47 protein-coding genes and 2 tRNA genes (1 of these 49 running past the window's edge) are annotated in these 57,671 nt (G+C 35.5%); 40 read left to right on the top strand and 9 right to left on the bottom strand.

Features of this window, described 5'->3' with window-relative positions; translation table 11 throughout:
- The 5 genes from EJN67_RS06010 to EJN67_RS05990 form a co-directional block, all read left to right on the top strand.
- A protein-coding gene (locus tag EJN67_RS06010; RefSeq protein WP_129723443.1) for an ABC transporter permease crosses the window boundary here: on the top strand, window positions 1–856 show its 3' portion. 65 nt of this gene lie to the left of the window's left edge; 856 of the gene's 921 nt are visible here — the last part of the coding sequence; its start codon lies beyond the left edge, outside the window; its stop codon occupies window positions 854–856.
- Window positions 857–871: 15 nt separating this feature from the next.
- The gene (locus EJN67_RS06005; RefSeq protein ID WP_129723442.1) at window positions 872–1,756 is read left to right on the top strand and encodes a carbohydrate ABC transporter permease; all 885 of its coding nucleotides are present in this window, start codon (window positions 872–874) and stop codon (window positions 1,754–1,756) included.
- 98 nt (window positions 1,757–1,854) lie between these two features.
- Complete coding sequence (locus tag EJN67_RS06000; RefSeq protein WP_129723441.1) at window positions 1,855–3,576, top strand: alpha-1,3-galactosidase-related protein; 1,722 nt, start codon at window positions 1,855–1,857, stop codon at window positions 3,574–3,576.
- A 13-nt stretch (window positions 3,577–3,589) separates the two neighbouring features.
- Window positions 3,590–5,899: a glycoside hydrolase family 95 protein gene (locus EJN67_RS05995; RefSeq protein ID WP_129723440.1), complete on the top strand. Its 2,310-nt coding sequence runs from the start codon at window positions 3,590–3,592 to the stop codon at window positions 5,897–5,899.
- A gap of 151 nt (window positions 5,900–6,050) precedes the next feature.
- On the top strand, window positions 6,051–7,544 hold the full coding sequence (locus tag EJN67_RS05990) for a sulfatase-like hydrolase/transferase (protein WP_279387720.1): 1,494 nt from the start codon (window positions 6,051–6,053) through the stop codon (window positions 7,542–7,544).
- Between the two features lie 3 nt (window positions 7,545–7,547).
- Here EJN67_RS05990 and EJN67_RS05985 read toward each other — a convergent pair whose 3' ends face one another.
- From EJN67_RS05985 to EJN67_RS05975, 3 genes are read right to left on the bottom strand one after another with little or no spacing between them, the layout of a single operon-like run.
- Window positions 7,548–9,368: an ABC transporter ATP-binding protein gene (locus tag EJN67_RS05985; protein WP_129723439.1), complete on the bottom strand. Its 1,821-nt coding sequence runs from the start codon at window positions 9,366–9,368 to the stop codon at window positions 7,548–7,550.
- A gap of 43 nt (window positions 9,369–9,411) precedes the next feature.
- Window positions 9,412–11,181: an ABC transporter ATP-binding protein gene (locus tag EJN67_RS05980; protein ID WP_129723438.1), complete on the bottom strand. Its 1,770-nt coding sequence runs from the start codon at window positions 11,179–11,181 to the stop codon at window positions 9,412–9,414.
- Window positions 11,182–11,193: 12 nt separating this feature from the next.
- The gene (locus tag EJN67_RS05975; protein ID WP_129723437.1) at window positions 11,194–11,619 is read right to left on the bottom strand and encodes a MarR family winged helix-turn-helix transcriptional regulator; all 426 of its coding nucleotides are present in this window, start codon (window positions 11,617–11,619) and stop codon (window positions 11,194–11,196) included.
- 145 nt (window positions 11,620–11,764) lie between these two features.
- Here EJN67_RS05975 and EJN67_RS05970 point away from each other — a divergent pair, with 145 nt between their 5' ends.
- On the top strand, window positions 11,765–12,601 hold the full coding sequence (locus EJN67_RS05970) for a DegV family protein (protein ID WP_129723436.1): 837 nt from the start codon (window positions 11,765–11,767) through the stop codon (window positions 12,599–12,601).
- Between the two features lie 62 nt (window positions 12,602–12,663).
- Here EJN67_RS05970 and EJN67_RS05965 read toward each other — a convergent pair whose 3' ends face one another.
- A complete protein-coding gene (locus EJN67_RS05965; protein ID WP_129723435.1) occupies window positions 12,664–12,861 on the bottom strand; it encodes a cold-shock protein in 198 nt (65 codons plus the stop codon).
- Window positions 12,862–13,044: 183 nt separating this feature from the next.
- On the opposite strand from EJN67_RS05965, the gene glpK reads away from it, so the two are divergent.
- Window positions 13,045–14,550: a glycerol kinase GlpK gene (gene glpK / locus EJN67_RS05960; protein ID WP_129723434.1), complete on the top strand. Its 1,506-nt coding sequence runs from the start codon at window positions 13,045–13,047 to the stop codon at window positions 14,548–14,550.
- Window positions 14,551–14,607: 57 nt separating this feature from the next.
- Here the strand turns inward: glpK and EJN67_RS05955 are convergent, their stop codons facing one another.
- Window positions 14,608–14,805 carry a cold-shock protein gene (locus EJN67_RS05955; protein WP_129723433.1) on the bottom strand — a complete coding sequence of 66 codons (198 nt, stop codon included), beginning with the start codon at window positions 14,803–14,805 and terminating at the stop codon, window positions 14,608–14,610.
- Window positions 14,806–14,976: 171 nt separating this feature from the next.
- Here EJN67_RS05955 and pglX point away from each other — a divergent pair, with 171 nt between their 5' ends.
- The gene (gene pglX, locus EJN67_RS05950) at window positions 14,977–18,237 is read left to right on the top strand and encodes a BREX-1 system adenine-specific DNA-methyltransferase PglX (RefSeq protein ID WP_129723432.1); all 3,261 of its coding nucleotides are present in this window, start codon (window positions 14,977–14,979) and stop codon (window positions 18,235–18,237) included.
- 108 nt (window positions 18,238–18,345) lie between these two features.
- Window positions 18,346–19,725, top strand: a complete 1,380-nt coding sequence (locus tag EJN67_RS05945; protein ID WP_129723431.1) for a sodium-dependent transporter — start codon at window positions 18,346–18,348, stop codon at window positions 19,723–19,725.
- Between the two features lie 116 nt (window positions 19,726–19,841).
- Here the strand turns inward: EJN67_RS05945 and EJN67_RS05940 are convergent, their stop codons facing one another.
- Window positions 19,842–21,647: a sensor histidine kinase gene (locus EJN67_RS05940; RefSeq protein WP_129723430.1), complete on the bottom strand. Its 1,806-nt coding sequence runs from the start codon at window positions 21,645–21,647 to the stop codon at window positions 19,842–19,844.
- A gap of 37 nt (window positions 21,648–21,684) precedes the next feature.
- Complete coding sequence (locus EJN67_RS05935; RefSeq protein WP_165000765.1) at window positions 21,685–23,202, bottom strand: response regulator; 1,518 nt, start codon at window positions 23,200–23,202, stop codon at window positions 21,685–21,687.
- 373 nt (window positions 23,203–23,575) lie between these two features.
- Between EJN67_RS05935 and EJN67_RS05930 the strand changes: the two genes are divergently transcribed.
- The 13 genes from EJN67_RS05930 to EJN67_RS05870 all read left to right on the top strand — a co-directional run bounded on the left by EJN67_RS05930 (window position 23,576) and on the right by EJN67_RS05870 (window position 40,123).
- Entirely contained in the window at window positions 23,576–24,559 is a 984-nt protein-coding gene (locus EJN67_RS05930) for an ABC transporter permease (protein ID WP_129723428.1), read from the top strand.
- 30 nt (window positions 24,560–24,589) lie between these two features.
- Window positions 24,590–25,477, top strand: coding sequence for a carbohydrate ABC transporter permease (locus EJN67_RS05925; RefSeq protein ID WP_129723427.1), 888 nt, complete (start codon window positions 24,590–24,592; stop codon window positions 25,475–25,477).
- Between the two features lie 166 nt (window positions 25,478–25,643).
- Window positions 25,644–27,239, top strand: a complete 1,596-nt coding sequence (locus tag EJN67_RS05920; RefSeq protein ID WP_129723426.1) for an extracellular solute-binding protein — start codon at window positions 25,644–25,646, stop codon at window positions 27,237–27,239.
- A gap of 218 nt (window positions 27,240–27,457) precedes the next feature.
- A complete protein-coding gene (locus EJN67_RS05915; RefSeq protein ID WP_129723425.1) occupies window positions 27,458–28,810 on the top strand; it encodes an FAD-dependent oxidoreductase in 1,353 nt (450 codons plus the stop codon).
- 92 nt (window positions 28,811–28,902) lie between these two features.
- Window positions 28,903–29,844 (top strand): DUF4434 domain-containing protein, encoded by a 942-nt coding sequence (locus tag EJN67_RS05910; protein ID WP_129723424.1) that lies wholly within the window; start codon window positions 28,903–28,905, stop codon window positions 29,842–29,844.
- 44 nt (window positions 29,845–29,888) lie between these two features.
- Window positions 29,889–30,248, top strand: a complete 360-nt coding sequence (locus tag EJN67_RS05905; RefSeq protein ID WP_165000764.1) for an SGNH/GDSL hydrolase N-terminal domain-containing protein — start codon at window positions 29,889–29,891, stop codon at window positions 30,246–30,248.
- A complete protein-coding gene (locus EJN67_RS05900; protein ID WP_129723422.1) occupies window positions 30,249–30,908 on the top strand; it encodes an SGNH/GDSL hydrolase family protein in 660 nt (219 codons plus the stop codon). It begins immediately after the preceding gene.
- Window positions 30,909–31,436: 528 nt separating this feature from the next.
- Window positions 31,437–31,964 carry a P-loop NTPase family protein gene (locus EJN67_RS05895; protein WP_129723421.1) on the top strand — a complete coding sequence of 176 codons (528 nt, stop codon included), beginning with the start codon at window positions 31,437–31,439 and terminating at the stop codon, window positions 31,962–31,964.
- Window positions 31,965–32,290: 326 nt separating this feature from the next.
- On the top strand, window positions 32,291–32,977 hold the full coding sequence (locus tag EJN67_RS05890; RefSeq protein WP_129723420.1) for a phosphoribosylaminoimidazolesuccinocarboxamide synthase: 687 nt from the start codon (window positions 32,291–32,293) through the stop codon (window positions 32,975–32,977).
- A gap of 32 nt (window positions 32,978–33,009) precedes the next feature.
- On the top strand, window positions 33,010–34,359 hold the full coding sequence (locus EJN67_RS05885) for a DUF1015 domain-containing protein (protein ID WP_129723419.1): 1,350 nt from the start codon (window positions 33,010–33,012) through the stop codon (window positions 34,357–34,359).
- Between the two features lie 30 nt (window positions 34,360–34,389).
- Window positions 34,390–35,475 carry a hypothetical protein gene (locus tag EJN67_RS05880; protein WP_243641240.1) on the top strand — a complete coding sequence of 362 codons (1,086 nt, stop codon included), beginning with the start codon at window positions 34,390–34,392 and terminating at the stop codon, window positions 35,473–35,475.
- Between the two features lie 135 nt (window positions 35,476–35,610).
- Window positions 35,611–37,788: a beta/alpha barrel domain-containing protein gene (locus tag EJN67_RS05875; protein WP_129723417.1), complete on the top strand. Its 2,178-nt coding sequence runs from the start codon at window positions 35,611–35,613 to the stop codon at window positions 37,786–37,788.
- A gap of 280 nt (window positions 37,789–38,068) precedes the next feature.
- Window positions 38,069–40,123: a thioredoxin domain-containing protein gene (locus EJN67_RS05870; protein WP_129723416.1), complete on the top strand. Its 2,055-nt coding sequence runs from the start codon at window positions 38,069–38,071 to the stop codon at window positions 40,121–40,123.
- Here EJN67_RS05870 and EJN67_RS05865 read toward each other — a convergent pair.
- Window positions 40,116–40,979 (bottom strand): AraC family transcriptional regulator, encoded by an 864-nt coding sequence (locus EJN67_RS05865; protein ID WP_129723415.1) that lies wholly within the window; start codon window positions 40,977–40,979, stop codon window positions 40,116–40,118. The genes EJN67_RS05870 and EJN67_RS05865 overlap by 8 nt on opposite strands.
- Window positions 40,980–41,163: 184 nt before the next feature.
- On the opposite strand from EJN67_RS05865, the gene EJN67_RS05860 reads away from it, so the two are divergent.
- Genes EJN67_RS05860 through EJN67_RS05850 form a run of 3 tightly spaced genes read left to right on the top strand, consistent with a single transcriptional unit; the run spans window position 41,164 to window position 44,026 of the window.
- On the top strand, window positions 41,164–42,246 hold the full coding sequence (locus EJN67_RS05860) for a Gfo/Idh/MocA family protein (RefSeq protein ID WP_129723414.1): 1,083 nt from the start codon (window positions 41,164–41,166) through the stop codon (window positions 42,244–42,246).
- A gap of 36 nt (window positions 42,247–42,282) precedes the next feature.
- Window positions 42,283–43,308, top strand: a complete 1,026-nt coding sequence (locus EJN67_RS05855) for a Gfo/Idh/MocA family protein (protein WP_129723413.1) — start codon at window positions 42,283–42,285, stop codon at window positions 43,306–43,308.
- Window position 43,309: 1 nt separating this feature from the next.
- Window positions 43,310–44,026 carry a ThuA domain-containing protein gene (locus tag EJN67_RS05850; RefSeq protein ID WP_129723483.1) on the top strand — a complete coding sequence of 239 codons (717 nt, stop codon included), beginning with the start codon at window positions 43,310–43,312 and terminating at the stop codon, window positions 44,024–44,026.
- A gap of 498 nt (window positions 44,027–44,524) precedes the next feature.
- Here the strand turns inward: EJN67_RS05850 and EJN67_RS05845 are convergent, their stop codons facing one another.
- Window positions 44,525–45,784 carry an IS110 family RNA-guided transposase gene (locus EJN67_RS05845; RefSeq protein WP_129723412.1) on the bottom strand — a complete coding sequence of 420 codons (1,260 nt, stop codon included), beginning with the start codon at window positions 45,782–45,784 and terminating at the stop codon, window positions 44,525–44,527.
- A gap of 483 nt (window positions 45,785–46,267) precedes the next feature.
- Here EJN67_RS05845 and EJN67_RS05840 point away from each other — a divergent pair, with 483 nt between their 5' ends.
- The 15 genes from EJN67_RS05840 to EJN67_RS05770 form a co-directional block, all read left to right on the top strand.
- Complete coding sequence (locus EJN67_RS05840) at window positions 46,268–47,662, top strand: ABC transporter substrate-binding protein (RefSeq protein WP_165000763.1); 1,395 nt, start codon at window positions 46,268–46,270, stop codon at window positions 47,660–47,662.
- A 102-nt stretch (window positions 47,663–47,764) separates the two neighbouring features.
- Window positions 47,765–48,703: a carbohydrate ABC transporter permease gene (locus EJN67_RS05835; protein WP_129723410.1), complete on the top strand. Its 939-nt coding sequence runs from the start codon at window positions 47,765–47,767 to the stop codon at window positions 48,701–48,703.
- 13 nt (window positions 48,704–48,716) lie between these two features.
- Window positions 48,717–49,589: a carbohydrate ABC transporter permease gene (locus EJN67_RS05830; RefSeq protein ID WP_129723409.1), complete on the top strand. Its 873-nt coding sequence runs from the start codon at window positions 48,717–48,719 to the stop codon at window positions 49,587–49,589.
- A gap of 260 nt (window positions 49,590–49,849) precedes the next feature.
- Window positions 49,850–50,551, top strand: coding sequence for an N-acetylmannosamine-6-phosphate 2-epimerase (locus EJN67_RS05825; RefSeq protein WP_129723408.1), 702 nt, complete (start codon window positions 49,850–49,852; stop codon window positions 50,549–50,551).
- A 5-nt stretch (window positions 50,552–50,556) separates the two neighbouring features.
- The gene (locus EJN67_RS05820) at window positions 50,557–51,495 is read left to right on the top strand and encodes an ROK family protein (RefSeq protein ID WP_165000762.1); all 939 of its coding nucleotides are present in this window, start codon (window positions 50,557–50,559) and stop codon (window positions 51,493–51,495) included.
- A complete protein-coding gene (locus EJN67_RS05815; RefSeq protein ID WP_129723406.1) occupies window positions 51,495–52,361 on the top strand; it encodes a MurR/RpiR family transcriptional regulator in 867 nt (288 codons plus the stop codon). Before EJN67_RS05820 ends, EJN67_RS05815 begins: the two co-directional genes overlap by 1 nt.
- 175 nt (window positions 52,362–52,536) lie before the next feature.
- Complete coding sequence (locus tag EJN67_RS05810; RefSeq protein WP_165000761.1) at window positions 52,537–53,853, top strand: sialidase family protein; 1,317 nt, start codon at window positions 52,537–52,539, stop codon at window positions 53,851–53,853.
- A 216-nt stretch (window positions 53,854–54,069) separates the two neighbouring features.
- The gene (locus tag EJN67_RS05805; RefSeq protein ID WP_129723404.1) at window positions 54,070–54,510 is read left to right on the top strand and encodes a Mini-ribonuclease 3; all 441 of its coding nucleotides are present in this window, start codon (window positions 54,070–54,072) and stop codon (window positions 54,508–54,510) included.
- Complete coding sequence (thyX, locus tag EJN67_RS05800) at window positions 54,510–55,250, top strand: FAD-dependent thymidylate synthase (RefSeq protein WP_129723403.1); 741 nt, start codon at window positions 54,510–54,512, stop codon at window positions 55,248–55,250. The genes EJN67_RS05805 and thyX overlap by 1 nt, the downstream gene beginning before the upstream one ends.
- On the top strand, window positions 55,250–55,987 hold the full coding sequence (gene rlmB / locus EJN67_RS05795) for a 23S rRNA (guanosine(2251)-2'-O)-methyltransferase RlmB (RefSeq protein WP_129723402.1): 738 nt from the start codon (window positions 55,250–55,252) through the stop codon (window positions 55,985–55,987). Before thyX ends, rlmB begins: the two co-directional genes overlap by 1 nt.
- Before the next feature lie 12 nt (window positions 55,988–55,999).
- Window positions 56,000–56,515, top strand: a complete 516-nt coding sequence (locus EJN67_RS05790) for an NYN domain-containing protein (RefSeq protein ID WP_129723401.1) — start codon at window positions 56,000–56,002, stop codon at window positions 56,513–56,515.
- An 82-nt stretch (window positions 56,516–56,597) separates the two neighbouring features.
- Entirely contained in the window at window positions 56,598–57,245 is a 648-nt protein-coding gene (gene sigH, locus EJN67_RS05785) for an RNA polymerase sporulation sigma factor SigH (RefSeq protein ID WP_129723400.1), read from the top strand.
- Window positions 57,246–57,325: 80 nt separating this feature from the next.
- A tRNA-Gly gene (locus tag EJN67_RS05780) sits at window positions 57,326–57,399 on the top strand.
- Window positions 57,400–57,410: 11 nt separating this feature from the next.
- Window positions 57,411–57,486, top strand: a tRNA-Thr gene (locus tag EJN67_RS05775).
- Window positions 57,487–57,559: 73 nt separating this feature from the next.
- On the top strand, window positions 57,560–57,671 hold a 112-nt coding region (locus tag EJN67_RS05770), incomplete at its 3' end, for a GTP-binding protein (RefSeq protein ID WP_165000760.1).

Below are 57,671 nucleotides of genomic sequence, written 5' to 3'. Positions count from 1 at the left end.
AATATTGCTGCCAGTAATAGCATTTTATATTATTTTTCATTATATACCTATGTATGGGGCAGTCATTGCATTTAAAGATTTTAAGCCTGGATTAGGAATAATAGGTAGCCCATGGGCGGGCATTAAATATTTTAAAGAATTTTTGGGTAGTTATTATTTTTGGAGACTTGTTAAAAATACATTTGCAATAAGTTTTTATAATTTGATCTTTGGTTTTCCGGCGCCTATAATTTTTGCGCTTTTAATAAACGAGATTGCAAATAGTACCTTTAAAAAGACGGTGCAGACTGTAACATACCTGCCACATTTTATATCGACAGTTATTATTTGTGGATTGATTATAGATTTTACAGGATCTGATGGTATAATAAACGATTTAATAGTCTCATTAGGAGGTGAAAGGTCTAATCTATTAACAAGACCGGAATTGTTTCGTACTATCTATATATCGAGTGAGATATGGACAAATTTAGGGTGGGGAAGCATAATTTATCTGGCAGCCCTTACAAATATAGACCCGTCATTATATGAAGCAGCTATTATTGATGGAGCAAATAGATGGAAACAAACCATTCATATTACCATCCCAGGTATAGCTCCTACCATAATGATTTTATTGATTCTACAGATAGGCAGTATGATGAGTGTAGGTTGGGAAAAGATAATCTTGCTATATAATCCCCTTACCTATGAGACTGCAGATGTAATTTCGTCTTTTGTCTATAGGAGGGGTTTGATAAACTTTGACTATAGCTATAGTGCCGCAGTCGGTTTGTTTAATTCTATTGTAAATTTTGTACTTTTGATATCGGCAAATACTATAAGTAAAAAAGTCAATGACATGAGTCTATGGTAAAAGGAAGTGATTTTAATGAGTAGTATAAAGAGGACCAAAGGTGAAAGGGTATTTGGTGTTATCAACGTCATTATAATGACAATTATAATGATAGTTACAGTGTATCCATTATTGCATGTAGTTTTTGCATCTATAAGCGATCCAAGTCGTTTAATAAAGCATCAGGGGGCATTATTGGCACCTTTGGGTTTTTCGAATCAGGCATATAAGATGGTTTTTCAAAATCCGAATATTTTTATAGGATATAAAAATACTCTGTTTTATGTGTTAGTAGGAACGACCATAAATCTTTTTATGACATCTTTAGGGGCATATGGGCTTTCAAGAAAAAATTTATTATGGGGAAAACCTATAATGTTTTTAGTGGTATTTACCATGTTTTTTGGAGGCGGGCTTATACCATTCTTTTTAACGGTAAAGAATCTAGGCATGCTAAATACTCGTTGGGCAATTGTTATCCCTAGTGCTATAAGTACATGGAATTTAATAGTTATGAGAACATCCTTTATGGGAATACCTGATAGTTTGGAAGAATCGGCCAGAATTGATGGAGCTAATGACATAGTAATATTATTTAAAATAATACTTCCTCTATCCCTTCCGGTTTTGGCAGTTATGGCTTTGTTTTATGGTGTAGGTCACTGGAATGGTTGGTTTGATGCGGTAATTTTCTTAAGAAATCGGGCCTTATATCCTCTTCAAGTATTCTTAAGGGAGATACTTATAATAAATGCCGATAAAAATACCATGAGTATAAATAGACCTTTAGAGGATGAACTTATCAAAAAGCAGCTGAAGTATTGTACTATAATTGTAGCAACGGCTCCCATACTTTGTATATATCCATTTTTACAGAAATATTTTGTAAAGGGAGTAATGGTAGGAGCTATAAAGGGCTAAAGTTTTTTTGATGGTAGTGCATTGCTGCCTTTGGGGATTTATAATATACTATATTTATATAGAATGTATTTAATTGCTTTTATGGAGGTGTTTTTATAGTGCACTATGTAGATATAAAAGATTTTGACATAGATGTTGGTTCTAAAGCTGATGCTACCCTGGCAGTAATTAATGCTATAGAAAAATGCAGGGAGTATAAAAATGTTACACTTATTTTTCCTAAAGGGACATATCATTTTTGGCCAGACAAAGCATTTGAAGGCACGTATTTTATATCCAACCATGATGATGATGGATTAAAGAGAGTAGCATTTCCTGTTATAAACTTTGATGATATTACTATTGATGGGCAAGGTTCGGATTTTATATTTCATGGTATAATGATACCTTTTGTTATAGAGCATTCATCTAAAGTTATCATCAAAAATATGAGTATAGATTGGGAGAAACCATTTTATTCTCAAGGTACTATATTGGATGTAAGTTCAGAATGTATAGAGCTAGGTATGTCTAATGAATCTTCATATAAGATACAAGATGGTCAAATATTTTTTATTGGTGAAGGATGGAGCTATAGTCCATGGGGTTTTATGGAGTTTGATGCCCATACCAAAGGACCGGCCTATGGAAGTTGGGATGATCCATTGGGTACATCTGTTGGTGATATAAAATTTGAGCAGGGTGAAGGAAATAGAATAAGGCTAAGGGGTAATTTTAAGAGATTGCCGGAGGTTGGCAATAAGCTTTTGATAAGATGTGCAAATCGAAATGGTGCCGGTATATTTATAAAGGATAGTAGAGATATTTTACTAGAGCAGATTGATATTCATTATGTAAACGGAATGGGGATAATAGCTCAAAAGAGCCAGGATATAAGTCTAAATAGGGCAAATGTAAGGATAAGACCTGGAAGTGACAGGATATTTACTGCATTTGCTGATGCTACCCATTTTGTAAATTGTAAAGGTGTAATTAATATATCGGATTGCCTATTTGAGAATCAGGCAGATGATGCCACAAATGTTCATGGCATATATACTGCGGTTGAAGATATACTATCTTCAAATTCTATACTAGCTAAACTTATGCATTATCAACATAAGGGAGTAGATATATGCGATGTTGGTGATCAAATAGCATTTGTGAATAATGATACGCTACTTACTTATGGACATGGTAGGGTTTCTGATGTAAAGCGTATAAATAGGGATTATTTTATTATTACTTTTGAAGATGACTTGCCAGATGGTATACAAGAAGATCATGTAATAGAGAATATCACATGGATGCCGGAATTGATAATAAAAAATTGTACTGCAAGGTGCAATAGGGCTCGAGGTTTTCTTATAACCACACCTAAAAAGGTGCTCATAGAAAATAATAGTTTTAGCATACCAGGCAGTGCCATAAAGATCTCCGGAGATGCCAACAGTTGGTTTGAATCAGGCAGTGTAGGAGACATTACCATAAGAAAAAATAAGTTTATGGATTGTAACTATGTGTATGGCCCCTGGGGGAGGGCTGTAATAGATATAGATCCCGAGATTAGAAAGTTTGATGAAGGGAGATGTTATCATAGTAATATAAGTATAGAGGATAATTTGTTCAGTACTTTTAGTACTGCACTTGTATGGGGATATTCGGTTAAAGGATTTAAGTTTACTGGTAACACCATAGAGCCTACTGATACTTATCCACAAAATGAAAATAATCAATATGCGCTAGATATAAAATATTGCAAGGATGTATATATAGATAAAAATATATGTAGCAGATCTGAGCAGGTAAGGGTGAATAATAAAATCAGCAAGATGGATTAGTGGGGAGGATCAAATGCAAAATCTAAGGTTATGGTATCAAAAACCAGCAAATGATTGGAATGAGGCTTTACCTGTAGGCAATGGGCGGTTAGGTGGCATGATATTTGGTGGAATACAGGAAGAACGTATACAGCTAAATGAAATTAGCATGTTTTCAGGTTATCCTGAGGAATCCGATAATCCAGAGATGCTGAAGCATTTGGATGAGGTGCGTAGCCTACTTTTTGAAGGAAGGTATAAAGAAGCACAACTGCTCTCTGAAAAGTATATGGTGTGTAAGGGAGGTGGAACCAATCTAGGAAATGCTGCCGATGCACCATATGGATCTTATCAGACATTAGGGGATTTATACATCCATTTTGATCATGAACAGGATGATGCCCACGATTATATAAGGGAACTTGATATAGATAGTGCTATAGCCAAAGTAGGCTATGAGATGGGAAATACAAAATTTCATAGAGAGATGTTTAGTAGTGCCAAAGCCCAAGTAATGGTTTTAAATATTACCTGTAGCATTTCAAGTAATATATCCCTAACTGCCTCCATATGCAGGGAGCGGGAGGCTAATGCATATGTACTTGGAAATGATTATATGGTAATGAAGGGGCAATTAGCCTGTGATAAGGGTATAAAATTCGAGACCCATATGAAGGTACTAGCAAAGAATGGAGCAATGCTTAATATAGAAGATGCTATAAAGGTGGCGGGAGCTGATGAGGTAACCATAATAATAGCTGCTGCTACTGATTATCTGGATAAAGATCCTGAAAAGGTATGTAGAGAGCGTATAGATAGGGCTATACAAAAAGGCTATGGGGAGCTACTTAAAGAGCATATTTTAGATTATAGGAGTTTGTTTGATAGAGTTAAAATAAATCTAGGTGCGGATCAGGTAGAAGATCTGCCAACCGATGTTAGGCTGCAACGGTTAAGAAATGGCGGTCAGGATAAGGGACTAGTGGGGCTATATTTCCAATATGGCCGGTATCTTTTAATATCTAGCTCCCGCCCAGGTGGCTTGCCTGCCAATTTACAAGGTATATGGTGCGGAGAGATAAGTCCTGCATGGAATTGTGATTATCACTTAAATATAAATCTTCAGATGAATTACTGGCCGGCAGAATTAACTAATTTATCTGAATGCCATGAACCCCTATTTCCATTTATAAAATCTTTGGTGGAGCCTGGAGAGCGGACAGCTAGCATATGCTATGGTGCGGAAGGATGGGTAGTGCATACCGCTACAAATATATGGGGTTTTACATCGCCCTGTGAGCATCCAAGCTGGGGTTGCTTTTCAGCTGCTGGAGCATGGCTGTGCCAGCATCTTTGGGAGCATTATGCATATGATTTAGATGAAGATTTTTTAAAAAGGGCCTATCCAATAATGAAGGGAAGCGCAGAGTTTTATCTAAGTTTTTTGATAGAGCATCCTGAGACCGGATATCTGGTGACGGCACCATCAAATTCACCGGAGAATGCTTTTGTTACAGAGGATGGTCAGGTAGTTTCAGTATGTGCTGGTCCTACCATGGATACCGAGATAATATGGGATCTGTTTACAAACTGTATTGAGGCCTCCAAGATACTTAGGATAGATGAGGGGTTTAGGCAAAGGTTGATAGATGCTATAAAAAAGCTACCGCCTTTAAAGATTGGCAAGCATGGACAGATACAAGAGTGGTTGGAGGATTTTGATGAAGCAGAGCCTGGTCATAGACATATGTCTCATCTATTTGCTCTATACCCAGGAAGGCAGATTACATGGCATGAAACTCCTGAACTTATGGGGGCTGCAAAGGAGGTAATAGAACGTCGCCTAAAATATGGTGGTGGTCATACTGGGTGGAGCAGGGCATGGATGATAAACTTTTTTGCAAGATTAAGGGATGGGGATAATGCATATGATCATTTTCTTGAGCTTCTTAAAAAATCCACCCTACCCAATTTGTTTGATACTCATCCACCGTTTCAGATAGATGGTAACTTTGGTGCTACAGCGGCAATCGGAGAAATGCTACTTCAGAGTCATGAGGGCTTTATAAACTTTTTACCTGCGCTTCCGAATGAGTGGCAAGATGGGAGCATAGAAGGGTTAAGGGCAAGGGGTGGATTTGAAGTAGATATAAGGTGGTCCGGCGGTAGTTTACAAAAGGCTCGTGTAACTTCCATCAAAGGGGAAAGATGTGTAATATATGCACCTATACCAATTAGGGTGGAATATGGAGGAGAGGATATAGACATAAAGGTTTTAGAAAAAAACGTTGTGGAATTTAATACCTGTCCTCAGGGTGTATATGATATATATCCATATAACTAGATTCATTATATAAGGGTTTATAAACAATATGGTTAGCTTCTAAGATTGATACTATTGTGCTAAAGAGTGATAACATTATCACTAGAGTAAGTTTTTTCAATTTGATATTATATATATAGAAGTTTTTATTATCAAAAAGAGGTGGAACACTGTGGGGAAGAGACAAGTGGTTTTTATTATGACCGATTCACAAGGCACTAATTTGGTGGGATGCTATGGCAATAGGGATATAAAAACACCTAATATTGATAAATTGGCAGATGAGGGGATGCGGTTTAACAGGGCTTATACGGTGCAGCCAGTATGTGGTCCGGCCCGTTCTGCATTATTTACTGGTACATATCCCCATTCAAATGGCAGCTGGTCAAATTGTATGCCATTGGGGGCAAACGTTAAGACTATAGGGCAGCGTTTAAGTGATAATGGTATTCATACTGCATATATAGGCAAGTGGCACTTAGATGGGGGCGACTACTTTGGACTAGGCAGATGCCCTGATGGATGGGATAAGGATTACTGGTATGATATGCGATGTTATCTAGAGGAACTTTCATCTGAGGACAGGAAATGGTCTAGAACTCCTGCCATAATGGAGAAAAGAGAAGTAGAAGAGGACTTTACCTTTGGCCATAGATGTTCAAACAGGGCTATAGATTTTATGTCAAAATACAATGAAGAGGATTTTTTCTTGGTGGTATCATATGATGAGCCTCACGGTCCATTTGTATGCCCAGCACCATTCTCATCCATGTACAAGGGTTACGAGTATCCCAAACACAAAAATATATGGGATGATCTTCGTGACAAGCCCGAGCATCAGAGGGTATGGGCGGGAGGCAGCTTGGATGGAGACAAGGATAAACTAAAGATACAACCAGCCTATTATCTAGGGTGTAATTCATATATAGATTATGAGATAGGCAGGGTTTTAGATGCTGTAGAGAAATATGCCCCCGATGCTTTGATTATATATACATCAGATCATGGGGATATGCTATTTTCCCATTCTTTAAATGGTAAGGGGCCAGTTATGTATGACGAGATAACTAATATTCCTCTTATAGTAAAATGGCGAGGAATGGTAGAAGAGGGCTGTGTATGTGAGTATCCTGTGTCCCATATAAATTTGGTACCGACTATAATGGAAACTATGAAGTTGCCCAAATCCAAGGCATTTGAAGGCGGGAGTATACTTCCTACTCTCATGGATAAAGATGTGAGGTGTAACGATGCCATATTCATGGAGTTTGGACGATATGAAGTGGATCATGATGGATTTGGAGGTTTTCAACCTGCAAGGGCGGTATTCGATGGTCGTTATAAACTGGTTATAAATCTTTTGACCAGTGATGAGCTATATGATTTGGAGAAGGATCCAGGGGAGCTGGAGAATCTTATAGATTCTAAGGAATATGATGAGATACGCGATAGACTTCATGATAGACTCCTTGATTGGATGAATGATACCCGGGATCCATTTAGAGGGTATTATTGGGAAAGACGACCTTGGAGGAAGGATGCGAGGCCTGCTACTTGGGATTATACTGGCATGACAAGACAAAGGAAGACCGACGATGAATATGAGCCCAGGCAGTTAGATTATAGTACAGGGCTGGAGATTGAAAATTCGGTAAGGAAGAAATAAAGGCTATGAAACCAGGTAGTCTTTATATTGTAGCATGTATAGATTGTAGTATAAGCCCCTTATTTTAAGAAGTTCACTATGGTTGCCCATCTCCCGTATTCTACCTTTGTGTATGACTATTATCTTATCAGCATTTTGTATGGTAGACAGGCGATGGGCAATTGCTATTGTGGTTCGGCCTTTCATGAGATTTGCCAAGGCCTGTTGTATAAGTATCTCAGTTTCAGTATCTATATTGGAGGTGGCTTCATCCATTACCAATATCTTGGGATCTATCACCAATGCCCTGGCAAATGATAGCAATTGTCTCTGACCCATGGATAGGGTGGAGCCTTTTTCATGGACAGGGTGTTTATATTTTTGGGACAGGGTATTTATAAAATGATCTGCATTTGCATATCTTGCAGCCTCTATTACTTCCTGAGTCGTTATATCCTTGTTGAACAACCTGATATTAGTTTCAATGTCTCCTGAGAATAGGAATACATCCTGCAGGACTATGCCGATATTTTTACGAAGCTGTTTTTTATCCATATTTTTAATATTTACGCCATCGATTAATATATTGCCCCTTTGATTTTCGTAAAAACCGCATATCAGGTTTATGATGCTGGTTTTTCCGGCGCCTGTGGCACCTACAAATGCTACAGATTCGCCTGGTTCTATTTTAAATGATACATCTTTTAAAACCCACTCTTGATCTTCATAGGCAAACCATACATTCTTAAATTCTATTTCTCCCCTTAGTTTTGATACGGATATTTTATCATTCACTTCTGGTTGAGGCTCGGGTTCTTCATCTAGCAGATTGAATATTCTATTTCCTGATACTATGGCTGACTGGATAGTATTATATCCTTCCGCAAAGTACATTATGGGATGGAAAAACAGATTTATATAATTGGTAAACGCATATAAGGTACCGAATTCAAGACTATTTTGAATTATATTTTTCCCACCGTACCATATTAATATGGCAAGTGACAGTGAACGTACTATGTCCATAAGTGGTCTTAATATACCAAATAATTTTATCTGTCTGAATCGGCCATTATAATATTCTTTATTTATAGCTTCAAATTCTTTGTATTTTTTATCCTGCATATTAAATGTCTGTATGATCTTCATACCGGATATATGTTCAGACATAAATGCGTTTAATCTGCCCAATTTCGAACGTATATCTGTAAAAATCTGTCTGGCTTTTTTTCTAAAAAGGACTGTGACAAAGGCGATGATGGGTAAAAGGGATAGGCTTAAGATGGTCATATTGCTGTTTAATTTAAACATGATTATTATTATGCCTATCATCAAAAATATATTTTGGAAGAACCCCACCAATATTTCGGTATACATTTCATTTAAAGCCTCTGTGTCATTCATTACAGTAGTTACTATACGTCCAACGGGATTTTTGTCAAAGTAGGATACGGGCAGATGCTGTAGATGGCTAAAGACATCATTTCGAAGATTCATTATGATCTTCTTGCCGGTGGACTGTAGAGTGTATGTTTGTATATAGCCAAATATAAATTCGCTAGATATGAGTACAAAGAATAAAATACCTAGATTTTTTATGCCATCCTTGGCCTGGGCGGGAGAGATAGTGTTATTATATGCCTTTGTGATGTTGTCGTCGATAGCCTTTTTTATGATATAGGGTCTTGCAAGTCCAGAGGCTGATATTGCGAGTATCAGTATAATTGCTATTAAGAAATAATACCAATAAGGTTTTGCATATATCATCAATCGCTTTATAAGGTTTTTATCCTTTTTTTTTCTTGCTTTTTTAGACTCTTTCTTTGCTTCTGTATGATTACCCATATATATTATCCCTTTCTATCTATATAACGAATTTATACAATTATTATGCAGTAGTTATCTCTTCTTCGAGGAGCTGCTTTTGATACATCTCATAATATGCTCCACTTTTTTTAAGAAGTTCTTCATGGGTTCCTTGTTCTATTATTCTGCCATCGTCCAGTACTACTATCTCATCGGCATCCTTTATGGTAGATATCCTATGTGCTATTATGATAGCGGTACGGCCTTTCATAAAGGTTTTGAGGCCTTCTAATATTCTTTCTTCTGTATTTGTGTCTACTGCTGATAGGGCGTCATCTAATATAATTATAGATGGATTTTTTGCCAATGCTCTGGCTATGGATATACGTTGCTTTTGACCACCGGACAGGTTTACTCCCCTCTCTCCCAACATGGTATCAAATCCATTTGGAAATTCTATTATGTTATCATATACTTGACTAATCTTTGCAGTTTTTTCTACTGTCTCATAATTTATATTTCTAGGAGAAAAAGCAATATTATTTTTTATAGTAGTAGAAAAGAGAAAGTTATCCTGGGGAACATAGCCTATATTATCCCTAAGCGTCTTTAAAGGTATATCCATTATATCTACATCATCTATAAAAAGTTGGCCTTGCTTTTCAGGATTATAAAGTCTCAGTATAAGGTGTATAAGTGTGGATTTACCACTGCCTACTTTACCTACAATAGCCAGAGTCTTCCCTGGTTGTATGGTGAGGTTTATATTCTTTAATGCAGATTTTTCTTGACCTTGATATTTAAAGGTTAAATTTCTAAATGCTATTTTACCCTTAAGTCTTTTATTATGGTATGCACCGGCAGGGATGGAATGCGTGTCATGTATATAAGGTTTTTCACTGAATAATTCATTTATTCTGCTGGCTGAAGCTTCACCCCTTTGGATAAAGTTAATTATCATACCTATAAAGCCTATAGGGCGTATTATCATTCCAAGATAGCTATTGAAGGCTATAAAATCTCCGAGGGTTATTACATTATCTACAACTAGATTTCCTCCACATACCAATACTACCATGTATGATATTGAAGAAATGAATGAGATTAATGGACCAAATAGTCCTTGTATTCTTACCAGACCCATGTTTTTATTATAATTATCTTCGTTTATGGTATTGAAATTATCTATTTCATTTTCTTCTTGTACAAATGATTTTATTATGCGCATGCCTGAAACATTTTCCTGTACCTTTCGGGTAAGATCTGCAAAGGATTCCTGCACTGCTTTAAATCTTATATTTATTATTTTGCCGAACCTTAGCATAACATATACCATAAATGGCAAAGGTATGAAGGCTATAATGGTAAGCTTAGGGTTTATACCCTTGCTCATTATATATATGCTGGCTATAAGCATAAATACCGTATCGGATATGATCATTATACCTCGACCCATGGCCATTCTTATGGCATTCACATCGTTTATGGACAGGGCAATTATATCTCCAACCGCCTTTTTATTATAAAAGTTCATTGAAAGGTCAAGGAGATGTCGAAACATTTTATTTCTCAAAGCAAATTCATATAGATTTGCAGAGCCTATTATCTGTATTCTACTTAAATAGTTTAAAATAAAGACTAGTATGGCTATTAAGAGGGTTAGACCAGCATAAATAAGGAGTTGATGTTCAGTTATAGCCCTTTGTTGTAGCCCATCTATTGCCTTTCCTGTTATCTTGGGGACGATAAGTTGTAGTATGTTTATTAAAAATAAAAGTAGTATACCTATTATGTAGTGCCATTTACGTTCCTTTATAAATGAAAAAAATGTAGAATCTTTGAAGCTGTGCAATGTAAGCGCCTCCTACAGATTTATCTTATCATTTACAATATCTATAGATCCCATAAAATCCTGAATCTCCATATCTTCAATATTATCAAATAATGAATGTATAAAGATTTCATGTTGTGATATGGTATCTTTTCTTACTTTTTTTCCCTTGTGCGTCAGTTGTATTCTTATAGCTCGCCTATCTCGAGTATCTACATTGCGTTTTACTAGCTCTTTTTTTTCTAAAAAGTCTACAATGGCAGTTAAATTGCTACAGTCCTTAGATGTACGAATACTTAGCTCCGATAATGTAATGGATTCTTCAGGATTGATATTTTTTAATACGGTGTATTGATTCCATGCAAAACCTAGATTGGCAAGGTTCTTTCGAGATTGTTTTATTATTCTCCAGCTTAGGTGCATAAGTTTGTTGTAGCATTCCAAACTTATATCTTCCATGCAATCTACCACCTTTATATGTTATAATATTTATATACAATAATTATTATAACATATAAATATTTATTTTTCAGTAAGATCCTTGATTTACCAAAAAATAATGCTGTATAATATAAAAGAGAACTAAATGGGAAGGAGTGAATTTATGAAATATAAAATTATTGCAGATAGTTGTTGTGATCTAAATGAAAAACTAAAAAAGAGATTAAACATAGGTCTTGTTCCTTTAAATATTCATATAGGCTCAAAAAGCTATAAGGATGATGAGAAACTCGATACAAAAATGCTTTTACACCATATGGGAAATAGCACTGAATCTCCTAAAACAGCGAGTCCTTCTCCAAACAATTTTATGGAGGCATATAAAAATAGTGATAATATTTTTGTTGTTACCCTATCATCCAAACTAAGTGGCACCTATAATTCTGCTATGATGGCAAAGGAAATGCTCAAGGAGGAAATAGGAAATAAGTTTATCCATGTTTTTGACTCATTAAGTGCTTCTATAGGTGAAACGCTTGTTGGTATGAAGATCTCAGAATTAATAAACAAGGGATGCGATAATTTATCTATTATTGATAAGACTAATGCATATATAAAAGAAATGAAGACGTTATTTGTTTTAGATTCCCTTGATAATCTAGTTAAAGCCGGAAGATTGAATGCCCTTAAAGGGAAGATTGCATCTATGTTTTCCATAAAGCCCATAATGTCTGATAATGGTGAGGGAGAAATAAGCGTTCTTGAGAAGGTCAGGGGATCCAAAAAGGCATTACGTCGATTAGTTGATCTAATAGGCGAGCATGGAGAGCGTTTTGAAGAAAAGATACTTGGGATAGCACATTGTAATTGTCTGGAAAAAGCGCTGCAATTTAGGGAAGAAGTACGTAAAAAATATAAATTTAAAGATATAATAATTGTGGAGACAGCTGGAATCAGCACAGTATATGCAAATGATGGAGGACTCATTATAGCGTTTTAAAAGTAACATAAAATATAGAAAAGGCACTGATAATATATCAGTGCCTTGATTCCGGTACTAAATTAAGCAGTAACTACATTAACAGCTTGAGGTCCTTTAGCACCTTGTTCAATATCAAATTGAACCCTTTGACCTTCTTCAAGGGATTTATATCCATCCATTTGTATGGCGGAAAAATGTACGAAAACATCTCCACCTTCATCGCTTTCTATAAATCCAAATCCTTTTTGAGCATTAAACCATTTTACTGTACCAAACATTAACTATGTACCTCCTGAAATACTTTATATTAAATTTATATTTAATTATATACCATATTCGAGAAAAATGTAAGGTATATTTGAAAGTTTTATTAAAAAAAACGATAAAATTTTAAAATTTACCGTGTTTTAGGGATATAATAGAGATAAATATATTTTTTATTAAAACTAGGGGGAGTTTTTATGAGAAAAAAATATATACTTGCCTTTGATCAAGGAACCACAAGTTCTAGAGCTATAGTCTTTGATCATACGGGTAAAATAACGGGAGTTGCACAAAAGGAGTTTAGGCAGATATATCCCAAGCCCGGTTGGATAGAGCACGATCCTATGGAAATATGGGGTACTCAAAGTGGAGTGGCCAGAGAAGTGCTAGAGACAAAAGGAATACGACCTGATGAGATAGCTGCCATAGGTATAACTAATCAGCGCGAAACAGCCATTGTATGGGATAAAAACACAGGTAGGCCTATATATAATGCAATAGTATGGCAGTGCAGAAGGACAGCGGATATTTGCGATAAACTTAAGGAAGAAGGCTATGAGGATTATATTAGGGAAAGTACGGGACTTATTGTAGACGCTTATTTTTCAGGCACAAAAATTAAATGGATATTGGATAATGTAGAAGGAGCCAGAGAAAAGGCAGAAAAGGGAGAACTACTCTTTGGAACGGTGGACACATGGCTTTTATGGAATCTTACAAGGGGTAAGGTACATGCCACAGACTATTCAAATGCATCTAGAACTATGCTTTACAATATAAAAGAGCTTAAATGGGATAAAAAGATATTGGATATGCTAGATATCCCCATATCTATGTTGCCAGAGGTGAGGCCATCAAGTGAAGTATATGGAGTTACTGATCCAAGAACATTTGGTGGTGCTAAGATACCAATTGCTGGGATGGCAGGCGATCAGCAGGCGGCATTGTTTGGTCAGATATGCTACCAGCCAGGGATGGCAAAGAACACCTATGGTACGGGCTGTTTTATGCTGATGAATACTGGAGATGAGATGATCTCTTCTAAAAACGGATTATTAACAACAATAGCATGGGGAGTTGATAACAAGGTTGAATATGCTCTAGAAGGTAGTATTTTTATAGGCGGTGCAGCTGTTCAATGGCTAAGGGATGAACTAGGCTTGGTAAGGGATGCTGCTGATACGGAATATTTTGCTACTAAGGTAAGGGATTCAAATGGTGTATATCTAGTGCCTGCTTTTGTAGGCTTGGGTGCACCTTATTGGGATATGTATGCCAGGGGTATATTAGTTGGCTTGACTAGGGGAACAAATACAAATCATATTATAAGGGCTACTTTAGAGGCTATATCATATCAGGTAAGGGATGTACTTGAAGCAATGTATCAGGATTCACATATAGAGCTTAAAAGACTTAGGGTAGATGGAGGGGCATCTGCAAATAATTTTTTGATGCAGTTTCAGTCGGAGATATTAGGTGTCCCTGTAGAGAGACCCCAAATAACAGAAACTACAGCTCTAGGTGCGGCATATCTTGCAGGGTTGGCAGTAGGATTTTGGGATGATATAAATAGTATAAGGGATAATTGGACGATAGACAGGGTGTTTGAACCTCATATTTCTGAAGAAAGACGGGAAAGGCTATACTCAGGATGGAAGGAAGCGGTTGAACGTTCTAAAGGTTGGGCAAAGGTTATGGAATAATACAAATAGAAGGGCATTGGCACTCAACTGCCAATGCCCTTTGGTAAATATTTTAGTTTATGACGGGATAACGTTTGTAGCCTGAGGCCCCTTTGGACCATCTTCTATATCAAACTGAACCCTTTGTCCTTCTTCAAGAGATTTGTACCCCTCAGCATTTATGGCGGAAAAGTGTACAAACACATCTCCACCTTCATCGCTTTCGATAAAGCCAAATCCCTTTTGGGGATTAAACCACTTTACTGTACCAAACATTGTAATCATGTACCTCCTAAAAAATATCTATTTCACTATCTATTATGTTAATTCAAACCATAACTTATACCTAGGAAATGTATGGCTTTTGGAAAATATGGGGATATAGACTTAGAAAAATTGTCATGTTATAATTATTCGTGTTTAGGATGGAAAAGGCGGGGAAATAGCATGGATAAGATAGTTTTAAGGAATTTCGCCATATGGGCGAGGAGAAAATTAACAGATGATGTAAAAAAAAGAGCGTTTGAAATAGGACAGAAAAATATTTCTGCTTCAGAGATAGAAGAGATAGCATATGCCTGGTTTAAAAGGATCATAGCCATAAGGTTTATGGAGGTAAACGGGTATCTCTATTCAGATGTAAGGGGCTTATCATCGGTTGATGATGGTACGGCGTATTCAGATACAATAGATCAGGCAGAGTATTTGTTTATAAGACAGTGTAATAAACTGAATGAAATGCTTCCTTATATTTTCAAAAGGCTAGATAACTATACTACATTGTTTTTGCCTAATAATTTGTTGGAGGAAGGTTCAGTCATAAGAAAGCTGGCTATAGATATTCCTGAGGATGATTTCAAGGACCATGTAGAGGTCGTTGGTTGGTTATATCAATACTATATTTCAGATAAAAAGGATGAAGTATTTTCCGGGCTTCAGAATAATATAAAGATTATAGGTGAAAAAATTCCCCCGGCAACACAATTTTTTACTCCAGAATGGATAGTTAAATATCTGGTAGAAAATTCTTTGGGTAGGCTGTGGCTCGAGCAATTGGATGATGCTGGGGTATTTAGGGATAGATGGGAATATTATCTGGATGAAGCAAGCCAAATAGACGAGGCTAAAAATCAGTTACATAATATAAACGCTAAATTATATAAAAATTTCAATGTGAAAGATATTAAAATCATTGATCCTGCTATGGGCAGTGGCAATATACTTGTATATGCATTTGATGTGTTATTTGATATATATAAGAGTATGGGTTACCCTGAAACAGATATACCAAAGCTTATATTGGAGAACAACTTATATGGCCTGGACATAGATGATAGAGCTTTTCAGCTTACTTATTTTGCATTGATGATGAAGGCAGCGAGTAAAAACAGGGATATATTTAACGAGGATATACGTTTTAATATATGTTCAATACAGGAGAGTAATGGCATATCAGAAGGGGTGATAGATTATTTTTCGGCGGGAGATGAATCGTTAAAAAGATCTATTTTATATATTATAGATGTATTTGAGGATGCTAAAGAGTACGGTTCAATACTTAGACTGCAATATATAGATTTTGCTCCATTGGAAAAGAGATTAGATGAAATAAAACTAGATGATACACAGAATATATCTGAAAATGAATATAAAACTATAGTGCTTAATAGATTTCCATGCCTTATAAGACAGGCGCGAATTATGAGTTATAAATATCATGTTGTATGTACCAATCCACCGTATTTGGGAAGGAGAAGCATGGGAGATAAACTTAAAAGATATATTGATCATTGTTTTCCCATGTCAAAAAATGATTTATTCACGGTGTTTATAGAGAAATGTATTGAGTATGCAAAACCCGGGGGCTTTATAAGTATGATTACACAGCATTCATGGATGTTCCTATCTAGATTTACAAAAATAAGAAAAAAAATCATAGATGACTATACCATATGCTCAATGGTTCATCTAGGTTCCAGGGCATTTGATGATATAGGTGGCGAGGTGGTACAAACCACTGCATTTGTAATAAAAAAGTATAAAAACAAGCATTATAGGGGGAGGTATATAAGACTCGTTGATTATAATAGTGCAGGTAAAAAGATGAAAGAATATTTTAATGCTAAGAATAGATATGTATCGAAGATATATGATTTCATTAAAATTCCAGGTTCTCCTATAGCCTATTGGATAGGCAAAAAGTTTATTCAATGTTTTGAAAATGGATTTAGTATAGATTTAATAAGTAGTTTTACAGGTTCACAGAATATTACGGCGAATAATGATAGATATCTAAGGCTATGGTGGGAGGTGGACAGACAGAAAATAGGCAAGAACAAGGACTGGGTGCCTTATTCAAAAGGCGGAGACTTTAGAAGGCATTATGGAAATTTATTGTTTGTAGTGGATTGGCGTAGCAAGGCTCGTAATTTCTATAAAAATAACAGTACTTCAAATCTATTACCTGAGGCATATTGGTATAGGGAGGGTATTAGCTACACTGCTATTACCAATCATCCAAGTTTTAGATATCTCCCGCCAGGATGTGTGTTTGACAAAGGAGGGCCTGCTATTATAGAGCCTGAGAATATGTATTACTGCCTGGCGCTTTTTAATAGCAAGGTATTTGATTTCTATTTGTCGATAGTGAATCCTACTATGAATGTTCAGGTAAAAGATATAAGAAATTTTCCTATAATAAGGCGGGAGGACGTTCTAAAGAGAGTGGAGTATATAGAAAAAAGGAATGTAGAGATTGCTAAGGAAGATTGGGATTCTTTCGAAATATCAATGGATTTTAAGATGCATCCCATATTAATATATAAGGATGATAACGGGACTTTAGAAGATGCATTTAATAGATGGGCAGAAGTGTCGGAGAAGCGTTTTAATGAGTTAAGATCCAATGAAGAAGAATTGAACAGGCTATTTATCAGTATATATGGTTTGCATAGTGAAGTTTTCAAAGATATTGATGAAAGGGATATAACTATAAGACGGGCAGATAGGAAACGGGACATAAAATTATTAATATCATATGCGGTAGGATGCATGTTCGGCCGATATTCAATGAATAGGAGTTTTACACCGTCAATAGATAATATAATACCTGTTTTAGATGATGAATATTTTAAAGGTGACATAGTAGATAGATTTATAGAGTTCATAGAGATTGTCTTTGGTAAAGCTAATTTAGAAGAGAATCTCGATTATATAGCAAACAGTATAGGAAGAAAGGCATGTGAAGCTTCAAGACAGACTATAAGGAGGTATTTTATAAAGGAGTTTTATAAAGATCATGTAAAACTATATAGGAAGCGCCCTGTGTATTGGATGTTTCATTCAGGTAAACAGAACGGTCTTAATGTGCTTATATATATACATAAATATGATGGAGATATTATTAAAAAGATTAGAACTAATTATCTTCATGTGCTGCAGAAAATATATGAAGCGGAAATAAAAAAGCTTGATGTTATGTTGAATTCAGGCATCTCTCAGGAGAAAAAAATGAATGCTGTAAAGAAAAAGGAAAAGATTAAAAAACAGTTAGAGGAATGCATAGAGTATGATCAAGTGGCGAAATATGTAGAAGATCAAGGTGTGAAGATTGATTTAGATGACGGGATAGGAGTAAACTATAAAAAATTTCAAAGAATACAGACAAAAAGTAGTAATAATATAGTCAATTTACTAAAAGATATCTAAAATGGATTGGAATATAGTATATTATAGTACAGTATTAAAGTTTTCCTTTCACTATTTCAGAATATACCGTATAATATGTATATTATATCTATCATTGGAGGAGATTTTATGCAACAAGAGAGGGAAACTTTTTCATCGCGGCTAGGCTTTATTCTAATCTCTGCCGGTTGTGCAATAGGTTTGGGTAATGTCTGGCGGTTTCCGTATATTACAGGGCTCTATGGGGGCGGATTCTTTGTACTTATATATTTTTTATTTCTTTTAATCATTGGATTGCCAATTATGGTTATGGAGTTTTCTGTGGGGCGTGCCAGTCAAAAAAGTGTTGCTGTGTCTTTTGATGTTCTAGAACCTGAAGGCAGTAAGTGGCATAATTTTAAATGGTTTGCAATGGCAGGAAGCTATTTGCTTATGATGTTCTATACTACTATTTCAGGCTGGATGATAGCTTATCTTTTCTTTATGATAAGGGGAGATTTTGTGGGTGTTACACCAGCAGAAGTAGGAGCAATTTTTGAAGGACTTACTTCTAATACAGGGGCAAGCGTATTTTGGATGATTATTTCCTGTACTTTGGGTTTTGGCGTTTGTTCTTTAGGACTTCAGAATGGTGTTGAAAGGATAACTAAAGTCATGATGTCCTGCCTTCTATTTATAATGATTGCTTTAGTTGTGCGATCAGTTACACTGCCTAATGCAATGGAGGGTCTTTCTTTTTATTTATTGCCTAAGGTTGATAAAATAGCTGAGAATGGGCTTTGGTCAACTATCTATGCGGCAATGGGGCAGGCCTTCTTTACGCTGAGTATCGGGATGGGATGCATGGCTATATTTGGGAGCTATATTTCTAAAGAGCATAGTTTGCTTGGAGAGAGTTTAAACATTATAATCCTTGATACCTTAGTAGCAGTTATGTCCGGACTTATTATTTTCCCGGCATGTTTTTCCTTTGGAGTTAATCCTGATAGTGGACCTGGGCTTGTTTTTATTACTTTACCAAATATTTTTAATGCTATGCCGGCAGGGCAATTATGGGGAATTGCATTTTATATATTTATGGTTTTTGCTGCCCTATCTACTGTAATTGCTGTGTTTGAAAATATTATTTCCTTTGGTATTGATCTTTTTGGTTGGACAAGAAAACGATCGGTGTTTATTAATTTTTTTGCCGTTATTCTTTTGTCTTTACCATGTGCCTTTGGATTTAATATTTGGAGTGGTTTTACACCATTGGGACAAGGTTCTTCTATTCTAGATTTGGAAGATTTTATTGTTAGCAATAATATACTGCCTCTAGGTTCATTGGTTTATGTATTTTTTTGCGTTAGTCGCTATGGATGGGGATGGAAGAATTTTATTAATGAAGCTAATGCAGGTAAGGGAATAAAGTTTCCCGAAAAATTAAGATTTTATCTTACCTTTATTTTGTCAGTTATAGTTTTGATTGTTTTTATATTTGGTTATATTGAAAAATTTGCTTTACTATAGAACTTAGACAACTAAAAGAGCTACCATACTTTCAGTATGAGAGCTCTTTTAGTTTTTGATATTGTATTTATAAATTATTGAGTTTTAATAGCTTTAAAAATGTCACGCTATGTTTTTTAATGTAAATTTTCATTTTTATAATTGTACGGTATTATGATTGTAACTTTAGTCCCTATATTTGGTGTTGATTCAAAAATAATTCGTGATTGATTGTCATAATATAATTTTAGTCGGTCTATGACATTCTTAAGTCCATAACCACTTATATGCTCTTTATTAGTATGAAATTCGCTATAACTCATCAATTTAGCTACTGTACTATGATCCATACCTATACCATTATCTTCAATAACAATTTGTATAATTTCTCCTTGTAGTGTTGCAGAGATATAGATTTCTCCATGTTCTGCATCAGAATTGGTAATTCCATGAATAATGCTATTTTCTACAATAGGTTGTAATAGTAGTTTCATAATCCTATAATTTTTAAGAGAATTACATATATCAGTATATAGATATATGTTCTTTGAAAATCGGAGCTTTTGTAACTCTACATACAAACGTACATGTTCTATTTCATCTGATAGAGTAATGAAGTTGCTACCATTGCTTAGACTTATTCTATAAAATTTGGATAGTTTTAAAACTATATCACAAACTAATTCCATATCATTCCGTTTAGCGGTCCATAGTATAAGATCTAGGGTATTATATAAAAAATGCGGATTAATCTGTGCTTGTAGCACTTGCATTTCCATGGCGTTAAGATTTTTTCCTAATTGATATTGATTTTTCATTAAAGTATCAATCTCTTCGATCATACGATTAAAACTAGTTTGGAGGTCTCCAATTTCATCAGCGCTATCGACAATGCATTTAACATTAAAATTACCACTTTCGACAATTCTAATCTGTTTTGCTAGATTGCCTATTCTTTTAGCATTATACTTTCCACAAAAATATGCGAGTAAATAGACGCAAATGCTTGTTAAAATAATCGATAACACAAATCGGAATTTTAAATTGGATTGGGCTGCTAATAGATCCTCCATAGAGTTTATGGAAATCAATTTCCAAGTATTCCATAATGATACCATTCCAATAACATTATTGTTAATTACTGATATATTTTCAGATTTATTTGCCCCTACATTTTTTTGAATAATATTATTAATAGAGTCTAAATTAAATTTATCATTTGTTGTATATATAAGTAATGGGTTGTAGTTTTTGTCAGTGATTATGATTTGTCCTCTTGAGGTATAATCTGCAACCTTCATTGAATCTAATATGTCTTTTTCTAGCATATCTATACATATTACACCAATAATTTTTTCGAAGTCTTTAGAGCTTCGTATAGGAACGATAACTGATATAATTCGCTGGATATTATTTAAAATATACCTATATTCATAGGGTTCTGTAAAATATAAATCTGTATAAAAACTGTTAACCATTTTGGCCCATTTTGTGCTGGCAAAGCTATCCAGATTATAAGTAGTATCATTACGATTGCTATAAATGAACTTACTATCTACATATAGGCGTATTTTATACATTTCAGGGGAAGATGATAAAAACGTGGATACAATATTATCGAGATCTTTTAAATCATCTAATTGCTCACTAAAAGAGACAGATGTAGGGTCTTTTTCAAGAATTGTAGTAACAGCAGTCTGTCTAGAAAGAACTTTAGCTGTATTTGCTAGATCAGTTAGTTTGGTATTTATAGAGCTTTCAACTTGATGCAAGTATAATTCTGATATTGCGATAGATTGGGTTTTTATTACCTGCAGGTTTTGATAATAGGAGAAGTAAGACAATAAAATAACAGGAACTAGTATAGTAATACAGAATGATATTATTAGTTTGTTTTGATATGAACTATTTATATAAGCACTTTTAATAGAATCAAAAAACATTTATTTATTCTCCTCCTTGCGGCTATAATTATATAAATTACCATAAATGTTTATTTCGAAAAGCAGTTGGAGTAATACCAAAATATTTAGTGAAGGTCTTAGTAAAATAATTTTGGTTATTATATCCTATTTTTTCTGAAATTTCACCTATAGTAAGATTTGTATTTGTGAGTAGATACCTCGACTTATTCATCTTTACTTCTCTTATAAACTGATTTAATGTTCTACCAGTATTTTTCTTATATAAATGACATAGGTATGTTGGTGTAAGATATACATGTTTTGCTATTTCATCAATGGAAAGATTTTCATCGTAGTTTTCTAAAATAAATCTTTCAACATCAAAAATAATGCGGCCCTTATCATCTAGATTATTAATATTATTTTGAATTTGATCCAATAACTGTAGCAAATACCCTTTGATATCTATTATATCGGAAGCATATATGATTGTTTCCGTAATATACTGTTGTTGTATATGGTCACATGTTTGAATTTTTTGGTTCAACTTAAAAGCTATTTTGGTTAATTCATCTTTAATAGCCGGGATATCTTCTGAACGACAGTTGCACATATAACTTATGTATTCTTCTAAGAAATCGATGGCAGTTGCTATATTATTATTTTCAATTTGCATAAAAAACATAGTCTCTAAATCTCTAGAGGGTACAAACTGTGTTGTATTTAAACTATTATATGATATTAGTTTACCATATCCAATCAAAAAAGCAGATTTAATTGCCTCATTAGCTTGCATGTATGAGATTTTTAAATGTTCATAGGATGATACTGGATTACTTACGCCAATAGTTAAAAATCTAGAAGAGTCTTTTATTATGTCAAAAAGTCCATCAAGTTGTTTTAATATTTCTTTATCTAGTTTATATTCATTATTTACATTTGCATGTATAATATATCCAATACTTATAGGTGAAATTACATAATTACCGTTAAAAATATGAGATAAAGCTTGTTGAAAATAAGGCAGATAATGGTTGACTGTGATCAATTCCCCTCCTGATTTAATTTCATTGTTGACGTTGGAACATATAATAACTGTAATCAAAGGATTATCCAATTCAATAGGAATATTTTCTAAAGATCCAGGATTGATCCAGCTTTTTTGAATAAGATTTAAAGCAATATCATTATCATAGGCAGTATTTTTAATCGTATAATGTTGGATGCAAGCGGCCTTGGCTTTTTCAATAGCCTGTATCAATTCTGATAATTCAAAAGGTTTATAGATATAATCTATGGCATTTAGATGGATTGCACTTTTTAGAAATTCCTTATCTGAATAAGCACTTAAAAAAATTACTTTTATATAAGGATAGTGTGGTTGTATATAGTTAACGAATGAAATGCCATCCATTTTTGGCATCCTAATGTCACAAAGGATAATATCAGGTTTTAAATCCTCAATTAATTCAATGGCCTCTAGCCCATTAGTTGCTTCGCCACAGATATAAATATCCATCATAGACCAATTTATTGAAGATTTTATCCCTTCTAAAGTTACTGGTTCATCTTCTACGAGCAGCATTTTAAACATTGGCATTTGCCTCCTTTAAAGCATACTAGTATCATATCTATGCTATATATAGGAAAGTTTATATTTGTGTCAAATTAAAAGTAACAAAAGGATAATTATAATATCTTAGACTATAATAGCAAAATACGAAATTGGTGTCAATTGAGTACTAAAGTATATATTTTCTGGTACTATATACTCGCATGATAAAAAGCAGTATAGCAAGAATGTATCAAATATCGTAATATTTTACTAATCAATAAGAAAACATTATATAAATTCTCAATATACCACTAATTTTCATCTATATAATTCATTGCTGGCTTACTATATTCCATATATGATATGGGTAAGCAATATTAATATCAAATGGGAAATGGGGGATATAGCATATATGAAAAATGGCATTTATGACTCAAAAAACATACAAACATCTCAAAAAACTATTTACAGGAAGGAGAATTCGTTTAAGCGATACTTCAAGCAAAACTATGACATGTATTTATTATTGATACCTACTCTAATCTTTATAACTATTTTCAATATCGTCCCATTGTATGGTATAACACTCGCCTTTAAGGATTACAACATGTTTGCAGGCGAAACACCTTGGAAATCTATTGGGGCCAGTGAATGGGTTGGTTTTAAGCATTTTGCCAATGTTTTTGGACGAAGTGACTTTAAAAATGCCCTTGCTAATACATTGATTATTAGCACTTATAAGATATTATTTCTTTTTCCACTACCTATTATATTTGCAATATTTCTTAATGAGGTTAAGAGTATTAAATATCAAAAGGGATTACAGCTAGTGGTATATCTTCCACATTTTTTATCATGGGCTGTTGTTTCTGGTATTTTTGTTACGTTGCTTAGTTCTACAGGAGTCGTTAATACGGCCCTTTCTAATCTTGGACATGAAAAAGTTAAATTCATGATGGATAATTCTATATTTAGGAAGGTATTGGTATTTTCTGAAGGTTGGAAAGAAATTGGATGGAGTTCTATAATATATTTTGCTGCAATTGCAGGCCTTGATCAGGAATGTTATGAGGCTGCATATATCGATGGCGCGAATCGATTTCAACAGATGTGGTATATAACTTTGCCAGGTCTATTGCCTACCATTATATTGATGCTTATTCTTCGTGTTGGAAGCATCATGGATGCTGGATTTGCTCAAATTTTTGCTATGTATAATCCAACTGTATATGAATCTGCAGATATTATAGGTACTTATGTATATAGAATGGGCCTTGGCAAAATGGACTTTAGTATGGGAACAGCGGTAGGTCTCTTCAATTCATTAATTGGATTGATGTTAGTTTTAAGCACTAATAAGTTAGCAAAAAAACTTACAGGGAAGAGTATTTGGTAGTAATTTTTATGAATGGAGGACGATAAGCATATGGCAACTAGACGTAAGCATAAAGTTTCTGCTTTTATGATAATAGATATATTAATACTGTCTTTGTTTGGGGTAATTACATTATTACCTGTATTACATGTTGTTGCTAAAGCCTTTAGCGGAGAAGGTCCGGTTATAGCGGGTTTAATTTCATTTTGGCCCAAACAATTTCAAACTGATACAATTTTATATGTATTAAAAAAACCAGAATTTTCAAACTCTTTTGGGATATCTGTTTTTATTACATTGCTTGGGACATTTATTGCCATGTTTTTGACTGTTACAGCCGCATATCCCTTATCCAAACCGGAATTAAAGGGAAGAAAATTTTTCCTGTATATATTTGTATTCATTATGTTATTTAATGCAGGTATGGTTCCTAACTATCTATTATACCGTTCATTAAATTTGACTAATACGATTTGGGCTTTAATTTTTCCAGGTGCCTTTTCTGTATTTAATATGTTAATAGTCAAAAATTATTTTGAATCGCTACCAGCTACTATAGAAGAGGCAGCTAAGATTGATGGTGCGTCCAATATGCAAACGTTATTCAAAGTGGTACTTCCAATGTCATTGCCAGTATTGGCAACAGTTACATTGTTTTATGCAGTGGCTTTCTGGAATAATTATATGGCAGGCGTTTTATATATTACAGATCCATTTTTGAAACCTCTACAGCAGTATCTCTATGATTTGATAAATGAGGCTCTTAATACTCTAGATGCAACAGGAAATGTTGCAGACATAGATTCAGCAATGAATCTTACAGGGGAAAGTGTACGTGCTGCAACTATTGTTGTATCAACAGTACCTATTTTGATTGTCTATCCATATTTACAAAAATATTTTGTAAAAGGCATAACTATAGGGTCAGTAAAGGGATGACTATTATATATAGTTAGCAGAACTATAAAATGAAATTTATAGTACTTTTATGTTATATTGGAAGGTGGTGAAGCGGAAGACTAAAAGACCAATGTAGTGCTAGCAAGATCAAACACTTAAATTTGCTTTCGTAGATTATTAAAAGATAATAGTGGGGAGGATTACTATGAAAAAGTTTGTAAGTATTTTACTGGTTATTCTAATGATTATCAGTATAGTTGGTTGTGGCAAAAATGATAAACTAGATGTAGATAATAATACAGAAAATCAGGATAATTCTAAAAATCAATCTGAAAAATCAGATGAGTCAAAAAAGGAGGAAGAGGATCCATTTTTGACAGGTGAAAAGCCTGAAATAAATATTCTCACATATTATACAGGCTATAATATGGAAGAACAACCTAGTTACAAAGTAGTTGAAGATATGACTGGTTATAAAGTAAAATGGTTTAATCTACCTCAAGAAAATGCAGATGAAAAATTGTTGCTTGAAATAGCAGGGGGTAGTTCCTACGATCTTCTTATGAGGATGAGTCCTAACCAAACTAATCAGCTATATGTTCAAAATGCATTATTAGATTTAAAACCGTATCTAGATAAATATGGTGAAAACATATACTCTGCTGTTTCTGAGAGATCATTAAATGCTCTTACAGATGATAAAGGTATGATTTATGCTTTACCTCATGAAGCTTTTGATGGGCCACAGCCAGGCGGTAAGCCATATGGTGTTTTAAAAGGTGGAATAGGATTTAATACCTCATATTTAGAGGAACTAAATAAAGATATTCCAAAGACTTTGGATGAATTCTACGATGTATTGAAGGCATATACTGATAAGACAGGAAAGCCTGCATTAACGCAATCTGCTAATGCTTGGAATAATGTTATTTTAGCTGCCTTTGGGATGGGAGATCCAACATGGTATGATATAGATGGAGAATATGTGCATCGTATTAGACATCCTAGGATTATAGATTATCTTTCTTTCATGCAGAAACTATATAAAGAAGGTATATTAGATAATGATTTTCCCGTAAATACAGTTGCAAGTGCAAAGGAAAAATTCACAAATGGAATTACGCTTGCATATCCGGTTATGTTCTGGGATGCAGATGGCATATATAGTGCATTTGCGTCGGCAGGGATTGATACAAAAATGGAAGTGGCAACGTTCTTAGCTCCAGATTCTAGTACTAGTCCTACTGTATATATAAGACAAGGAATACTTAATACAACATGTATTCCTAAGACATCCAAAAATCCAGAGCATGCTATGATCTGGTTTAATACAATTTCAGATATTGATAACTTTGAAAAGATTTATCTAGGGGAAAAAGACATTTCTTATGAAATTAAGGATGGAGGTTATTATCCTATATTTCCGGCTTTTAATGATTATACTAATTCTGATAAATTTACCGGGATTATACCATCAGGTAAAGCTTTTGAAATGTGGCAAGCAAGAGCCAGAAAGACAGAAGCTATGGCAGAAATGTATGATCAGATGAATTCGAGAGTAGAAGAGTATGAAATTGTGAACTACTATGAAAACTACGCTGCGTCTCTTGAAGCTGTACAGAAAAATCAAATGGCACTAAATACTATGGTAAATGATTTTTTAATCAAAGCTATTGTTGATGGCGGAGATCCTAAAACAGCGATAGATAACATTATTGCAGAATGGGAAAAAACCGGAGGCAATGATTATGAAAAAGCTATGAAGACTTGGTATAAAGAAAATAAGGAAAAGTTTGATTAACAATATCTGCATAGTAAGTTGAGAAGAGAGCATGTATTAGTGTAGGCAGAAATCTGATAAACTATATAGCTTTCATAACTATAGTTTGTCAGATTTCTGTTATTTAAAAAATGTATATACAACCAAGATAAATACCCAAAATAAACTAATAATGCTATCTATAAAGTAGTTAAGTTAATAGAGATTGACTTTTAATTTTAAACTAGGAGGCCTATGCTATGAATTTGAAAATTCAATTTACATATGAAGCAGATGTAGTTGTATGTGGAGCAGGGACAGCTGGTGCTATTGCGGCTATTGCATCTGCTAACGAAGGAAAAAAAGTGGCTTTAATAGAGCAATTTGGTGCCGCAGGAGGAAGTGCCACATTAGGTCTTGTCACACCTTTGATGCATACAGGAATTGAGGGAAATCCCATGTGTTCATATATTTCTCAAAAGATCAATGGCAAGCTCATAGAATATGGTGGGGCTAGTGGGGATGGTTCGGCATTTGATCCACAGATGTTATCTTTGGTTTTAGAGGAGTTTTTAGCTCAAGACAATATTAAGATCTTTTATTATACATTTATCTGTGATGTACTAAGAAAAGAAGATTCTATAGAAGGTATTTTTGTACAGAATAAATCTGGTCGAGGCATAATAAGCGGCAAGGTATATATCGATGCCACTGGAGATGGTGATGTAGCCTATCTGTCAGGGGCAGATTTTAAATCGGGAGATGAAGAGACAGGGAAGAACCAACCAGTGTCCCTTCGCTACATGCTAGGTGGTATTAACATTGAAAAGTTTCGGGAGTTTTTAGCTAAGTATGGACATATATCGGACAATATCTCTACAGCAATGACAATACCAAATCGCAATTGGCCTCTATATCCTATATTTATGGAGGCAATTGAAAATGGAGATCTAGTGGAAGATGATGCAGTCTATTGGCAAATATTTGGGGTGCCAGGCAGAAAGGATACATTGGCATTTAACTGTCCAGAATTTTTCGATGCCACTGATGGAGTAGACTTTGAAGATCTTACACATGTTCAACTCCATGGGAAAATGGCTATAATGCGGCAACTTAAGTTTTATAAGAAGTATCTGCCAGGTTTTGAGAACGCATATATATCCCAAATAGCTACAATGGTAGGTATTCGTGAATCACGTAGAATTGTAACAGATTATATGTTAAAGGCAGATGATATACTGGCACATAGAAAGTTTGTAGATGGAATTGTCCAATCAAATTATCCTATAGACATCCATGGTAGGAAATTAAGACTTGAGGCCAATGTGGTTGATAGATCTTTCGAGGGCAATAGACCATTTTATGAAATTCCATATCGTAGCGTAGTTGTTAAGGGAATCGATAATTTACTAGTAGCTGGTAGATGTATAGGTGCTGATTTTGTTGCCCAGAGTTCTCTGCGTATAATGCCAACATGTAGGGCAATGGGAGAAGCCTGTGGAATCGCAGCGGCTATTTCTATAGACAATAATATCGATCTGCATAAAATGGATGGTAGTAGAGTTAGGAAGCATATGATAAAAAGAGGTGCAGAGTTTGCTGATAATATATAATCTTTGTGCACGCAATACAAATAAGAAATTTGTTGTTATGCATAGGGATTTTGCATTTCAAAGCATTTGTATAGTACAAGGGAGGATATATAATGGTAAAACCAATTAGAGGAAGCTGGTTTGAATTTCAACATCATAATAGGGCTGAAGGTATATATTGGAACGAGAGCTGTAAAAACTTCAATTGTGAAGACTGGGAGGCTAAAATAAGAGAGATGTCAGAGATAGGAATAGAATATCTCGTATTATTGGCAAGTGCCCTATATGAAGAGGCGTATTATAATTCTTCATTTTATCCGAGAGCAAATCTTAACTGCGCTGACCCTATGGAGGCAATATTTGTAGCTGCCGATAAATATGGTATGAAATTTTTTGTGAGTGGAGGATTCTTTGGAGACTGGACTGCCGATAGGGTAGCTTTTAATGACCTTAATATAGAGAGAATGCGTCTACAGGCTTTAAACGAAATTGCGGAACAGTATGGGCATCATCCAAGCTTTTATGGTTGGTATTGGCCTAGGGAGGCGTATATTCACTCCTATTTTCAGGAGGAATTTATTAGATATGTAAATACTTGTAGTAGAGAAGCACGAAGGCTTACCCCAGATAGCAGAATTCTCATTGCACCATATGGTACCAGAGAGGCAGTACCTGATGACAAGTTTGTAGGGCAACTAGATAAGCTAGATGTAGATATTGTAGCTTATCAAGATGAAATAGGTGTTCAAAAGACAGAAGTTCATGAAATACCTAAAATATATGAAGGTTTGAGAAGAGCGCATGATAAAGCATCGAAAGCGGCGATTTGGGCAGACGTAGAAGTTTTTCAGTTTGAAAGTACAGTCTATAAAAGCGCTCTTCTACCTGCTTCTTTTTCACGGGTGAAGAAGCAACTAGAGACAGTATCTCCCTATGTTGATGTGATAACTATATATCAATATCAAGGAATGATGAACAAGCCAGGTTCTAATGCCTTTGCAGGTCATCCAAATTCTACAAAACTCTATCTAGACTATGTGAACTGGTTAGAGTAAAATAATTATATTTTAAATATATCTATACAAAGAAGGTGTTCTATTTGAAGTATATTAGCATATTAGAGAAACCATTTGTACTGTCAGGTTTTCCATGGATAGAAAGGAATAACAATCTATGCCGTCTTCCTATGGATTTTCTTGATCTGTTTTCGGACGGTCTAAAGATCATGGCCTGGCATACAAGCGGAGGCATGGTGAGATTTAAAACTGATTCAGAGCGCATATGCTTGAAAGCAAAATTAAAGCCAGCCTATATGCATCCTAATATAGCAATGATTGCTTTAGCTGGTTTTGATTTTTATATGGGAGAGGGAAGAAATAAGGCGTTTTATGCAAATATATACCCAGAGTATAACACTTGGAAGGTTGAGGGAGAGATAGGTGGAGGGTTAGCTGGATAAATGCGCGAATGGACTATATATCTACCCCTATATTGTGGCGTAGAGAAACTAGAAATAGGGATTATGGAGGATGCAAGTATACTCCCGCCGAAAAAACAGACCATTGAAAAGCCTATAGTATACTATGGGCCATCCATAACTCAAGGAGCTTGTGCTTCTCGACCAGGTAACGCATATACTCATATTGTTAGTAGATGGCTTGATGCAAATTTTATAAATTATGGGTTTGGAGGTAATGCGAAAGGGGAGCCGGAGCTAGCTAGAATCATAACCTCTATGGATATGAGTGTTTTAGTTATTGACTATGATTATAATGCACCTAATCCTAAACATCTTAAAGCTACTCATGAAGCTTTTTTTAAAATTATAAGGGAAAAGAATCCATTATTGCCTATTGTTTTTACCACTATGGCCTACTATCATCATTCAATGGCTAAACTAGACTATGGTGAGATAGAGGAGAGAAGGGATATTATATACGAAACCTTTGACAAGGCTAAGATGGCAAGGGATAACAATGTTTACTTTAAAGATGGCTATGAGTTTTTTAATAAGGAAATAGCAGATAGCTGTACTGTGGATGGTATTCATCCTTCAGATATAGGAATGCTATATATGGCAAAAGCTGTCTATCCTATTTTAAAAGATATTTTGAAGTAATACTATTGCTGCTGATTTTATAAAAATGACTAAATCATTTAACTATTCATCCCAAAATATAGTACCATTGTTTTTGCTTTCTATGAAGATACTTATACAGTTTGTGAGAAAACACAAAAAGACAGCTGGCATTAGTAGATGGAGCAAATAAAAAAAGTAAAGCAGACAAGTATGCAAATATGGTAAAGTTATTATGGGTTCATATTTATTTTTTGCATAATGTGATATACTTAGCATAACGAAATTATTTTACCATACTGAAAGTATTCTACTGTTGAGCACACAGGATGCAGGATTATTATGTAGCATTTGTACAGACTATTAGAACAGGGGACCCTTAATGTCTGAATGGCTACAATATAAAATATGATGATAATGACAGTTTATCAGATAAGTTAGAGAAGTATCAAGAATATCTCAAGATTTGAGTATCTATCCACTAAGCTTTCTTCAATTGTTGTATTCAATCTTATGAGAATTATTTTTATGAAAAAATGACTTTGAAAATCAATGGTATGGGGGGAAGAGATGACAATTGGTAAGAGAATAATGATAATAGGATCACCTGGAAGTGGGAAGAGTACATTTTCACGGAGGCTTGCTGAAATCACATCTATACCACTTATACATCTTGATAGAACATATTGGAATGCTGGATGGATAGAGACACCGAAGGAACAATTTTATGCTTGGCAGCGGAAAATAGTTCAAGGGGATACATGGATAATCGACGGGAATTATGGTAGTTCAATGGATATACGCCTTTCGAAGGCAGATACGGTCATAAACTTTGAACTTTCAAGGTGGACTTGTATTGTGGGATACTTTAAGAGGCTCATTACCAATGTGGGACAGAGTCGACCAGATATGGGAGAAGGTTGTCCTGAGCGGCTAGACCTTGAATTTATAAAATATATTTGGAAATTTCCCAAGAATATTGCTGGAAAGAATAGAGATAGAATAGGACAATGTGAGAGATTAAATGTGATAACATTTAAGAATCGTAAGGAAGCTAACAGTTTTTTGGAAAAGATCAGTCAATCATTTCGGGATTAAATATGTATATATTAAACTGGGTCGGGATATATACGTGGGTATAGATGTCCCTGTATATCGAGTAGTAAAGGAAGAAAGTTGTTACTATCTTTAGGTGTTTAGCAGGATTGTTTTAAGATCTAAAAAGTTATAGTTTTCTGTGTTAAATTTTAAAATTAATGAGTATGGATAGTATGAATTATATTTCACGTCTTATTAAAATTATCATTATTCCTATACATTAAAATATGGTATAATAACAAAAAACCTAAATAAAGAATGTTTAATTAATAAAAATACAATAAATGATTAAGTAAGTAAAAACAAATGTGAAAGGAGCTGTCAATATGAAGTTAGTGTACAAGGGTAAGACAAAAGATGTCTATGAGATGGATGGCGAGAAATATCTATTGAAATTCAAGGATGATGTAACAGGAGAAAATGGTAGATTCGATCCAGGAGCTAATACGGTGGGGCTTACTATGGAAGGTGCAGGTAAAGCTGGGCTGCGATTGACAAAATTCTTTTTTGAAAAATTAAACAATATGGGTATACCTACCCATTATGTGGATGCTGATATTGAGAATTCTTCTATGATAGTGAAAAAAGCTACAATGTTTGGAAATGGCATAGAGGTAATATGCAGGTATAGAGCAACAGGAAGTTTTATGCGCCGTTATGGAATGTATGCAAAAGAAGGTCAACCTTTAGATGCTTTTGTGGAGATAACCCTTAAGGATGATGTTAGGAATGATCCTCCTATAACGGAAGATGCGCTAGATATGCTGGGTATCCTCTCAAAAGAGGAGTATAAGGTATTAAAGGATCTTACTCAGAAGATCAGTGGCGTTGTAAAAGATGAATTAAAAGCAAAGGGAATGGAACTATATGACATTAAGCTTGAATTTGGGAGGATAGGTGAAGATAGACATATTGCTTTAATAGATGAAATATCGGGAGGTAATATGAGAGCTTTTAAAGATGGTAAATATATTGAACCATTAGAGCTTGAAAAAATAATGTTGGAGAATTAACCTTTTACAAGATTTTAAAAGGAGAATTGAAGATGAAGAATAATATAGGTGTTCACATACCTTCAATATTGATGCCAGCCGATGGTATAGATCTTTCAAAATGGGCAGTTATAGCATGTGATCAATATACGTCTCAGCCAGCATATTGGGAGAATGTAAAAAAATATATTGGTAAGAGTCCTTCAACATTTAATATAATTTTTCCTGAAGCTTTTTTAGAAGATGATGATGCACAAGATAGGATTAAAAGGATAAATAACACCATGAAGGAATATATTGAAGGGAATATCCTTATTCCACAAGAACCAGGTTTTATATATACTGAAAGAGAATTATCTGATAATAGGACGCGCAAAGGTCTTGTGATGGCGATTGATTTAGAAGAGTATGATTATACTAAAGGTTCTCAATCGCTAGTTAGAGCAACTGAAGACACAATTATTGAGAGACTGCCAGCTAGAGTAAAAATAAGGGAAAATGCTTATGTTGAATTGCCCCATATTATTGCTTTAATTGATGATCCAGATAAAACAGTGATCGAACCTGTATCTCAAGAAGTTGATAAATTAAAAAAAATATATGATTTTGATTTAATGATGGGTGGAGGCAATATAAAGGGTTATAAGATCGATGATAGAGAAATGCTTAATAATATAATTAATGCCTTAAGCGAGCTTGCCAATCCAGAGATATTCAAGAAAAAATATAATATATCCTCTGACAAAGGGATATTATTGTTTGCTGTAGGAGATGGCAATCATTCCCTTGCTACAGCGAAGGTGCATTGGGAGAATATAAAAAAGACACTTTCTAAGGAAGAAATTGAAGATCATCCTGCAAGGTATGCATTAGTAGAGGTTATTAATTTGCATGATGATGATCTGAAAATGGAGCCCATCCATAGAGTTGTTTTTAATGTCGATTCAAAAAAAATGCTAAAAGATTTACTGGATTATTTAAATGCTAAAGGTTGTGAAGCCGAGTTTAGGTGTTTTGATACAAAAGAGGAAATGAACGAAGAATATGGGAGACTCGGTAGTGAAAAGGGTTTTCAGACCTTTGCTTTTGTAACTCCAATTTCCCATGGTGTTATTTATATTAAGCATCCTCGGTATTCACTTGAAGTAGCTGCATTGGATGCTTTTTTAAATGAATATATTAAAGATAATGCTAATATAAAAATAGATTATATACATGGTGGTGATGTTCTAGATTCACTGGGGTCAAAGGAGGGCAATATAGGATTTTTTCTCCCGCCAATAGATAAATATGATCTGTTTAAGATTATAATTGAAGAAGGTGTATTGCCTAGAAAAACATTTTCTATAGGTGAGGCTAATGAAAAGAGATATTATCTTGAATGTAGATGTATAAGGAAATAAATGAATTGTATTGGAGAAGGTGGGATTCCATTGAGGTTGCAAGATAGGCAAGAACTTAGGAATTTACTAATTAAGCATTATGCAAAGTACCCTAAGATGGAGCTTCAAGATATAATAAAATTAATCTATCAAAATGAGTTTGCAGGCGGGCATATGATTATAGATGAAGAAGGCAGCTTAAAGCGTCTACAAGAAGAAGTTTCAGGATTGGAGCTAAATTTTAATGATAGTATGTCTAATGATATGTTCGATGAAATTGGTAATGGCCTATGTAGGTTCTATTTAACAGCTATACGAGATTCTGGGATAGATATTAAGACAGTAAATACATTCTTTATAAATACTGCAAACTCAGTATATGGAGACATTAAGAGTTTTGAAAAAAAACTTAAGGTAGTTAAAGAATGTTGCAGGGATGGTTTTTTACCTTATCCATTAAAAAGGCTTGAGATATATCTAGATGATTATAGATCTAAAGGTTATCCGCCAGTTAGTCATAGTAAAATTTATCGAAATTCATATTTACCTGCATATCGAGTAGTAAAGGCGAAATATTGTTACTATTTCGAAGTATTCAGTAGGATTGATTCTCTACTAAAGACACATGCTACTGTAAATGTGGCTATTGAGGGAAATGCTTGTGCGGGGAAGACCACTTTGGCTAATATTATAGGTGAGATATATGATTGCAATATATTTCATATGGATGATTTTTTCTTACGACCTGAGTTAAAGACAGCGGATCGATTAAACGAAGTGGGCGGGAATGTCGATTATGTAAGATTTCAGCAGGAAATAATTGAAGGATTAAAAAAAGGCATGGAATTTCAGTACCAGGTATACGATTGTAAGAAGATGATACTGGATAGATATGTATCGGTTCAGCCTAAAAGGCTTAATATAATTGAAGGTGTTTATAGCATGCATCCTACTCTAATTGATAATTATGATTTAAAGATATTTTTATCCATTGATGAAAAAGAGCAAAGTGAAAGAATTTTGAAGAGAAATGGGGCTGTCATGCAAAGGAGATTTTTAGAAGAGTGGATCCCCCTAGAAAATCGGTATTTTAAAGAGATGGCCATTAAAGATAAAAGTGATTTGATATTTAGATAGAATTCTAAAAAACAGTTAGCCGGATATAACATCTGTAGAATATAAAGAGTTATATACGGCTAATTATTTAGATAGACAGAATTCTCAAAATATATATCAAATGTTTACGAATATATTATACGAGGAGGATTTATCATGAACAATAATAAGGCAAAAAATCCTTGGCAAGAACGATTCGGCTGGTATCATTACGATTCCAAAAGCATTTACAAATTTACAGATGAGGATTTTGACAAAGCTGCAAAAAAGTATCGCGATGCGGGTATTACAACTATTATTCTGTTCGGGGCGCATTTCCGATTTTCTTACTGGGCATACTGGGATGATATTGTGAATTTTATAGTAAGATTTACTGATGCCTGTCATAGATACAGTATGAAAGTTATTGAGCATCATTCTAGCCATCTTACCTATCAGCCGATCAGCGAGAATGACTGGGTAAAACTATTGGCACCGGCTTCTGGAAATGCGTATTATAAGGATTTCCGCGAGACTTCGCAGTCAAATCCTACCTTTGACGTTGCACATCTGGATGATTTTGCACAGATTGATGGCAGTACAGGAAAACCTGCCCTTTCTTCCTATATCCATACGGAAGGCAAGGATGTTCATTGGGTTTTCAAACATTACAACGGGCACGCCCATTGTTTTAATAACCCGGCGTATGAGAATGCTTATTGGAAACACATTAAGGATATAGTTCAAAAAGCGCATGTTGACGGTATTATGAACGATGATGTGCAGTGGTTTGGAGGCGGTAACGCCTGTGCTTGCAAATACTGCCGCGCAAAATTCAAGGAAGAAACTGGATATGACCTTCCTTATCCTGACAAATGGGCAGAGTTTTTTGAACATTACGAAAAGCCTGAGTACATAGCCTGGAAAAAGTTTAAGAAAAAGTCCAGTGGTGATTTTCATCGTCGGATGGATGCTTATTACAAAAGCATTGGATTCTACCCGATGCGGCCTGCTTATTGTGCGGAAGTGATCCCCTTCGATACGACATGCTATGGTTTCGAGTCGGCGTCAGAGCTCTGGGATTACATCTTTCAGGAGTGCTGTGGTATTATTCGTTATTCATATGTTTGTTTTGCAGGTGAAGCTATACATCGTTATGCGATGGCCAAACGGAAGGGTGTACCATCAATGGCTCTAATGTATCCTGCAACGAAAGATTCTATGTATGCTTCTTGGGCGCTGTGCAGGTCATGGGGGCAGATGTATACTGGTACTGGTGGAATTGGCTCAGAATTATACGATAAACCGTATCGAGATTTTGAAAAGATCTATGGTAAGTATCTGGATGCTCCGGAAAAGAAACCAGACATTTCCTTTTACTTCTCCGAGAGTACCCGTGATTATTCCGACAAGGACGCCCCGCAAAAATTTATGAAGCCTTTTATGAGTTATTTGGAATCTGCTTATGTTACTGGTCTGATGTGTGATATGGTATTTTGCTCCGATGCTGTAGAAACGTTTTCCGCATCTCCTGCGATTGCCGCTGTTTCTGTCGCAATGATCGGAGATGCAGAGATTGAAAAACTGCGTTCCTATGCGGAAAACGGTGGCAGGTTGATGCTGTTGAATAGCTTTGCTATGAAAAATGATGATGGTACGTTTCGCTCCCTCAATGAAGGTCTTGAAAAGCTCGGTGTGTGCTCCCGCCTTGTAAAGAAACAGTATGAGGGCTCGGAACAGTTCTGCTTTGAAGGAAAGAAACATGTATTTACCGCTGCTAGTTCAGAATATATCCTTGATGCCTACGGAACGGTTATTGCTCAAGGTGAAGATGGCGAAGTGCTTGCTGTTTGCGAGGCTATCGGAAAGGGAGAGGTTATTATTCACCCTGGTGATGTTTCAGACAATCCGATTCAGCCAGCGGTCTGGCCCCGCGGAAACACACCGGTAGATGCTTCTGCGATACCAGAGATGAAGGCAACCAACGGCAAATTGCTCACACTTTGTCTTAATAGCCGAAGGATAGAGCATGACCAGGAGGATCTCTTGACGACAATTTATGAAACTGGTGAAGCAACGATAATTCATTTGGTGAATACTGCGGGCATGCTTCCGGAAATGGATTCATTCGGTACTATAAAAGATCCGATTCCTGCGTTCTGCGACGGTGCGAATAAGATGCCTGAATTTCTTATCCATCTGAACGATTACGGCCGGATCCCCTCTTCTGCGGAGTTGGTAACTCCGGAATCGGAACGTGTCACTTTGATACCGTGTCATTTGAATGAAAATACTCTTGTTTTACATATTCCTGAAAAAACTTTTTCTGGTTATGCATTAATTATTCTAAAATAAGTAGCAAATAACCGCTTCTAGCCAAGTGGAAGCGGTTATTTGATTTAAAACCATTAAAGCCCACTTTGATATAGAATAATCTTGTGGGTCAAGCATTAATATTCTCAGAGATCCTAATTTTTGGAGGAACGGCCGTAATTAGCATATAAAGGTTTGGCTATGGAAAGCAGGTTATCAAGGTTTAGTATACAAGAAAAATGAAGGTACTTATAATATAAAAAAGTATCTTTTGTTTTTTAGGGTATACTAAATTATTATACTTATGAATGAAGGTGATAGTATGACTAGCTCAAATAGAGAACCCAATCGTTTGGTAAATGAAAAATCTCCTTATCTTTTGCAACATGCATATAACCCTGTAGATTGGTATCCATGGGGTGATGAAGCCTTTGCAAAAGCAAATGCAGAAGACAAACCTATCTTTCTATCCATCGGATATTCTACTTGCCACTGGTGTCATGTAATGGCAAAGGAAAGCTTTGAGGATGAAGAGGTAGCAGATATTTTAAACAGGTATTTTGTATCTATAAAAGTAGATAGGGAAGAGAGACCGGATATAGATCATATATATATGACAGTATGTCAGGCATTAACAGGAAGCGGTGGATGGCCCCTTAGTATATTTATGACCCCAGGTAAAAAACCGTTTTTTGCTGGCACATATTTTCCGAAACATTCCCGCCTAGGCATGACGGGTTTTGTAGATATACTGAAAAATACAGCTGAGGCATGGAATACTGATAAAGAGTCACTTGTAGAAGTAGGGGCAAAGATAACAAGGGGTATATCAGAGTATTCTAGAGATTATGAAGAAACAGGTGAGATATCGGAGGATATTATTAGATCTGCATATAATGGACTTAAAAGCAATTTTGATGATATATATGGTGGATTTAGTAGTCAGCCTAAGTTCCCTACCCCCCATAATCTTATGTTTTTAATGAGATATTTTAATGTATCTAAAGAACCTGAAGCATTGAAGATGGTAGAGAAAACCCTTCAAGGCATGTATAATGGTGGCATATTTGATCATATAGGCGGAGGCTTCTGCAGGTACGCTACAGATAAAAAATGGCTTGTTCCCCATTTTGAAAAGATGCTCTATGATAATGCCATGCTAATTATTGCATATACAGAATGCTATCAGATTACAAAAAATGAGCTATATAAGGCTATAGCATATAAAACACTAGATTATGTTTTGAGGGACATGACCGATGAGGCGGGAGGATTTTATTCAGCTCAAGATGCTGATTCAGAGGGTCAAGAGGGAAAGTTTTATGTATGGGATCCACAGGAGATAAAAGATGTACTGGGGGATGAAGATGGACTTTTATTTTGTAAATATTATGGGATAACTGAACATGGTAATTTTGAGGGCAAAAGCATACCTAATAGGCTATATGATTGTAAAGTAATTGAAAAAGATAGGGAACTAATAGAAGGGTTTACTAAAACTATGCTTGAATATAGGAAGGGAAGGGTACATCCACATAAAGATGATAAGATCTTAACAGGATGGAATGGACTTATGATAGCTGCTATGGCTATAGCAGGAAGGGTATTTAGGGATGATAGATATACTATGGCTTCTCAAAAGGCATTTGGATTTATAAAGGATAAGCTAATAAGGGAAGATGGTAGATTGCTTGCTAGATATCGTGATGGAGAGGCAGCATACCTTGCATATTTAGATGATTATGCATATCTTATATGGGGACTTATAGAGTTGTATGAAACGACATATGACCCTGAATATTTAGAGTATGCTATAAAGCTCAACAGTAATATGCTAAAACTTTTTTGGGATAAAGAAAATAGTGGCCTATTTTTATATGGAAGCGACGGAGAAAAGTTAATATTTAGACCCAAAGATATATATGATGGTGCAATACCTTCCGGAAATTCAGTAGCCCTTAATAATATTATAAGACTGGCAAGACTTACAGGGGATACAGGGCTAGACGAAATAGCAAATAGGCAAATAGGGGCATTTGCATCTGAAATATCTGAAAATCCAAATATGTATACCTATTTCCTGTTATCATGTATGTTTACGTTATATACTGATTACCAGATAGTGATAGCAGGAAAAGGAGAGGATAATGATGTACAGGAAATGGTAGATATGATCCATGAAATGTTTTTGCCTTTGGCTGTTGTTTTGGTTTATTATCCTACAAAAGAGCATGGTAGTAAATTAGAGGATTTGGCACCTTATATAAAGTCTAATAAACCAAAAGAAGGAAAACAAACGGCTTATGTATGCCGCCACTTTATGTGTATGGAGCCTATTATGGATGTGAAAGAGCTACAAAAGGTTTTAACTACCTAAAATCTGAAGGTGTTTTACCAGTTAGTTTTTTAAACGTCTTATAGAAATTAGTAGGATTATTAAAACCACATAGGCTGGCGATTTCAAGCACTGTCTTATCGCTGGCCTTTAGATATTCTATAGCTCTGGATATTCTTCTTTTAGATATATATTCGATGGGGCTTATGCCATTATATTTTTTAAATAGGGTAGAAAAGTATGATGGATTCATATAGGCTATGGATGCTAGATCTTCGAGCATTATATCTTCACACAAATGATCATCTATATAGTCTATTACCCTATTCATAGCCAAGAGGTCTTTTTTGATCTTTGACGGGGTTTTGTTTTTTTTCTCTGTATAACCATAGTGGCGTATTAATGCTACTAAAATATTCAGAAGTTTTACTTTTATCATAAGTTCATATTCAGGAAGCCTTTTTCTGAATTCATCTTCTATTTCAAGGAGTAGTCTTTTAATTTCTTCGGTCGCAGGGTTGTTTCTATCAAGTCTGTTTTCAAAATTATCATTTCTGTCGAAGAATATCTTTAGATATCTGTAATCGAATGTACTATCGCTCATATTCCATATAAGCCTTGGCTCAAAGTGTATAACCATGTTTACCATTTCGTTGGGGGGGTATATGCCTATGGCATGTTTTTCTATATTGTTGAATAGGAATATATCACCTTCCCTTATATCATATACCTTGTCATCTACTATATATTCACCTGTCCCGGTTTTAACCAAAGATATTTCAAGCCATGGATGGCAATGGAGATAGGCTTTTGCCGAACGTGGCGGCCTTAAATAGTTATTATCAAGAGTTAAAAGATATTTACCATCAAATTCTATATACGCATGGTTACTTTCCATATCAAACCCCCCTTTTTTTATATGGTACCATGTTTGATTGTAAGTATCAAATCCAAAAAAAGTTTATACAAGTCTAAAAATAGTTGATGATATAAAGTATGTATGGGATAAAATAAAGATAGAGAGAATAAATAAAATTTACAGAATTTTTGCATAGGATTATATAAAGAAAGGGGAATATTATATGAAAGACAAATTAAGAGTTGGAATTATTGGATGTGGTGGTATTGCGAACGGAAAGCATATGCCTAGTTTGTCCAAGGTTAAAGAGGTAGAGATGGTGGCTTTTTGCGATATTATAGAGGAAAGGGCTAAAAAAGCTGCCAGTGAATATGGTGTAGATGGTGCCAAGGTGTATACTGATTATAAAGAGCTTTTAGATGATAAGACAATAGACGTGGTACATGTATGTACTCCTAATAGATCCCATTCCTTCATTACAGTAGATGCCTTGGAGGCAGGAAAGCATGTAATGTGCGAAAAACCTATGGCTAAGACGTCGGAAGAAGCCAAAAAAATGGTGGAAGCAGCAAAACGCACTGGGAAAAAGCTTAGTATAGGATATCAGAACAGATTTAGACCTGACAGTCAATATTTAAATAAGGTATGTAGGCGGGGAGATTTAGGCGAGGTATATTTTGCAAAGGCCCATGCTATAAGGCGTCGTGCAGTTCCTACATGGGGTGTTTTCTTAAATGAATATGAACAAGGTGGAGGGCCACTTATTGATATAGGTACCCATGCTTTGGATTTAACATTATGGATGATGGATAATTATAAACCTAGGATGGTGGTAGGTACTACCTATCGTAAGTTGGCAGACAATGAAAATGCAGCAAATGCATGGGGTCCATGGGATCCTAAGAAATTTACGGTTGAAGATTCGGCTTTTGGCTTTGTTGTTATGGAAAATGGAGCTACTATAGTGCTTGAGAGCAGTTGGGCTATTAATAGCCTACAAATAGGTGAAGCAATGACCACTTTGTGTGGTACAAAGGGTGGCGCAGATATGTGGGATGGCCTTAGGATAAATGGAGAAGAGTTTGGTAAGCTATATACATTAAAGCCTTCTTTAGATGCATCTGGAGTTGATTTTTATGAAGGCGAATCTGAAAACCCCAGCGAAAAGGAAGCTAGAACTTGGATAAATAGCATATTAAATGATACTGAACCTGTAGTAAAGCCGGAACAGGCATTTGTAGTAACTCAGATATTAGAGGGAATTTATGAGTCGGCAAAAACAGGGCAGCCCGTTTATTTTAAGTAATAAAAATCCATAATTATAGAAAGGATCGTTTTATATATGAAAGCTTATCGTGCAGGTATAGTAGGTTGTGGAAATATATTTCCAATGCATGCAGTATCAATATCAAAACTTAATAATGTAGAAGTTGTGGCTGTATGTGATATAAAAGAAGATAGGGCTATAAAAAGATCCGAAGAAATTGGGTGTAAATATTATCTCGATTATAAAGAGATGATAGAGAAAGAAGATCTTGATGTGTTGCATATATGCACTCCCCATTATATGCATGCGCCTATAGCGATTTATGCAGCTCACCATGGATTGAATATAATGACTGAAAAGCCCATGTCCATAGCATTGGATGATGCTAAGGCTATGATAAAGGCTGCAAAGGATAATGGTGTTACATTGGGCGTTATATTTCAGAATAGATATAATCCTGGTTCTTTGCTTATAAAGAAGGCCCTAGATTCCGGTGAATTAGGAGCTATAAAATCAGCTAAGGCTATGGTTACCTGGGATAGATCCGATGAATACTATTCTAAAAGTGACTGGAAGGGTACTTGGGATAAGGAAGGTGGCGGGGTAATCATCGATCAAGCCATCCATACATTGGATCTTATGAGGTGGTTTATCGGTCAGCCTATAGATTATATAGATGCCACCATCTCAAATAGGGCCCATAATAAGATAGATGTGGAGGACGCGGCTGAAGGTATAATAAAATATAAAAATGGTGTGGTAAGTGCATTTTTTGCCATAAATTATTATACCTATGATGCACCTGTTGAAATAGAGCTCCACTGTGAAAATGGAATTGCAAAGATTGTTGGGGATAAAGCTACCATAAAGTTTTATGATGGCAGAACATATATAGCAGATAAAAACCCAAATGAATATATTGAATATGGCAATGTAAAGTCATATTGGGGTACTAGCCATGTAAAGCAGATACAAAAGTTTTATGACGCCCTTGAGAACGGTGTAAAACCTGAAATAGATGGTGAAGAGGCGCTTAAGACCCAAGAGATGATATGCGGTATATATCAATCTGGAAAAGAGGGGCGCAAGATATATGTCTAGAATAATACATGTTACAGTTTGGAATGAAAATCGACATGAAAAGACGAATGAAAAGGTTGCAAACCTTTATCCTAAAGGTATTCACGGTGCTATAGCGGACTTTTTATCCAAAGAGCAGGATATGGAGATTAGGACTGCTACACTAGATGAGCCAAGTCATGGACTGACTGATGAGGTCCTTGAATGGACGGATGTACTTCTGTGGTGGGGGCATAAGGCTCATGATGAAGTACAGGATGAAATTGTAGAAAAGGTATATAACAGAGTTTTAAAAGGCATGGGGCTTATAGTACTCCACTCAGCTCATTTTTCTAAAATATTCAAAAAACTCATGGGAAGTAGTTGTGATCTTAAATGGCGGGAGATTGGAGAAAAGGAACGTATATGGGTAGTAGAACCGGGACATCCAATTGCAAAGGGTCTAGGAGAATATTTTGAGGTGCCAAATGCAGAAATGTATGGTGAAAGGTTTGATATCCCTTCCCCTGATACACTGGTATTTTTAAGCTGGTTTGAGGGTGGAGAGGTATTTAGGAGTGGCTGTTGCTACAATAGAGGAAACGGAAAGATATTCTATTTTAGACCAGGCCATGAGACCTACCCTATATATTACCAAGAAGAGGTGCAGCAAGTAATAAAGAATGCTGTAAGATGGACAGCTCCTACAGATGGACCTAAATCCAACTTTGGCAATGTGAAACCTTTAGAAAAGATATAAGGGAATAAAAAGCTGTTGTACAATGAATAAATAAATTTCATTTTACAGCAGCTTTTTTTAGTATGCTTGCAAAAACAATGCAATAGAAAATTTTTTTTAATTCCAGAAAAACAGTTGAAAAATTTTTTTAAAATGTTTTAATGTAATAAAAGCTGAATTTAACATATATTGATATTTTACAACATAAAAAAATCTAAAAAGTCATTGTATTATTTATACCAGGCACTCCAATTTATGTAAAAAATTCCGTAATTTGTTTACCAAGTATAATGCTCTTAAGGAGGTGAAGTGATACAAACCAAGTAGAGAAAATGTTTTAATCATAATAAAAAGTCATTTCTAAAAACAATTATTAGTAATTCGGTAATATGTCAAGAGGGTGGTTGAAAAAAATATAAAAAATTTTAAGGTAAAGCAATTAAAAAAGAGCATAGCAAAGCTAACCTCCCCCAAAACGGAAAGGAAATAATTTGAAGAAATGTAAATGAGGCAAATTATTTATGTTATGTCAACTTCTCCTTTCCGGGTGGATGGATTGTAAAGTTTTTCATCGTGCAGCAGAGCGAAGATTAACCTTACGGCCTTACGTGCAGTGAGTACCAAAGCCCGTTTATGGTGATGGGTTTTGCTTTCTTTAAACTTGCGAGAATAAAACGCTGTATACTCCGGAAGGTACTTTCTAAGCTGCTCAGCAGCCTGAACAAAATAGTACCGTAGGTATACGTTACCGGTCTTCTTAATGTAGGTATCATCTGCGACAAAATCAGCTGATTGATATTCCGACCAGTATAACCCGGAGAATTTCGCCAGAGCATTATCATTATCGAACCTTGAAATTCCGCCAATTTCGGAAATTAGACCTGCGGCAATAACAGGGCCGATACCTTTAACCGAGGTCAGGCAAAGATACTCGTTGTTAAAGAAGGGGAGCTCGTTCTCAATTGCCTTTTCCACAGCCTTCTTCTGCTTTTCAAGTGCCTTCATGTTTTCCAAACAGGATCTGAGCACGAAGTTAAGTGAGTTATCAACAGAAGGATTCAGGCGGTAGGATTTACGAGCAGCTTCTTTTAAAGCTGATGCAGTGGCTTTCGGATCATTAAAATGCTTTTTGCCATGTTCCATAATAAAATCAATGAGGTCGTCGAGCGATCGAGTCGCAATATCCTCAACAGTCAGATACTCTTGGAACAATTCTGTGGCAACTGCACCAAAGTTGTTGGAAAATACTTTTTCCTGGCATAGGCCGCTGAATTTCAGGAACAAGTTGCTCAAGAAATAGGACTTCTCCCGTACCAGGTTATCCACAATATGAAAGCGGTGGCGGGTAAGCCTTTGAAGGGCTAGGTATCTGAAATCCACAGGGCAAGACTTGGGAAGTCTACCGAACCTAAGCCTTTCCGCAATTGCGTTTGCATCCACATAATCGTTTTTCGGCAGGTTTCCCAGTGACTCTTTGAACCTTTCGATGATTTTAGGGTTAAAGCAAATGATATTCGGATGGTAGGGCTTAAGGGACGTACAATCGGCTAGAAGATGCTGTATGTGCCATCCGTATACGGAGGTGGATTCATAGCCTACAAAGATCGTAGATACGTTTAACCGCATGCAACAGCCCTCTATAGCGTCTATTAGGGATTGAGCGCCATATAGGTCATTGGTGGCAGCAAAGGGCTTAATGACTACAACACCTTCCTGGTCAATAATTGAGACCTTGAAATCTTTGAGTGATAGATCTAAACCAACATATAGCTTGTTCATCTTGTTACACCTCCTTCCCATGGGGGAATGATGAAAGATAGTTGAGATAACCCCAGCAACCAGGTTATGTAACAGCCTCGCGCTATGAGCTCTTAGCAGTGCAAGTTTCGGTCTCCTGCTGCGTGAGAACCTGCACTCCGACAAAGCAGAATTCGTGTTAGATACGGTAAACCTGGTGTGGGAACCACACTATACGAGCAGTCGAGCTGCAAGGAGGAAAAAGCTTGTCCCAGACCACCTTACGGTTATATCATGCTACGGGTTATCTCAGATGTAAAGCATTTTTTTCAACAACCACTACTGAGGAGTTGCTCCTGAACCTCTTGCTATATGAGGGCGATATGATCGTAGATGATGTATAGATTTTATTACTATTGTTTTTGATATGACTGATATAATTTCCAGCTACTTTATACCAGTTGTATTGATGTGTAAGTGGTGTATGTTGCTGCTTACAAAATATATTATACGAGGAGGATGAAGATGAAAAAGAAAGTATTATCAATACTCTTAGTGTTGACTATGGTTTTGGGATTGTTTGCTGGTTGTGGGAAAAAAGATGATGATAAAGATGCATCTTCCGGTCAACAAAAAGATGTAGTGGAAGATTCTAAAAAGGATGAAGGTAAAGAGGGAAAAAAGGAAGACAAAAAAGAGCCTGTGACATTAAAAATGTGGTGTAATTGGCCTGAAAGCAACGATGAAGATAGCCAATTTCAGTATGTTAAGAAAGCGGCACAAAAGTACATGGATTTGAATCCCCATGTTACGATTGAAGTTACTGGTAATTCTACTATGGACAAGGTACTAGCGGCATTAACAGGTGGTCAAGGTCCAGATGTTTTTGATAATTTATGGCCTAATATAGCTACATGGGGAGAAAAAGGAGCTTTATTGGATCTTACTGATTATGTGAATAATGATGCAGAGTTCAAAAAAGATGATGTTTTACCTGCAGCATGGAATCTAAGTACTTATAAGGATACTATATATGGAATACCATATACTCTTGCATCATCTGAATTGTACTATAATAAAAAGCTATTGAAGGAAGCAGGATATGATAATCCACCTGAAACTATGGAAGAATTAGTTGAGATGGCAGATAAACTTACAAAAGTGAATGACAAAGGTGAAATAGAGCAATTAGGATTTTTACCTGATTATCCATGGTTAGATAATGTTTTATGGCCTGTTACCTTTGGCGCTGAATGGATTGATAAAGATGCTAATAAAATAACATTTGATTCACCAGATATGGCTGCAGCATATCAATGGCAAGTGGATATATATAAAAAATATGGTGTTGAAGAACTTTCAAAGTTCAAGTCTGGATTTGGTAAAGATGCCCAATCTCCATTTTTAACAGGGGATTTGGCTATGTGTTTCTTCCCTGAAGGCATGATAGGGATGGTTGCTAAGTATGCACCGGATTTAGATTATGGTATAGCAAATATTCCATATCCAGCAGATAAGCCAGATCTTAAAGGTTCCATGTTTGTAACATCAAGGGTATATTGTATAAACTCTAAATCTAAAAATCCAGATGCAGCTTGGGATTTCTTAGCGTTCTGGGCTAATGAAGACAACATGAAAGAATGGTCTAATGGACAACAGAAAAAAGGAGCATTAGTATCTAGAGCATCTGTATTAAATAATATGGGCTCGGAAGTACCTCAAGAATTGAAAGATGTAGCAAAAATGTTACAATCGCCAAATGTTAGATCTTTCCCGATGCTTCCATATATAAACGAATATCTATCAATAATTAATGATGAAATGACATTGGCTTTACATCAAAAACAATCAGTAGAAGAAGCACAAAAGAAAGTTGTTGAACAGGTACAAAAGTTGGCAGATGAAAATCCAGTTAAGTAGTTACAGCATTGTATAAAAACGTTGCAAAAGGACGATAATTAGCTTTTCAAGCGGAATTAATTCCGCTTGAACTGCTATATTGTTTAGAAGGGAGTCTAAAATATGGCAGTTAGTACCAGTATTGGTAGTACAAAAAAGAAGAGTACTCAAGAAAAAAAGTTTATACGACTAGGCTTGCTATTTGCAATGCCATGGATGGTAGGTTTCATATTATTTCAATTATATCCCATATTATCATCGTTTTTTTATAGCCTTACTAATTATAACTTTTTTAAGGATCCTGATTTTATAGGGTTAAAAAACTATGCAGAACTATTTAAAGATACAAAATTTTATCTATCTTTAAAAAATACTTTTTATATGGTCTTAGTAGGGGTACCTGTAAAATTAATATATTCTCTATTTATGGCGATGCTTTTAAATAAGGAGGTTAAAGGTCAGTCTATATACAGAACGGTGTACTACATGCCTTCTATAGTGCCTATAGTTGCTAGTTCAGTTTTGTGGCTATGGATATTGAATCCACAATATGGTATATTAAATAATATTTTAGGTGCACTCCATTTACCTCAACCGGCATGGACTGTAGATCCTAGATATACTAAAGTTTCATTGGTTATTATGGATACTTGGCGTTCTGGAGGCACCATACTCATTTATTTAGCAGCATTACAAGGGATACCAAGATCATTATATGAAGCTGCTGATATTGATGGAGCTAATGGTTGGTCTAAATTTTGGGAAATCACAATTCCATCTATATCTCCTGTTACCTTATTCCAACTTATTATGGGTCTTATAGGGGCATTCCAATATTTTACGCAAGCATTTATATTTTCAAGTGGGACACAGCTCCAAGTTTCTGGAGGACCTGAAAATTCTCTATTATTTTATTCTCTATATTTATACCAAAATGGTTTTAGTTTTCTAAAAATGGGCTATGCTTCAGCGATGGCATGGATTCTCTTTATTATTATAATTATAATATCTACAACCATTTTAAAGACATCACTCAAATGGGTAAGCTATGAAAATGAATAGAAGGAGGGGTACAATGCAGAATCAAAATGTTATAAACTATGGAGAACAAAAAAATTTGAAAACAAAGAAGATTTTCAAAAAAAAGATATTACCTCATATTTTGTTAATTCTTTTTGGAATAATGTACTTTTTACCATTTCTATGGCTTTTATCAACATCTTTTAAAACGCCAGATCAAGTTTTTGAATATCCACCGAAATGGATTCCTGATCCATTTGCATGGGGAAATTATCCTAAGGCTATGAGTACGATACCATTTTTTACGTATCTAAAAAATACTGTTATATTAGCTGTTATTCCAATATTTGGACAAGTCCTTTCGTCGTCATTAGTAGCTTATTCTATTGCAAAAATTCCCTGGAAGGGTGGTAAAAAGCTGTTTGGAATAATACTTGCTACTATGATGCTGCCCCATCAAGTTACTATGATACCTCTTTATGTAACATGGGCTAAGTTAGATATGGTAAATACTTTTGTACCTTTACTAGTGCCCAGTTTCTTTGGGGGTGCATATAACATATTTCTATTAAGACAATTTTTTAAAACGGTACCAGATAGTCTTTTAGAAGCTGCACGGATTGATGGAGCTTCTGAGGGAAGAATTTTCTTTCAAATAATGCTTCCACTATCAAAACCTGTACTTACTACAATAGCATTGTTTACTTTTATGGGAGGTTGGAATGATTTTATGACTCCTCTAATCTATTTAAATGACAGTGCTAAATGGCCACTTTCTATCGGATTGCAGGCTTTTATGATAGAGTTTGATACAAAATGGGAATTGCTTATGGCGGCTTCAGTTTTGTTTACTATTCCCATGATAATAACATTTTTTGTAGGTCAAAAGCAGTTTATTGAAGGAATAGTCACAACAGGATTAAAATAATTTAATATTTATGGTTGTAATGAATAAAATAAATCAATTAAAAATGTCCTCTTGGTAGCTACTGATTAGAAGTGAAACAAGGAGGACATTTTTATATGTTACAAATTTTTATTATAAAAACTATTGAAAGTATAAAAAAAATTTTCTTTTTAAGACCATAGATTGAAATAAATTTTCTTATAATGTATAATAGGATATAGAGTAATAAAATTTGGTATACAATAAAATGTTATTACTGGCCAAGGGAGGCATATATAAAGATGGAAAAGGATAAATTTTTGAATAATGTATACAAAGGCCTAATAGTTTCATGTCAGGCATTGAATACTGAACCTTTGTATGGTAGTGAAATTATGGCCAAGATGGCTACTGCTGCTAAAATGGGAGGTGCAGTAGCTATAAGGGCCAATTATGCACAGGATATAAAAGCTATAAAAAAGGTTGTGAATCTTCCTGTGATAGGGCTCGTAAAGCGTGATTATGATGATTCCGATGCGTATATAACTCCTACTTTAAAAGAAGTGAAGGAAGTAGTAGAGGCAGGCGCAGAGGTTGTGGCTATTGATGCTACAGATGTATTGAAGCCAGGAGGTAAGACAACTGCACAACTTATAAAGGAGATAAAGGAAAATTTTGATATAATGATACTTGCGGATATATCTACTTATGAAGAAGCTGTGAAGGCTCAGGAGGCGGGAGCTGATTTTGTATCTACTACAATGTCTGGGTATACTCCCTATAGTCCTCAACTTGAAGGTCCAGACTTTAAACTTATGGCAAGATTATCGCAAGATCTTGTAATCCCTGTTTTTGGGGAAGGCAGGATATGGACACCGGAGGAGGCAGTAAAAGCCTTAGAACTTGGAGTACATGCTGTAATAGTGGGTACTGCCATTACAAGACCACGTGAGATTACCCAAAGATTTGCCAAAGCTGTGGCATCAGTATCCAACAAGGAGTGATCAAATTGGCAGATATTATTGCCATTGATATTGGAGGTACTAATATAAAATATGGTATAATAGATCATGAAGGTCATATAAAAAATAAGGGGATAGTTCCTACTGAAGCTTATAATGGTGGGCAAGCTTTAATGGATAAGGTACAAAATATTGTTAAGCAGGAAATTGATCATACTTCTCATCTGTTAGGCATAGGAGTAAGTAGTGCCGGGCAGATAGAACCTAAAACGGGATCTGTACGCTTTGCAACTGATAACTTACCAGGGTGGACAGGTATGCCTATTAAGGATATTTTAACAAAACGGTTTAATGTACCGGTATATGTGGATAATGATGTAAACTGTGCTGCTTTGGGAGAGTTTTGGCAGGGGGCAGCACAGCATAGAGATGATATTATAATGATAACTCTTGGCACAGGTATAGGCGGTGCCATAGTAAAAGAAGGCAGGATATTTTACGGTGCTGATGGAGCAGCAGGGGAGTTTGGCCATATGATGTTATATCCCGATGGTATTAGATGCACTTGTGGTTTAAATGGATGCTATGAACAATATGCTTCTACCAATGCTTTGATAAGGATGTTTACAGACAGATTGAATGAAGGTGAAGCATACATACTAGATGAAAATGTAGCTATAAGTGGTAAAGATATATTTGAAGCTGAGAAGCATGGTGATCGTTTAGCTATGAATGTTATAAATGAGTGGATAACATATATTTCATGGGGATTAAGTATAATAGTTCATAGTCTAAATCCTAGTACCATCATAATAGGTGGAGGAGTATCAGCACAAGGCAAAGAATTTATAGATAGAATAAAGAAAAAAACCATACAACTTATTATGCCTTCATTCGCTGAGCATTTAAGCATAAAGCCGGCTGAGCTTTCAAATGATGCAGGGATAATAGGTGCTGCGTATGGAGTTATGCGGGGAGATATCTAATGGATTATGAGATAGGAACTTTGTTTCCGTTATTAAGTACATTAAAACATTCATTTACAAAGTCTGAAAAGAAGGTTATGGATGCCTTTCTTGAAAATCCTGAAGAAGTATTGTATAGCTCTATTACGGATTTTTCTGAAAAAGCAAAGGTAGGGGACACCACTGTTGTTAGATTCTGTAGGAAATTAGGGTTTAAGGGTTATCATGATTTCAAAATAGCTGTGGCTCAGGAATTATCTAATAGTTCGTCTAATACTTTTGGTTCCTTCAATGAAGGAATAGACATAAAGGATAGTTTTGATGATGTACTTCAGAAACTTATAGGTAAAAATATTGAAGCTTTGCAGGAGACTGCTGCTTTATTAAATAAAGATGATATTGAAAAAGCGGTAAACTTTATAGAGAATAGTCGAATGACTGTATTTTATGGTGTAGGTACATCAGGGATTACTGCTTTGGATGCCAAGAATAAATTTATGCGCATAGGTGTACCAGTTGATGCATATACAGATGGACATATGCAGGCCATGTCTGCGTCTTTATTGGCAGAGGTAGATACAGCTATTGCTATATCTTATTCTGGTAGTACAAAGGATACAGTAGATACTATGCAAATTGCCCGGGAGAATGGTGCTAAGACTATTTGTATTACCCATTATGCAAAGTCACCTATTACAAAATATGCTGATGTTGTATTACTATCGGGCTATAATGAAAGTCCATTACAGGGTGGTGCATTGATAACAAAGATTGCACAGCTATATGTAATAGATGTATTATATACTGAATATTTTAGAAAAAATGTCAGCATGGCATCGAAAAATAAGTCACGGAGTGGTTCTTCAATTTCAGATAAATTGTATTGATTTTTCAGGAGGTAAATAAATGTCTAATTTTAGTATAAAGGATATAAAGGCGTGATATCTATTCTTATCACGCCTTTTGACTGTCATCATTAGATGCAAAGGATAAAGGGGCATATGTAATAGGATAAAATGAATGGGTATAGAGTACTACTTAAAGGGAAAGGGGTTTATAGGTATGAGTTTAGAACATATAAAGCTTTTTTATCCAGGTTTAAATGGATGTGCAAATTATCGTATACCTTCTATTATAACTACAGACAAGGGTACGCTCATAGCAGCAATAGATGCAAGAGTGGATAGAGCCGGGGACAATCCGAATAATATAGATAAATACATAATACGAAGTACAGATGGAGGAGATACTTGGGGTCCTATACAGAATATTGTAGACTACCCTGGCAGAAGCGATGAGGGTTCAGCAGCATGTGATCCAGCAATGCTTCAGGATGAAGAAACTAAGACAATATGGATGATATTTAACCATACTCCCGCCGGCATTGGATTATGGGCTTCGAAGCCAGGTATAGGTTTCGATAAAGATGGGTATAGGATTTTATATGATGAGTCGGGGAATGAGTACATACTGAAGGAAGATACATTTGTATATCATAAAAATGGCGAAAAGACATCTATAATGATAGATGAAAATGGTGATGTTCTAAAGGATGGCCAAAAAATAGGGAATATATATTTAAAAAATGGGCCTATGCTAGAGACAAGAACATCTTTCCTTAAGGCTGTAAAAAGCGAAGATGACGGTCTTACGTGGTCTGAACCAATCGATTTAAATCCCCATGTTAAGGAAGAATGGATGGGATTTATAGGGGCAGGCCCCGGGCGAGGTATACAGCTAAAAAATGGTGCGTATAAAGGCAGGCTGGTATTCCCCATATACTTTAATAATGCTTTAGGTGGACGTATGTCCTGTACTGTTATATATAGTGATGACCATGGCAATACATGGAAAAGGGGTCGGTCACCAAATGATGGAAGGATATGGAACAATAAAGTGCTTAACTCTAGAACCCTTGATGTGACCGAGGCAGAGCTTACTGAATGTCAAATTATAGAAATGGGTAATGGGGATCTAAAGATGTTTATGAGAAATCATGCTAAATATCATCGAACAGCTATTGCCATAAGCAAGGATGGTGGTGAAAGCTGGAAAGATATTTCATTCCATGATGAACTTGTGGATCCAATATGCCAGTCTACTGTAATCAAACATAGGACCGATGATGGGAAATCATACCTTATATGGGCAAATCCTGCCCATCCTGAAAAGCGCATAAAAGGTACTGTGAGATTGAGTGAGGATGAAGGAAAAACATGGCCATATTCCAGGGTGATAAGGGAGGCAGGCTATGGATATTCTTGTCTTACTGTTCTTCCTGATGGCAGGATAGGTCTTCTGTATGAGCCTGATGATGAACCAGGTGTTATATTATTTACAAGATTTTCTTTGAATTGGATAATGGGGAAGGCCAGATAGTAGCTGATATAAGCTAGTTAAAAGAGGAAAAAGCCTAAGCAATTTTGCTTAGGCTTTTTTTTGTACTCAAAATAGTGTAAAATATATTATAACTGATTAAGTTTAAAATTAAAAAGCATAGTTGCTTTACTTGGTCGAAAATATAGATAAGTAAATAAGGTTTTAAGTATACTATTTGTTGTATTTACAAATAGGCAGTATAAGATGGGAGATGCTATGGATAAACTTTTAACATATTTGCAGGAAAAGACGGGTAGCCAATTGACTCCTGAAGATGTAAGGATGATGCATCCTTTAGTCTTGGCGTATATAGGTGATACTATATATGATCTTTTTGTACGGAGCTACTTAATTTTAACCCAGCCTACTTCGGTACATAAACTTCATGTAAAGGCCATAAGTTTTGTTAAGGCAGGGGCACAATCTGATACTCTACATCATATTGAGGGTATATTGACTGATGAAGAACAGGATATAGTACGCCGTGGAAGAAATGCGAAATCGGCGACAATGCCTAAAAATGCCGATGCAGTGGAGTATAGATGGGCTACTGGATTTGAGACCCTTTTAGGATATTTGTATCTTTTAGGAAGGCAAGATAGATTGCTTTATATTATAGGTTGTATACTAGAGCTAGATGACAAGGAGGATGAATAATGGGAGAGGTAGAGCTTAAGGTAAAACTTATAGAATATACCCCAAATCCTGAAAAGGTAGTGGCAATGGCTGCAAAACTTTGCTATTCACCTTCAGACATAGATGATATTATGCATGGGGTAACGGAAAAGGATCAATCAAAATTTATTCAAAAGCTGGTAGATATGGGGCATTTATCTACAATTGAACATGTAAATTTTACCTTTGGCATAGAAGGGGTATCAAGGAGCCTACTTGCGCAGATTACCAGGCACAGAATAGCAAGTTTTAGTGTAAAATCACAAAGGTATGTTAGAGCAGGAAATGACGGGGAATGTTTTAACTATATAATACCCTCTAGCATACGGGGGTTAGGCGACGAATATGTAATTAGGTTTAAGCAGCAAATGGAAGAGATACAAAAATGGTATGATGAATGGGTAGATATATTAGGAAATACAGGAGAGGATTCTTATCAGGATGCTAGATTTGTATTGCCTAATGCAGCTGAAACCAAGATGATACTTACTATGAATGCTAGGGAACTTTTGCATTTTTTCAGGTTGCGTTGTTGCAACAGAGCTCAGTGGGAGATAAGGACATTGGCAAAAGAAATGCTAAAAGAGGTGCAAAAGGTAGCACCAAATCTTTTTAAGGATGCAGGTCCTGGATGTCTTACCGGTGTTTGCCCTGAAGGCCGAATGACATGTGGTAGGGCAAAAGAGGTACGAGAAGAGTTTTTAGGTATGGAGGCTGAATAATGTTGGATAATCAAAATCAAATAGAAGGCAAGAATCCTGTACTCGAGGCCTTGCGGGGAGACAGGGATATTGAAAAGATACTTATATCAAAAGATTTGGATGATGGAAGGACAAGACAGATTATAGCAAAGGCAAGAAATAAAAATATATTGGTTCAAAGGGTGGATAAAAGGCATTTGGATAATATAGCGGTATCTGCTTCCCATCAGGGCGTTATAGCTATAGTAGCATCCTACAACTATGTTGATGTAGATGATATATTAGAAAATGCTTCTAAAGGGGATGCTCCACCTTTTATATTGATATTGGATGAGATTACAGATCCACATAACTTTGGCGCTATAATAAGGACTGCTGAATGCTCGGGAGTGGATGGTATAATAATACCTAAACACAGATCAGTAGGCCTCACTCCTACTGTAGTAAAGGCATCGGCGGGAGCTGTTGAACATATGATGATTGCTAAAGTGACAAATATAGCAAATACAATTGACTATATAAAGGAAAAGGGACTTTGGGTGGCGGGAGCTGATATGGAAGGTAGCGTATATACCAAAGAAAATTTGGACGGGCCTATTGCGTTGGTAATAGGTAGTGAAGGAAAGGGACTCGGGCGCTTGGTAAAGGAAAAATGTGATTTTCTCGTCAAAATCCCCATGGAGGGCAAGATTCAATCATTAAATGCATCTGTAGCTGCAGCAGTGCTGATGTATGAGATAGTCCGTCAAAGGGGATGAGGGGGAGAATATGTGGAAGAGTTCTTATTGGTAGATGGGTATAATATAGTTAATAGTTGGCCAGAACTTAAAGCTATTGCTAGTGATAATTTAGAAAATGCTAGAGAAAAACTTATAGATATAATGCAGAATTACCAAGCCTATAAAGGTATAAATATCATCATAGTATTTGACGCCCATCACTCTAATGCAGCGATAGAGAATATTGAAATCTATGGGAATATTCAAGTAATATATACTAGGCAATATCAAACGGCAGACCAATATATAGAAAAGTGGGTTAATGATATGGGAAAGTATAGGCGAATAAGGGTGGCTACTTCTGACTATATGGAGCAAACTACGATACTGTCAAGAGGTGGTATTCGTATGTCTGCTCGTGAACTGCTACTGGAAGTGGAACTGGCCCAAAAGGAACTGGAGGATGTGCACATAAATAAAATACTACCTAAACAGAATTTGTTAAGCGATAGAGTGGATAAGTCTACATTAGCAAAATTGGAAAAGTTAAGACGGCAAAATAGTTGACTTATATACATTATATAATGTATAATCAAAGTATTGGCTAGATAAAAGTAATTAAAGAGGTGCTTCGGTGGGGGAGATATGGGTGAAAACTAATGCATTAAAACAGGATGCCAGCCGTTTTGAGTATATGCTGGATGAAGAAGTTGTCGAGGATGCACGAAATGGCGATATGGATGCTCTGGAATACCTTATGGATAAATATAAAAGTTTTGTCCGCTCTAAAGCCAGATGTTACTTTTTAGTAGGAGCAGACAGGGAGGATATTGTCCAAGAGGGTATGATTGGTCTTTACAAAGCTATTAGAGATTTTAGATCGGACAAGCTTTCTTCATTTAGGGCTTTTGCAGAGTTATGCATTACCAGACAGATTATCACTGCTATAAAGACTGCTACTAGGCAAAAACATATTCCTCTTAATTCATATGTTTCTTTAAATAAACCTATATATGATGTTGAATCAGATAGAACTCTTATGGATATTATATCTGAAGCAACTGTAAGTGATCCTGAGGAACTCGTTATAAGTCAGGAAGAATTCCACCATATAGAGTCTAAAATTGGTGAGATACTTAGTGATCTGGAATGGCAGGTACTTACGGCTTATTTGCAAGGGAAGTCATATCAGGAAATCGCCGATGAATTGGGTAGACATGTTAAATCTATAGATAATGCACTCCAACGAGTGAAGAGAAAGTTAGAACATTATCTAGTAGAGGAACAAAAATATTAATAAATGCTATTGACAAAATACTATTAAACAGTTAAAATATACTTTGTCATTGCGATGAGGACTCAATAATAATATAGTTTGCGGGTGTAGCTCAATGGTAGAGTTCCAGCTTCCCAAGCTGGCTGCGTGGGTTCGATTCCCATCACCCGCTCCAACCCCTAGTGTGCCCATGTAGCTCAGCAGGTAGAGCGCCGCCATGGTAAGGCGGAGGTCACCGGTTCAATCCCGGTCGTGGGCTCCAAATCTATTTTATAGCTGTTTAATGATACACCAGGGTATGTTGTATTAAAAGATTAAAGTAAGGAGGAAACGAAATGGCAAAGGCAAAATATGAGAGAACAAAACCACATATAAACATAGGGACAATAGGTCACGTAGACCATGGTAAGACTACATTGACAGCAGCAATAACCACTGTATTATCAG

It is taken from the genome of Xylanivirga thermophila, from assembly GCF_004138105.1.
Taxonomy (GTDB): domain Bacteria; phylum Bacillota; class Clostridia; order Caldicoprobacterales; family Xylanivirgaceae; genus Xylanivirga; species Xylanivirga thermophila.
Note: the sequence above shows the minus strand (reverse complement) of the source record. Positions and strands in the feature narration are given on the sequence as shown.

Excerpts from the sequence above, each read along its gene's own strand:
- EJN67_RS05940 (WP_129723430.1), bottom strand. The coding sequence starts at position 21,647 with ATGTTTTTTGATTCTATTAAAAGTGCTTATATAAATAGTTCATATCAA.
- EJN67_RS05925 (WP_129723427.1), top strand. The coding sequence starts at position 24,590 with ATGGCAACTAGACGTAAGCATAAAGTTTCTGCTTTTATGATAATAGAT.
- EJN67_RS05865 (WP_129723415.1), bottom strand. The coding sequence starts at position 40,979 with ATGGAAAGTAACCATGCGTATATAGAATTTGATGGTAAATATCTTTTA.
- EJN67_RS05890 (WP_129723420.1), top strand. The coding sequence starts at position 32,291 with ATGAAGTTAGTGTACAAGGGTAAGACAAAAGATGTCTATGAGATGGAT.
- EJN67_RS05930 (WP_129723428.1), top strand. The coding sequence starts at position 23,576 with ATGAAAAATGGCATTTATGACTCAAAAAACATACAAACATCTCAAAAA.
- thyX (WP_129723403.1), top strand. The coding sequence starts at position 54,510 with ATGGGAGAGGTAGAGCTTAAGGTAAAACTTATAGAATATACCCCAAAT.
- EJN67_RS05975 (WP_129723437.1), bottom strand. The coding sequence starts at position 11,619 with ATGGAAGATATAAGTTTGGAATGCTACAACAAACTTATGCACCTAAGC.
- EJN67_RS05835 (WP_129723410.1), top strand. The coding sequence starts at position 47,765 with ATGGCAGTTAGTACCAGTATTGGTAGTACAAAAAAGAAGAGTACTCAA.
- EJN67_RS05875 (WP_129723417.1), top strand. The coding sequence starts at position 35,611 with ATGAACAATAATAAGGCAAAAAATCCTTGGCAAGAACGATTCGGCTGG.
- EJN67_RS06005 (WP_129723442.1), top strand. The coding sequence starts at position 872 with ATGAGTAGTATAAAGAGGACCAAAGGTGAAAGGGTATTTGGTGTTATC.
- EJN67_RS05805 (WP_129723404.1), top strand. The coding sequence starts at position 54,070 with ATGGATAAACTTTTAACATATTTGCAGGAAAAGACGGGTAGCCAATTG.
- EJN67_RS05970 (WP_129723436.1), top strand. The coding sequence starts at position 11,765 with ATGAAATATAAAATTATTGCAGATAGTTGTTGTGATCTAAATGAAAAA.
- pglX (WP_129723432.1), top strand. The coding sequence starts at position 14,977 with ATGGATAAGATAGTTTTAAGGAATTTCGCCATATGGGCGAGGAGAAAA.
- EJN67_RS05815 (WP_129723406.1), top strand. The coding sequence starts at position 51,495 with ATGGATTATGAGATAGGAACTTTGTTTCCGTTATTAAGTACATTAAAA.
- EJN67_RS05825 (WP_129723408.1), top strand. The coding sequence starts at position 49,850 with ATGGAAAAGGATAAATTTTTGAATAATGTATACAAAGGCCTAATAGTT.
- EJN67_RS05860 (WP_129723414.1), top strand. The coding sequence starts at position 41,164 with ATGAAAGACAAATTAAGAGTTGGAATTATTGGATGTGGTGGTATTGCG.
- EJN67_RS05910 (WP_129723424.1), top strand. The coding sequence starts at position 28,903 with ATGGTAAAACCAATTAGAGGAAGCTGGTTTGAATTTCAACATCATAAT.
- EJN67_RS05935 (WP_165000765.1), bottom strand. The coding sequence starts at position 23,202 with ATGTTTAAAATGCTGCTCGTAGAAGATGAACCAGTAACTTTAGAAGGG.
- EJN67_RS05885 (WP_129723419.1), top strand. The coding sequence starts at position 33,010 with ATGAAGAATAATATAGGTGTTCACATACCTTCAATATTGATGCCAGCC.
- EJN67_RS05995 (WP_129723440.1), top strand. The coding sequence starts at position 3,590 with ATGCAAAATCTAAGGTTATGGTATCAAAAACCAGCAAATGATTGGAAT.
- EJN67_RS05870 (WP_129723416.1), top strand. The coding sequence starts at position 38,069 with ATGACTAGCTCAAATAGAGAACCCAATCGTTTGGTAAATGAAAAATCT.
- EJN67_RS05945 (WP_129723431.1), top strand. The coding sequence starts at position 18,346 with ATGCAACAAGAGAGGGAAACTTTTTCATCGCGGCTAGGCTTTATTCTA.
- glpK (WP_129723434.1), top strand. The coding sequence starts at position 13,045 with ATGAGAAAAAAATATATACTTGCCTTTGATCAAGGAACCACAAGTTCT.
- EJN67_RS05955 (WP_129723433.1), bottom strand. The coding sequence starts at position 14,805 with ATGTTTGGTACAGTAAAGTGGTTTAATCCCCAAAAGGGATTTGGCTTT.
- EJN67_RS05895 (WP_129723421.1), top strand. The coding sequence starts at position 31,437 with ATGACAATTGGTAAGAGAATAATGATAATAGGATCACCTGGAAGTGGG.
- EJN67_RS05985 (WP_129723439.1), bottom strand. The coding sequence starts at position 9,368 with ATGGGTAATCATACAGAAGCAAAGAAAGAGTCTAAAAAAGCAAGAAAA.
- EJN67_RS05920 (WP_129723426.1), top strand. The coding sequence starts at position 25,644 with ATGAAAAAGTTTGTAAGTATTTTACTGGTTATTCTAATGATTATCAGT.
- EJN67_RS05810 (WP_165000761.1), top strand. The coding sequence starts at position 52,537 with ATGAGTTTAGAACATATAAAGCTTTTTTATCCAGGTTTAAATGGATGT.
- EJN67_RS05900 (WP_129723422.1), top strand. The coding sequence starts at position 30,249 with ATGCGCGAATGGACTATATATCTACCCCTATATTGTGGCGTAGAGAAA.
- EJN67_RS05840 (WP_165000763.1), top strand. The coding sequence starts at position 46,268 with ATGAAAAAGAAAGTATTATCAATACTCTTAGTGTTGACTATGGTTTTG.
- EJN67_RS05830 (WP_129723409.1), top strand. The coding sequence starts at position 48,717 with ATGCAGAATCAAAATGTTATAAACTATGGAGAACAAAAAAATTTGAAA.
- rlmB (WP_129723402.1), top strand. The coding sequence starts at position 55,250 with ATGTTGGATAATCAAAATCAAATAGAAGGCAAGAATCCTGTACTCGAG.
- EJN67_RS05855 (WP_129723413.1), top strand. The coding sequence starts at position 42,283 with ATGAAAGCTTATCGTGCAGGTATAGTAGGTTGTGGAAATATATTTCCA.
- EJN67_RS05915 (WP_129723425.1), top strand. The coding sequence starts at position 27,458 with ATGAATTTGAAAATTCAATTTACATATGAAGCAGATGTAGTTGTATGT.
- EJN67_RS05965 (WP_129723435.1), bottom strand. The coding sequence starts at position 12,861 with ATGTTTGGTACAGTAAAATGGTTTAATGCTCAAAAAGGATTTGGATTT.
- EJN67_RS05845 (WP_129723412.1), bottom strand. The coding sequence starts at position 45,784 with ATGAACAAGCTATATGTTGGTTTAGATCTATCACTCAAAGATTTCAAG.